The sequence below is a fragment of the Williamsia sp. Y853 genome (genome assembly GCF_056786495.1).
This window is the reverse complement of record NZ_JBXCJC010000006.1, coordinates 1-57,671: the sequence shown is the minus strand read 5'-3', so window position 1 is coordinate 57,671 and position 57,671 is coordinate 1. Positions and strand designations below refer to the sequence as shown.

Sequence of the window (57,671 nt, the reverse complement as noted above, 5' to 3'; positions counted from 1 at the left end):
GCACAGCTGCGCCAGGCCACTCCGCTCGGCGACGTTTTCGTCGCGTTGCTCCCGCCGGCCGAGGCAACGTCGGCGGCGTTGATGGCGTCGGGCGACACACTGACCGGTGAGATGACCGAGGCCGCAACGGTGGAGGATCTGCTGGTGACCGCGACCGCGTTTGTCGACGGTGGTGCCATCAAGAATCTGACCGAGATCATCAACGAACTCTCTGATGCGATCGGCGGCAAGTCGGAGGATCTGACCGGTGTGATCCAGGGGCTGACCACCGGTGTCAGCCGTCTTGCGATGAACACCGAGGAGATCGACACCTCGCTCGAGTCGCTGAACGCGGTGACCACCGACCTGGCCGACGGCCGGAATCAGTTGGTGGCGTCGCTCGGCACGGTTGGCCCGGCATTGGACGTCGTCAACGGCCAGATCCCGTCGATCGTGACGACGATGAACAAGACCAAGGCGGTCACGGATGCGCTCAACGACTTCCTGGACAGCCAGAGTCAGAACACGGTCGAGCTGACGAACAATCTCGCCGTCGATGTCGAGGCCTTCGGTCGCGCCGCCGGTGAACTCGGTCCGCTGGCCGACAGGCTCAAGGTGCTGACCCCCAAGTGGGTCGATGCGACACCCGGTAGCGCGGCCACCGTGTCCGCGAGGGTCTGGTACCTGTCGCCGGGATTCGGATTCGATTCGCGCAGCAGGCTTCCCGAGATGGAGGATCTCACCAATGGTGTCAACAGCCTGGAACAGACTCTGACCAGGGTGCTGGCCCGGCTGACCGGTACCCGCGGATGTTGTGGGTGAGGGGACAGCGATGACAGCGTGGTTGCTGAAACACAAGATATTGCTCTCGAACCTTGCCCTGGTGCTCGTGATGTTCGTCGGCCTCGGCTATCTGAGTTTGGGGGTGCTGCGCTGGCGGCCGCTGGATGACACGTACGAGCTGACCGTGGAGTTCGCCAATTCCGGTGGCGTGCAGAGCACATCGGACGTGACGTTGCGCGGGGCCAGGGTCGGTGCGGTCGACCAGATCCGGACCACTCCGACCTCGGTCGAGGTGAAGGTCGTGATCGACTCCAAATACAAGATCAGCAAGGATTCGCACGTCGCCGCGCTCGGTTTGTCCGCCGTCGGTGAACAATACGTCGACTTCCAGCCGAGTACCGCTGACGGACCGTACTTTTCGAATGGTGACAAGATCTCGACCACACAGACGTCGTCGACGGTCGCATTCCCGAAACTGCTCGAGTCGTCGCTCGACGTGGTGCGGCAGATCGATGCAGAGAAGCTGCGCATCACCATCGACGAGCTCGACGTCGCGCTCGACAGCGGTGGTAAGAATCAGTTGCGTGCGCTGTTCAACAGCGGCGGCGTGATCTTTGCCGATCTCTATCGGGTACTCCCGGAAACGGTCACGTTGATCCAGAACACCGGAACGATCCTGGAGACGACGGCCGATATCCAGCCCGATCTGGGAACACTGACCACCGGGATGAGCGAACTGATCGATGCCCTGGCTGCCTCGGATGAGGAGTTGCGTACCTTCCTCGGCCGGGCGCCTGCGCAGCTGACAACCCTGGGCGGGTCGCTCAACCAGCTGACCGATCCGTTGTCGGGTGTGCTCACGCAGTTCCTCGACATCGCCGAGCAGGGCGCGTTGCGTGCTCCGGCCCTGGTGAATCTGTTCCCGGCGATCCGCGACGGGGCGATCACCGCGCAGTCGATGTTCCACGACGGCGCCTGGTGGGCTTACGGGTCGATCTATCCACGTCCGTACTGCGACTACCCGGTGTTGCCGGAACCGCCGACCGAAATCCTCGAGGCCTCGGTACCGGTCAACCTGTACTGCGTGACCGAGGATCAGACACAACAGATACGCGGGGCATCCAACGCGCCACGTCCGCCCGGTGATGACACCGCCGGTCCGCCACCGAATTTCGATCCGAATGCGCGTACCGCCCCGTTGGGCTGAGCTGCGAGAGCACCACGCGCCACCGTCCGACAATTGTTATGAGGTAGAAACGCCGTATGGCCGAGAACAACAAACCTGAAACCGAAGGCGAGCCCACCGAGGGTGTCTCGGTGAGCAAGAAGCCGACCGGGAAGCCGCGACGCAAAGCAGCAGGCTCCGAGGCCGACGTCCCGACAGTCGAAGCCGCGGTGCCGGGCCGCGTCGTGAGCGACTCGAATACCAAGGGCGGCAAGCAGATCACCATCAGCGTTGCGGTCGTCGGAAAAATTCTGGCAGGCGCGGTGGTTGTTGCCTTGTTGGGTGCCGTGATCTTCTTCGGCGTCAACTGGAAGTCGGACAAGGCCAAGCTCGATGCGGCATCGGATGCGAAGGCGGCGTCCAACTACTTCGTCACCCAACTGCTCGATTCGATGAACACCACCACCGCCGGTGAGTACGTCAATCGGATGTCGCCGTTGACCACCGGTGCATTCCGGGACAACCTGCTCAACGAGCGGGAGAAGACCCAGACCGACATCGCGTCGATGCAGCTGAAGATCACACCTGAGATCTGGTCGTCGGGTGTGGTGTCCAATACGACCGACACGGCAACCACTCTGGTGGTCGCCGAGATCACCGGCACCAGCAGTGTGGCGACCACCCCGGTCACCAACCTGGGCATGTTCCAGCTGACGCTGGAGAAGCACGACGGGAAATGGCTGGTATCCCAGATGGATCCGGGTCCGTCGAGCACCGGTGTTGATCCGAACGCCACCGCGCCCGCACCGACCACCGCGCCCGCTCCGGCCACCGCGCCCGCTCCCGCCGGCTGACCGGGAAGTACCCCCGAGAGTCAGATTCGTTCGAGGATCGCGACGGCGGTTCCGAAGCGCGCGATCTGCACGGTTCCGGACATGTCGCTGCCGGTGAGCAACTCTCGCCAGGTGCCGGGCGGAAGGTCGAGTGTTGTCTGCTTCCACAGGTGTTCGTCGAGACGCGCGGTCCAGCGGCATCCGACCATGATCACCGAGACGTCCGCGCCGGGCTCACTGCGTCCGAATGCGATGGCGTGTTCAGCTGCCGGGCCGTGCGCAGGCAGCGGGTGATAGTCGCCTGCGGTGAACACCTCGGGGCGTCGACGGCGCAATTGTGCTGCGGTGCGCACGATTGCGACTTTGGGGTGGTCAACGGATCGGCTGTAGTCGATCTGCCGTCGGTTGTCGGGATCAACCAGCGAATCGTCGAACCATTCGGTGCCCTGGTAGACGTCGGGGACTCCCGGCGTCAACATGGCCAGGGCCTTCTGCAGGAGAGCGTCGGATTCGGCATGCGAGCCGACCTCGCCGGTCAGGTCGGTCAGGTCTTTGGCACAGGGCCCGTCGAAGATGTTGTCGATCCACCCATGCACTGCCGACTCGAAGGTGGTGTTGACCTGGGTCCAGGTGGTGCCGACCGCACCTTCGCGGATGGCCTTTGTCGCGTAGTCATGGAAGCGGCCCCGCAGGTCATCGGTGATCACCCCGTCAATCGGCCAGATACCGAAAAGGTTCTGCCGCAGGAACAGTCCGGTGACTCCGTCGGGCGCCGGGTTGCGCGTCTGCGATCGATCCACCAATTCGGTCCAGCGCAGGGGGATCTGGGACAGCACGCCGATGCGGGCGCGGACGTCCTCGCTGCGTTTGGTGTCGTGTGTCGAGAGTGTGGTCAGCGCTCGGGGCCAGGCGGCGGCCCGTTCGACGTTGATGCGGTGGAACTCTTCGGTCGAATCGGCGAATGTCCCCGGATCGCCGCCGACCTCTTGCAGGGCCACCAGTCGGGCGGTTCGGTAGAAGAGGCAGTCCTCAACGCTTTTGGCGGTGACGGCGCCACAGACCTGCGCCAGACGTGCTCTCGCCTCGGCGTCGGAGTCGACGGCCGCACCGATGAGGTCGAACGCTGCACTCAACGCAGGTAGCCGTTGTTTTTTGGTGGCCAGTACAGACTCCAGTGTTCCGGCCAGGACCGGATAGTCGCTGCGGTACACGCCGAGGGAAGCGATGACCGCGCCGATCGCGGAGTCGAGGTCTTCAGCGGAGACCTCTGGGGTGACGGGTGATGTGGCGGCCGCGAACGCCAGGAGTGTGCGCCGGAGTCGGGCGCGTTCGGCGGGGAAGGTGTCGGACAGGATCGACAACTTCAGATGCCGTTCGGCGGCCTCGAGCCACCGGTGATCGCCGCGGTCGCCCGCGTACCGCTGATGGAGATCACCCAGTGGCTCTTCGCCATTCGGGTCGATGAGAACGGCTCCGACGGAACGCAACATCTCGTACCCGGTGGTGCCATCCACCGGCAACGACGGGTCGAGGGGTTCACCTTTGGAGAGGATCTTCTCGACCAGCAGGATGCGGTCCGGTCCGAGGTCGTCACGAAGGTTGCGCAGATACCCTTGCGGGTCTGCCAGACCGTCGGGATGATCAACCCGGATCCCGTCGACCAGGTCTTCGTCGATGAGTTGGCGGACCAGGGTGTGGGTGGCCGCATACACGGACGGATCTTCTTGCCGCAGTCCGGCGAGGCCGTTCACCGAGAAGAAGCGGCGATAGCCGATGACACCGATGTTCCACGGCACCAACCGATATGGCTGTTTGTCGTGCACCGCGACCGCTGATTCCGGCGCCTGTGGGTCGTAAGTTTCCGGAGCGAGTGGAAAGCGGTGTTCGTAGAACGCGAGTTCGGGCTCCGGGCCGGAGGCGTCGATCTCCAGGGCGTCGAGGTCGTCGGGTGAACCCAGAACCGGCAGAGCGATTTTGCCGTCGGCCCCGTTCTCCGACGACCAATCGATGTCGAAGTAGGACGCGTACTGCGAGTTCGCGCCCAGTTGTAGTACGTCCCACCACCACGGGTTCTGCCGCGGGTCCTCGACGCCGGTGTGGTTGGGCACGATATCGATGATCAACCCGATGCCGCGTCCGGCAGCGGCGCGACGCAAATCCCGCAGACCGTCGATGCCGCCGAGGGTGGGGGAGACCTCGGGAGGCGGCACCCAGTCGTAACCGTGCTCGGATCCCTCCTGGGCGGTCTGCACCGGCGACAGGTACAGATGGCTGATCCCCAGTGCCGCATAGTGATCGAGGTTTCCGGCGGCGTCGGCGAATGTGAAACCACTATTCAGCTGGAGACGGTAGGTGGCGGTGGGAGGCAGGATCATCAGTTCACCTTGCGCAGGACCAGCAACGACCTTCCGGTGACCAGGACGGGGGTTCCGGCCTTGGCGATGACGGCGCTGTCACCGAGGGGATGCGCGGTGTCGAGTACGCCCTCCCACTCGTTGGCGTAGAAGGTTGTGGGCAATCCGAACGCGATCGGCTCGTAGTGCGCGTTGAAGCACATCAGGAAGTCGTTGTCCTGGACGACGCGTCCACGAATGTCCTTCTCTCCGATGGCCGATCCGTTCAGGAACACCGCGAGGGACTTTCCGAAACCGCTGTCCCAATCCTCTTCGGTCATCTCGTGGCCCGATGGGGTGAGCCATGCGATGTCGCGAGGTTCGTCGCCGGAGCGGATGGGACGTCCGGCGAAGAACCTCCGACGACGGAACACCGGATGCTCTTTGCGGAGGTCGATCACCCGGGCAGTGAAATCGAGAAGCTCGGAATTCTTCTCTGCCAGAGCCCAATCCATCCAGGCCAGAGGATTGTCTTGGCAGTAGACGTTGTTGTTGCCCTGTTGCGTCCGGCCGATCTCATCGCCATGGGCGATCATCGGGGTGCCCTGACTGAGCATCAGGGTGGCCAGGATGTTCCGCTGCTGGCGAGCCCGCAGGGTTTCGATGACCGGATCATCGGTGGGACCTTCGACCCCACAGTTCCACGACCGGTTGTGACTCTCGCCGTCCCGGTTGTCCTCACCGTTGGCCTCGTTGTGTTTCTCGTTGTACGACACCAGATCACGCAACGTGAATCCGTCGTGTGCGGTGACGAAGTTGATGCTGGCGCTGGGGCGACGTCCGGTCGCCTCGTAGAGATCAGAGGAACCGGTGAGCCGGGACGCGAACTCGCCAAGGGTCGCCGGTTCGCCACGCCAGTAGTCGCGCACGGTGTCGCGGTACTTGCCGTTCCATTCGGTCCACAGGCCGGGGAAGTTACCGACCTGGTAGCCACCTTCGCCGATATCCCACGGCTCGGCGATGAGTTTGACCTGGCTGACCACCGGATCCTGTTGCACGAGATCAAAGAATGCCGACAACCTGTCCACATCGTGCAGTTCCCGGGCCAGGGTCGATGCGAGGTCGAAACGGAATCCGTCGACATGCATTTCGAGAACCCAGTACCGAAGGGAATCCATGATGAGCTGCAGGGTGTGTGGATGCCGGACATTGAGACTGTTACCTGTCCCGGTGTAATCCATGTAGGCCCAGGGCTCGTCGTCGACGATCCGATAGTAGGCGGCATTGTCGATGCCGCGGAAGGCGATGGTCGGTCCCATGTGATTGCCTTCGGCGGTGTGGTTATAGACCACATCGAGGATGACCTCGATACCCGCGTCGTGGAATGCCCGGACCATCGCCTTGAACTCGGGCACTGCGGCGCCGGCCCGCTTGTTCGACGCGTAGTCGGCGTGGGGAGCCAAGAACCCGAAACTGTTGTAGCCCCAGTAGTTTCGCAGGCCCTGATCAAGTAGCGTCTGGTCCTGCAGGAACTGATGCACCGGCATCAGTTCGATGGCCGTGACACCGAGCTTCGTCAGGTGGTCGATGATCGCCGGATGCGCCAGCCCCGCATAGGTTCCGCGGAGTTGTTCCGGGACCTCGGGATGCGTGGCGGTCATGCCCTTGACATGGGCCTCGTAGATGACGGTCTCGTAGTACGGACGGTTGGGCGCGCGGTCATGCTGCCAGTCGAAGAATGGGTTGATCACGACCGAGGTCATGGTGTGTCCCAACGAATCCAGGCGCGGAGGTTCTCCGAACAATGGGTCGGGCTGCTCGGGATCCGCTTCTGCCTCGGGCTCGGCCCCGGCGTCCTCCGCTTCGGTCTCGGTGACCGTGGTTGCCACCACCGCGACGTCGGTGAGATCGTCGGATTCGCTCGAGAGTTCGGCCGCGGTGTCGGCGACCGGGACCTCGACCTCACTGGCGGCCATTGCCTCGGCGACGGATTCATCTGTTGCCGAAGTGGTTTCGTCGCCTGTCGACTCCCCGGACGATGGTTCGGAAACAGCCGGATCGGAAGCAGGCGGTTCGGGAGCAGGGGGATCGAGAGCGATCGGATACGAGTACAGCGACGCATCGCCGTCGAACTCTCCGTGAAACGACTTGCCGTAGGGGTCGACGAGGAGCTTCGACGGGTCACATCGCAAACCCTGCCGGGGATCGTAAGGTCCGTGGATGCGGTAACCGTATCGCTGTCCGGGAGAGATCGTGGCCAGGTATGCGTGCCAGACGTAGCCGTCGACCTCTTCGAGTTCGATGCGCGTCTCCGTGCCGTCTTTGCTGATCAGACACAGCTCGACCTTAGTCGCCACCTCGGAGAACAGTGAGAAGTTCGTTCCGGTGCCGTCGAACGTGGCGCCGAGCGGGTAGGCCGTACCCGGCCACACCATGAGTTCTTCGACCTCTTCGGTCACGGCGGCGCTGCTCTGCGCCGGCACCGCAGTCGGCGTGTCCGATTCTGGCGTACTCACCTCGGTGGGTACTTCGTCACCGGCGTCCTCCGTGAGCGCACCACCGTCAGGCGTCGTCATCTGCACTCTCGATTACTCATGTCCAAGACCCTACTGGGACGCGGGCCGGGCGGCATTCGGAGCGGGGCGTGGCACCGTGGCCGCAATCTGCTGGTTACGTCCAGGGTAGGGCGGCCTGCATCTGACGCTGCAATTCCGGGATCAGGCTACGGATGAAGGTGGCACTGAGGTGGTGCCAATCCTTGTAGACGGTGATGTTTCCGACAACGGCGGGACATGTTGTGTCGTCGCACAATCCCGCGGTGATATCGAGCGGATGCAGATTCGGGTAGTCGGGCACCACGTCAAGCGCCGGATCGGTAGGCGCCAATGCCCACGCGCGGGACGTACTGCAGTCGTCGTTGGAGCTCTTCGACAGGCAGTCCGGGGTGTTGATGGCTCCGTCATCGTTGTGCGGCCAGGGGGTGTCGCGGATGCCCAGGACCGGGATGTCGGCGGCGGCGAACTGGGCGAAGATCGGCAGGTAGTCGTCGGGGACCCAGTCGCCGGGATCGTTGTCTTTGGGTCGGGTCGAGTTTGTGAACACCGCATCGGGTCGGTCGGCGATGATCATCGGCATCACCTTGTCCACCCACGCGCGGCACTGCGGGTAGGGGACTCCGGACTGCTTCGGTTCTGCTTCGGCCGTCAGCGGGCAGCCCATCTTCAGGTAGGTCCTGACCTTGAAATGGTTCTGCTTGCCGAGGATGTCGAGCGCGGTGATCCACATCTCGGCATGGGAACCGCCTGCCAGTGCAATTGTTTTGGTGGCCTGCAGATCTCCGTACTCACCGATGTGGACGTCGCCGTCGTCGAAGTCGCTGATGTCGCCGTTGAACGAGGTTGCGGGCAAGTCCATCACCACTGCCAGTGGCGAGGGCTGCGGGTCCACGTGGGGTACCGGGACACCGTCGAGGAGCGCACCGGCGCCGGGGTAGACGCGAGGATCGAGGTTGGTGGTGTCGACGGTCAGATTGGTGGCGTGGCTCTCCCACGCCTTGAACCCGGTAGTCATCACGATGGCGCCGACCAGAAGGAGGCTGCCGGTAATCGTCGAATAGTTCAGCAGGCGTCCACGCCACGGGCGCACGGGCGTGGCATGGGCCGGCTGATGGTGCCGCGACGCCGTCCCTTCGTGCAATGGGCCGTCTTTATCAACACCTTGGCCGGCTCCGGCCCCGCGTACGGGTCCGTGAGCGGACACCGAACGTGGTGCCCGCAGGGGTTCTTCGATATACCGCTTTGTCAGCCAGGCCAACGCGATCGAGAGCGCTATCAAGACGGTGCCCTCGACGATCGATGCGTCGTTCTTGTCGCGCCAGGTCAGATAGAAGATGAGCAGCGGCCAGTGCCACAGGTACAGCGCGTACGAGATCGAGCCGAGCCAGACCATCTGCCTGCCGGCCAGTGCATTGCTGACCGCGGGCCGTTCGACCGATGAGCCACGTCTGACGGCGTTGTTGCCGGACCAGATGATCGCCAGAGTGGACAGCACCGGAACCAGGGCCCACGGTCCGGGATACTGCTCGACACCGACGATCCACCAGCCGCAGCTGATGATCAGGCCGAGCGCGACGATCGCCACCAGGTTGCGGATCGCGTTGGGGACACGCCACTTCGGCATCCACACGGCGAGCAGGCCACCGGCCAGCGGCTCCCAGGCGCGCGAGATGGTGTCGTAGTAGTTGAACTGCTGGTTCACGCCCATCCGCATGTGTGCCCAGTAGAACGACACCGCGGCGACGCCGAGGATCGCCAGACCGATGACCACCCGGATCACCGTCGGGTCGGCAAGCTTCTTGAACCCGGACCGCACCAGCAACTTGATGGCACCGGCAAATGCGAGCGCGGTGAGCATCGTGACCACGAAGAACTGACCCTGCACCGACATCGACCACAGGTGCTGCAACGGACTGTTGGCCGAGCTTGCCGCGGTGTAGTCCTGGGAATTGAAGGCCAGGAACCAGTTCTGGTAGTAGAACAGGCTCGCGATGACCTCGCGTCCGGTGGCGAGCCACCGGGTTTCCGGGAAGATCAGCAGCGTCCCGAGGCTGATGACGATCAGGATCGCCACCAGAGCGGGCAGGAGCCGCCGGGCCAGGCGCGTCAGACGTTGGACCGGATTGACGGTCTTCCACAACGTGGTCCGCTCGTCCTGGCTGACGATGGTGTGCCGCAGCAGCGAGCCGACGAAGAAATAGCCCGAGAGGGTCAGGAAGACGTCGACGCCACCGGAGACCCGGCCGAACCAGATGTGAAAGCAGGCCACGAGGACGATCGCGAGGCCACGGAGTCCGTCGAGGTCGGTCCGGTAGATCGGCACCGTGTCGGGGGGAACCGTGGAGGTCCGCGTGTCAACGCTGGGCGTGGCAGTCAATGGTCTGGTGTCTCATTTGTTCGGGGTCTGCCGCGTGATCGGTCGGATCGCAGCAATTCGTTGGGCTGTCCAGCCACGTAATGTACCTGCCTTAGATCAGAATCCCGGGCTCAGATCCACCGCGCGCCCTCACTAGTGTGGATCCGTGCCCACGTTTCCTGAAGCTTCGAACGAATCGGCTGCGCGCTCCGCAGCGGAGATCAGCAGGCTCGATTCCGAACTGATCTGGCATCCGTACGGCACGATGCCGCATCCGGAGCCGGTCCCGCGGGTGGTGCGCTCGGCCGAAGGCGTGCGTTTGACGTTCGCCGACGGGACCACGGTGGTCGACGGGATGAGTTCGTGGTGGGCGGCGATCCACGGCTACCGCAATCCGGTGCTCGACAACGCTGCGCGCACTCAACTCGACTCGATGGCGCACGTGATGTTCGGTGGTCTGACGCATGAGCCCGCGGCCCGGTTGGCCGAGCTGCTGGTGGAGATGACCCCCGAAACATTGCGCACCGTGTTCTTCTCGGATTCGGGATCCGTATCCGTCGAGGTCGCCGTGAAGATGGCCCTGCAGTACTGGCGGGCTCGGGGCACAACAAGTCGAAACAGGCTCCTGACCTGGCGCGGCGGCTATCACGGCGACACGTTCACACCGATGAGCGTCTGCGATCCCGAAGGTGGGATGCATTCGCTGTGGACCGACGTCCTGACCCGGCAGGTCTTTGCGCCTGCGCCGCCGGTCGATTACGAGGCCGACTACGTCGGTGAGTTCGAAGAGCTGGTGATCGCGCATCGGGACGAGCTGGCCGCGGTCATCGTGGAACCGGTGGTGCAGGGTGCCGGAGGGATGCGTTTCCACGACCCCCGATACCTCGTCGAGCTCCGCCGAATCTGCGACGAGCAGGGGGTGCTGCTCATCTTCGATGAGATCGCCACCGGATTCGGGCGGACCGGAGAACTGTTCGCCGCCGACCACGTGGGTGTCTCGCCCGACATCATGTGCGTCGGGAAAGCGCTGACGGGCGGCTATGTGTCGATGGCAGCAACTCTGTGCACACGTGAGATTGCCGACACCATCTCGGGTTCGGCCGTCGGAGTGCTCGCGCACGGCCCGACATTCATGGCCAATCCGTTGGCGTCGGCCATTGCGGTCGCCTCGACCGAACTGTTGCTCGAATCGCCATGGCGCGATCGGGTCGCCCGGATATCGGCGGCTCTGGCAACCGGGCTGGCGCCGCTGTCGGAGCTGCCAGGGGTGCGGGAAGTGCGCGTCCTCGGCGCCATCGGGGTGGTGCAACTCGACGACCCGGTCGACATGGCCGTTGCGACGGATGCTGCCGTGGATGCGGGCGTCTGGCTGCGACCTTTCCGCGACCTCGTCTACACGATGCCTCCATATATCTGCACCGAAGCGGACATCGACACACTGATCGGTGGTGTGAATGCGTCCGTACGTGCCGCGGTGGCGGGCCATGCCACCACTTCCGGCTCTATGAGAGGCTTCTCACAGTGAAACCGATGACGCCGAACGTGGCCGACACCGACACCGACACCGCGCTGGACTGGCTCCATGAGGCCGCCGAGGTTCGCGCGGCAGAGGGTTTGCACCGGACGTTGGTGCCGCGTGGGACCGACGACCGGTTGCTGAACCTGGCGTCCAACGACTACCTGGGATTGTCCCGCCATCCCGACGTCGTGGCCGCCGCACACGAGGCGCTCGATCTGTGGGGTGCCGGATCGACGTCGTCGCGGCTGGTCACCGGTACCACCGAGATCCACGAATCGCTCGAGAACGACCTCGCTGATTTCCTCGGTTATGAAGCGGCCCTGGTGTTCTCGTCAGGCTATGTCGGCAACATCGCGGCCGTGTCGGCACTGATGGGTCGCGGTGATCTGATCGTCTCCGACGGGGGTTCGCACGCATCATTGATCGACGGGTGCCGTCTGTCGCGGGCCCGGGTGGTGGTCGTCGATCGCGGTGACCACGCGGCGGTACGACGAGAATTGGAAGGGCGCAGCGAGCAGCGGGCGATGGTGGTCACGGACTCCGTGTACTCCATCGACGGTGCGATCGCCCCGGTTGCCGAGTTGTATGCCGCGGCCCGCGCCAACGGTGCGGTACTGCTGGTCGATGAAGCCCATGCCTTCGGCGTTCGGGGCACCGGCGGTCGCGGGGTTCTGGACGAAGCCGGACTGGCCGGCGCCCCCGACCTCGTCACCACGGCGGTTCTCTCGAAATCGCTTGGCTCGCAAGGCGGTGTGGTCCTCGGATCGGCGATGGTCCGTGATCATCTGATCGATCGCGCCCGCACATTCATCTTCGACACCGGTCTGGCACCCGCCGCAGCCGGCGCAGCGCAGGCTGCGTTGCGGGTTCTGCGCGCGCAGCCGGACCTGGCAACTCGGGTGCGTGCCAACGCTGCCCGGCTCGCGAGTCTGTGTGGCGGCACGGAGTCGGAGGCGGCGGTTGTCTCGATCATCATCGGCGATCCGGCCCAGGCGTTTGCGGCCGCGCAACGTTGTCGCGACCGCGGAGTGCTTGCCGGGTGTTTCCGTCCGCCGTCGGTGCCGCCGGGTACCTCGCGGCTGCGCCTGACCGTTCGCGCAGATCTGTCCGACGACGAGATCGCCCGGGTGGCAGAGGTTGTCACGGCCGTACTCGCCGAGATCTGAGGGCGCGCTGTGAGACTCGTGATCACCGGGACCTCGACCGAGGTCGGTAAGACGGTGGCAACCGCCGCGGTGGCAGCTGCGGTCATGGCTGCGGGGGCGAGCGTGGCCGTGTGCAAACCGGCACAGACCGGGGTCGGGCCGGGCGAACCCGGCGATGTCGACGAGGTGATCCGGCTTGCAGGTGTCACCGCTACGTCCGAGCTCTACCGTTTTCGTGATCCGCTGGCACCGTCTCGGGCGGCCGTTCGTGAAGGTGCCACACCGGTGGATCTGCATGTGATCATCGACGGCATCCGCGGGTTGGATTCGCACCATCTCACGCTGGTGGAGGGCGCCGGTGGGGTGCTGGTGCGATTGGCGCCCGACATCACCATGCTCGACGTCGCGGCCGGAATCGGTGCGCCGCTACTGGTTGTCGCCGCGGCCGGACTCGGCACGCTCAATCACACCGAGCTCACCACGTCGGCGATCAAAGCCGCAGGCCTCGAGTGCTCCGGCATCGTCATCGGCTCGTGGCCATCGCAGCCGGGTCTGGCCGAACTGTGCAACCTCGACGACCTGCCGGCCCTGACGGGAGTCCCGGTGGTCGGGCGGATCCCCGCAGGGGCCGGAAGCCTACCGCGCAGTAGTTTTACTTCGCAGGCATCTGGATGGTTTGATCCGGATTGGCTTGCGGGTCTGTGACCCACTGCCGGGTACCCGGTGTGCGTGATGATGCACACTGAGACCTCAACGTTCGCGACAAAAGGGAGGCCCCACGTGACCCAGGCGCCAGTACGTACCGACATACTCGACGTCGCACGTGAGCAGGTGTTGGAACGCGGGGAGGGGCTCAGCCAGGAGCAGACGCTGCAGATATTGCAGTTGTCCGATGACCGGTTGACCGACCTGCTGCAACTCGCTCATGACGTACGGATGAAGCACTGCGGCCCCGAGGTCGAGGTGGAAGGCATCATCTCCCTCAAGACCGGCGGCTGTCCCGAGGACTGCCATTTCTGTTCACAATCAGGGCTGTTCGCCTCGCCGGTTCGCAGTGCCTGGATCGACATCCCGGCATTGGTCGAAGCCGCCAAGCAGACCGCCAAATCCGGCGCCACCGAGTTCTGCATCGTGGCCGCCGTACGTGGACCCGACAAGCGCCTGATGGCGCAGGTGGCCGCGGGCATCGAGGCCATCCGGGCCGAGGTCGACATCCAGATCGCTTGCAGCCTTGGCATGCTGACCCAGGAACAGGTCGATGAGCTCAAGGCGATGGGGGTCCATCGCTACAACCACAACCTGGAGACCGCGCGGTCGCACTTCCCGAACGTGGTCACCACCCATAGCTGGGAAGAGCGTTTCGGCACGTTGAAGATGATCCGTGAGGCCGGGATGGAGGTGTGCTGCGGCGGCATCCTGGGAATGGGCGAGAGCCTCGAGCAGCGCGCCGAGTTCGCCGCGGACCTGGCTGCACTCGATCCCGATGAGGTTCCGCTGAACTTCCTGAACCCGCGTCCCGGTACCCCGTTCGGCGACCTCGATGTGTTGCCTGCGGCCGAAGCGCTCAAGGCTGTTGCCGCGTTCCGGTTGGCGCTGCCGCGCACCATCCTGCGGTTCGCGGGTGGACGCGAGATCACGCTGGGTGATCTGGGTGCCAAACAGGGCATCCTGGGTGGGATCAACGCGGTCATCGTTGGTAACTACCTGACAACGCTGGGCCGTCCTGCCGAAACCGATCTGGATCTGCTCGACGAGCTGCAGATGCCGATCAAGGCACTCAACGACTCGATTTGATCAGCGATCAGACGATGAGCGACATCCCGACTCCGCTGGCCGTCCCGATGGTCTACGGCGTGTACACCGGGGTGAAGCTCGATGTCGAGGACCCCGATTCGATTCCGCGGGCGGCGCAGCTCGGGCTCGAGCCGCCGCGCTACTGCGGACAGTGCGGCAGGCGGATGGTTGTCCAGGTTCGTCCTGACGGCTGGTCGGCGCGATGTTCGCGGCACGGTACCGTCGATTCGGTGGAGCTGTATCAACGTTGACCGGCAGGGTTCGGTCTGTGGGCTTTGTCTCGGCAGGTGCGGTACTTGCCGGGGTTTTATGGGGCCTGATCTGGGGTTTGTTGACTCCGGGTATCGAAGGGCGCATGGTCGCCCCGGATCGTGCTGTCGCAACGGGTGATGCCACGTCGGAGTTCACGGCCATCGGGTTGTACTTCTCGGTGGCCCTGATCGCCGGTGTGGTCCTGGCGGTGGTCTTCTGGATGTCGCCGCGACTGCGAGGTCCGGCCGGCGTCACCGGTTTGGCGTTCGGCGCGATCGCGTCCGGTGTGGTCGCGGTCTGGGTCGGAGACCTGGTGGCCCGTCTGCGTTTCCCCGGCCGCGACGGGGTGGCCGTTGGCGACGAGTTCACGCAGGCACCCAGCCTGCGCATCACGGGGGCGTACCTCGACTTCGGTGGCGGGATCGGGTTCTCCTGGGCGTTGTTGGTGATCGCACCACTGACCGCAATGTTGACCTATGTGGTGTTCGTTGTGATGAATCGGTCCGGCGATCTGGGATTTCCGGACGAGGCGGTCGCGCTGACCACGCCACCGGCCCGTGTCGAATGACATGCCGCATAGGTGACCCGCCGCATTCGCAGTAGTTGACAAGTATCACAATTACCAGGTGACCTCAGCAGCGGTGCTCAGTCCGCGTCGTAAGAACGCAATTCTGGTGACCTGCTGTCTGAGCCTGCTGATCGTGACGATGGACGCGACCATCGTCAACGTGGCGATCCCGTCGATCCGTGCGGATTTTGATGCCAGTGCGTCACAGCTGCAATGGGTCATCGACATCTACACCCTGGTGTTGGCCAGCCTGCTGCTCTTGGCCGGGACGATGGCCGACAAGTTCGGTCGCCGCCGCGTCTTCCAGATCGGCCTGATCACCTTTGCGCTCGGTTCGCTGCTCTGCAGTCTGGCCCCGAGCATCGAGGTGCTGATCGCGGCCCGCTTCGTCCAGGCCATCGGTGGTTCGATGCTCAACCCGGTCGCGATGTCGATCATCACCAACACTTTCCCGGGCCGGGTGGAGAGGGCTCGGGCGGTCGGGGTCTGGGGTGCGGTGGTGGGCATCTCGATGGCACTGGGGCCGATCGTCGGCGGGACCGCGATCAAACTCTTCAGCTGGGAAGCGGTGTTCTGGATCAACCTGCCGATCTGCGTCATCGCAGTGGTGGCCACCGCACTTGTTGTGCCCGAGTCGAAGTCGCTGCACGTGCGCAGTCTCGACCCGGTCGGTCAGACGCTGGCGGTGGTCTTCATGGCAGGCCTGGTCTTCGGCCTGATCGAAGGACCCTCGATGGGCTGGACCGACCCGGCCACGATCGGGATCTTCGCGGTCACCGTCATGGCGTTCGGGACGTTCTGTCGCTACGAACTGCGTCATCACGACCCGTTCATCGACCTACGGTTCTTCCGCAGTATTCCGTTCTCGGCCGCCACGGTGACCGGTATCTGCGCTTTTGCGGCCTATGGGGCTTTCCTTTTTGTGGTGTCGATCTACCTGCAGAGCATCCGTGGATTCAGCCCGATCGAGACCGGTCTGATGTTCCTGCCGTTGGCGGCGGGAACGCTGCTCTTCTCTCCGCTGTCCGGGCGGCTGGTCGGTCACTACGGCACCCGGCCGTCGCTGGTCGCTGCCGGGACGCTCCTGACGATTGCGTCCGTGTTGATGTCGACCATCGACGATGTGACACCGATCTGGCAGCTACTCATCACCTTTGGCTTGTTCGGAATCGGTTTCGGCATGGTCAACGCGCCGATCACCACCGGCGCGGTCAGCGGTATGCCGAGGGACCGGGCCGGGGCAGCTTCGGCGATCGCATCCACCAGCAGGCAGGTCGGTGTGAGTATCGGTGTGGCGTTGTCGGGTGCGATGGCGGGTTCGGTGATCGCGGGCGACCACGGAACATCATCGGCTTCGGACATGGCGCCGTTGTGGTGGGTCGCCGCCGGACTGGGGATGGTCATCCTGGCGAGCGGCATCTACTCGACCACGAGGAAGTCGTTGCAGACGGCAGACCGCGTCGCGGACCTGTTCGCCGAAGCGGGGGAGCAGGCGATACCTCAGGTGATGGACAAGTGACACAGCATCTTTGCCCGCTCGAGGGGTCTACAGAGGTGGGCGCAGCGTTGCGAACTCGTCGGTGATGCGCAGTTGCTTGTCGGCAAAGCGGTACAGAGCGGGCGGCCGTCCACCCGACGGGCCGGTTCGGCCGACGGTCCCGGTCGCGGTGATCACGCCGCGTCGCGAGAGGATGCGCAGCAGATTGGTCGAGTCCACCGGATAGCCAAGGGCTGCGCAGTAGATGTCGCTCAGGGCCGACATCGAGAACTCGGCAGGCGCGAGTGCGAACGCGATATTCGTGTACGAGAGCTTGGCAGCCAGCCTCGAGCGTGCCCGTTCGACGATCTTGCGGTGATCAAAACTGATCACCGGAAGGTCTGAGACCGGGTGCCAGCGGGTATCCGGCGGCAGGTTCGGTTGCGAATCCGACGGCACCATGCCGAGGTAGGACGACGCGATCACCCGCGGGCCGGGGATACGGTCGGGTTCGGAGAACACGGACAGCTGCTCGAGGTGGGCCACCTGGCGTAGGTCCACCTTTTCGGCGAGCTGTCGCAAGGCCGACGACTTCAGGTCCTCGTCATCATGCAAATTGCCGCCGGGTAGTGACCACGACCCGGCCTGCGGTTCAAAAGCGCGCTGCCACAACAAAATCGACAGCACGGGCGGCTCGCCGACCTGATGCTCGCGGACTTGGAACACGGCACAGAGGACTTCATGGAAGGCGCTCGGCGACGGCATGGCTGCGAGTGTAGTGCGTGCGCCGTGGGTGCTGGGACCAGGCGTGACCGGGGTATCGCAGGCCGGAGTGTGAGGGTGCGCACATGCCGGGTGTAGGATCGGAGGAGGTTTTCGATCTACAGTCGAAAACCCCCGCCCATAGCCCAGGCCGGCCACCGAAGACCGGCGCCATGAACAGGAGGGTGGTTGTCATGACAACCACGTCACTCACACTCGGTTCGACCGAACCCCTTTACACCGGGGTCGAGCCGACGCCGGAATGGTTCGCCGAGATCAAGAGTCTCGCCAAGAAGCGCAACGCCACGTTGCTGGCGCACAACTACCAGCTGCCTGCCATCCAGGACGTTGCCGATCACGTAGGGGATTCGCTTGCCCTGTCGCGGATCGCGGCCGAGGCCGAGACCGACGAGATCATCTTCTGTGGTGTGCACTTCATGGCCGAGACCGCAAAGATCCTGAGCCCGGACAAGCGCGTGCTCATCCCCGACGAGCGGGCCGGCTGTTCCCTCGCCGACTCGATCACCGCGGACGACCTGCGGGCTTGGAAGGCCGACTACCCCGATGCGGTGGTCGTCTCCTACGTCAACACCACGGCCGAGGTGAAGGGGCTCACTGACATCTGCTGCACGTCGTCGAATGCAGTCGATGTCGTCAACTCGATCGATCCCGACAAAGAGGTCCTGTTCCTGCCGGACCAGTTCCTCGGCGCCCACGTCAAGCGGGTGACCGGTCGCGAGAACATGCAGATCTGGGCCGGTGAATGCCACGTCCACGCCGGCATCAACGGCGATGAGCTCACCGCGAAGTCGAAGTCACACCCAGACGCCGAGCTGTATGTACACCCCGAATGTGGTTGCGCCACATCGGCGCTGTACCTGGCCGGCGAGGGTTTTGTACCCGCCGACAAGGTCAAGATCCTCTCCACCGGTGGCATGCTCGACGCCGCCAGGGAAACCGGCGCCACACAGGTGCTGGTTGCCACCGAGGTCGGCATGCTCCATCAGCTGCGCAAAGCTGCACCCAATGTCGACTTCCAGGCCGTCAACGACCGTGCCTCCTGCCCGTACATGAAAATGATCACCCCGGCCGCGCTGCTGCGTTGCCTGCGTGAAGGCAAAGATGAGGTTCATGTGGCTCCCGACGTTGCCGAGAAGGCACGTCGCAGTGTTCAGCGGATGATCGAGATCGGTAACCCGGGAGTGGGCGAGTGACGGACAACCAGGCCGGCACACCCGAGGTTGCGGCGCTCATTGCCACCGCGCTCGACGAAGACCTGCGCTACGGACCTGATGTCACCACAGCTGCAACGGTTCTCGAGGGTGCCGTTGCAACCGCGGTGCTCGCCAACCGGCAACCCGGCGTCCTCGCCGGCCTCGACATCGCTCTGCGGGTCTTCGACACTGTCATCGGTGCCGGTCAGTACGAGGTCCTCGATCGCCTCAAGGACGGCGCGCATCTCGAGGCCGGTACGGCGATCGCAACGCTTCGGGGACCGGTGGCGGGTTTGCTGGTGGCCGAACGAACCGCACTCAATCTCATGTGTCATCTGTCCGGAATCGCCACCGCCACCGCGTTGTGGGTGCAGCAGGTAGAGGGCACCGACGCCGTCATTCGAGACTCACGGAAGACGTTGCCGGGTCTGCGATCTCTGCAAAAGTATGCGGTGCGCTGCGGTGGTGGACAGAACCATCGGATGGGTCTCGGCGATGAGGCGCTCATCAAGGACAACCACGTCGCAGCCGCCGGATCGGTCACCGCGGCACTCAATGCAGTACGTGCTGCTGCCCCGGACATCACCTGCGAAGTCGAGGTCGACAGTCTCGAGCAACTCGACGAGGCTCTGGCTCTGGGTGCCGAACTCGTTCTCCTGGACAACTTTCCGCTCTGGCAGACCCAGATGGCGGTGCAGCGTCGCAACACCAAGTCGCCGTCCACCAAACTCGAGAGCTCTGGTGGACTGACCGTGGACGTCGCCGAGGCATACGCCCGCACCGGCGTCGACTACCTCGCCGTCGGCGGACTCACCCATTCGGTGACCGCCCTCGACATCGGGTTCGACTGGATCGGCGACTGATTTCGTCAATCTCAACAGCTTCTCCGTGTCTGTGCCGGCACCGCTGAAAAAGCGGGGCGCAAACGGAAATGCTTGCGTGGGTGGGGACTGTGGTGCACGTCGCATTCGTTAGCCAAGGACATATGCGTATGTACGCTTGAATGCGCGGTTCAACACCGCGATCCCCACATTCTCGGAGGTTTATCTGTGCCGACCATCAATGCCTACGCCGCTCCATCCGCGAAGGGTGCACTGGTCCCGATGACAATCGAGACCCGTGACGTAGGTCCGGCCGACGTGCGAATCGCCATCGCCTTCGCCGGTATCTGTCATTCCGACATCCACACGGTTCGCGACGAATGGGGCCAGGCGCAGTATCCGGTGGTGCCCGGCCACGAGATCTCGGGCACGGTCGCCGAGATCGGCTCAGAGGTGACGAAGTACCAGGTCGGCGATCGGGTTGGCGTCGGCTGTTTTGTTGATTCCTGCCGCGAGTGCGAGCCCTGCCTGCAGGGAGACGAGCAGTACTGCGAGAAGGGCATGGTCGGCACCTACAACGCGGTCGGCCGGGACGGAAAGGTCACCACCGGTGGCTACGCCCAGGAGGTCGTGGTCGACGAAAATTACGTCCTACGCATCCCCGAGGGGCTGCCGCTGGATGTTGCCGCGCCGCTGCTGTGCGCAGGCATCACCACCTACTCGCCGCTGCGGCACTGGAACGCCGGACCCGGCAAGCGGGTCGCGATCATCGGACTCGGTGGACTCGGACACATGGGTGTCAAGATCGCTCACGCCATGGGCGCCGAGGTCAGTGTCATCTCACAGTCCCTCAAGAAGATGGAAGACGGACTCCGACTGGGTGCGCAGAACTACTACGCGACCGACAACCCCGACACCTTCAGCGAACTTCGTGGGAAGTTCGATCTGATCCTCAACACGGTCTCCGCCAACTTCGACATCAATCAGTACTTGTCGATGCTTGCTGTCGGTGGCACCTTGGTCGAATTGGGCCTGCCGGAGAACCCGATTTCAGTGGAGGCCATGACCTTGGTGTCCAAGCGGCGTTCGCTGGCCGGTTCACTGATCGGTGGAATCGCCGAAACCCAGGAGATGCTCGACTTCTGCGCCGAGCACAACCTGGGTGCCGAGATCGAGGTGATCAATGCCTCACAGATCAACGAGGCCTACGAGCGGGTGGTGGCTTCGGAGGTGCGCTACCGATTTGTGATCGACACCGCAACACTCTGACCGGACTGGGCGACGTCAGCGGTCTTGACGGTCGGGGACCAGTGCCCCGAGCAGGAAGTTGACGACCGAGATCACGATCGAGCCACCGACCGCGGTCCAGAATCCGTCGACGCTCAGGCCGAAGTCGGTGGTCTCGGTGACCCAGGCCGTCAGCAACAGCATCAATGCGTTGATGACCAGGGTGAACAGTCCCAATGTGAGGATCAGCAGGGGGAGAGACAACAGCTGCACAAACGGCTTGATCGCGGTGTTGACGATGGTGAAGACCAGCGCGATGAACAGCACCACCAGGATCTGGGCGCCGGTGTCGCGGCCGTCCGTGGCGATCGATATCCCGTTGATGAGAGCTGCTGCGATCCAGATGGCGACAGCATTGATGAGGAGTCGTGCGGCGAAGACCATGTTGAGATCCTAGGGGCGCTGGTAAAAACTGCTGGCCGGAACGCATATCCTAGAAGTAAGTCCGCAGTGGCCAATCCACGGGCAATGCGGATCGCCAACGATTCGTCAGGAGTTCGTGCTCATGCTTGTCCGCACCGACCTTCGCGGTGCCAACGCCACCACCGCTCAACTACGCCGGACCCTTCCGCGCGGCGCCACCGACGTCGACACGGTCTTGGGCCAGGTCAAACCGGTGATCGAGGCGATCCGCGAGCATGGTGCCTCCGCGGCGCTCGACTACGGCAAGAAGTTCGACGGCGTGGCACCGGAGACCGTGCGGGTTCCCGGCGAGCAGATCGAGAAGGCCTTGGCCGAGATCGATCCCGACGTCCGCGCCGCGCTGTCCGAGGCGATCGACCGGGCCCGTCGGGTCCACGCCGATCAGCGTCGGACCGACGTGAGCACCGAGGTCTCACCCGGTGGAACAGTCACCGAACGCTGGATCCCCGTCGGCCGAGTCGGTCTGTATGTGCCGGGCGGCAATGCGGTCTACCCGTCGAGCGTGGTCATGAACGTGGTGCCCGCCCAGGTGGCCGGTGTTGAATCCCTGGTGGTCTCGTCGCCCCCGCAGGCCCAGTTCGACGGTTTGCCGCATCCGACGATCCTGGCGGCTTGCGCGCTGCTCGGTGTCACCGAGGTCTGGGCGGTGGGCGGCGCACAGGCCGTCGCCCTGCTGACCTACGGCGGCACCGATACCGACGGCGCCGACCTCGATCCTGTCGACCTGATCACCGGCCCGGGCAACATCTACGTGACGGCGGCAAAACGGCTGTGCCGCAGCGTAGTCGGCATCGACTCCGAAGCCGGCCCCACCGAGATCGCGATCCTGGCCGATAGCTCGGCCAGTCCGGTCAACGTGGCCGCCGACATGATCAGCCAGGCCGAACACGACGTGATGGCAGCCTCTGTCCTGGTCACCGACAGCCCGGAGCTCGCCGACGCCGTCGACGCAGAGATCGAGGTTCAGGTCTCCCGGACCAAGCACACCGACCGCGTCCGTGAAGCCCTGGCAGGTCCGCAGTCGGGAATCATTCTGGTGGACAACATCGATCAGGGCCTGCAGGTGGTCAACGCCTACGCCGCCGAACACCTCGAGATCCAGACGCGGGACGCTGCTGCGGTGGCTGCCCGAGTGCGCAGTGCCGGTGCGATCTTCGTCGGTGACTACTCGCCGGTGAGCCTGGGCGACTACTGCGCAGGCTCCAACCACGTTCTGCCCACGTCGGGTTCGGCGCGGTACAGCTCAGGTTTGTCGGTGCAGACGTTCCTGCGCGGCGTGCACGTCATCGACTACGACGAGGCCGCACTCAAGGAGGTCTCCGGGCACGTGCAGACCTTGGCGAAGGCGGAGGATCTGCCCGCGCACGGTGAAGCCGTGCGGCTGCGGTTCGCCGGTTCGGAGGATCTTCGGTGACTTCTTCGACCCCCACCTCCTCCACCAGACGGATCGGGCTTGACGACCTACCGCTGCGCGAGACGCTGAAGGGCCAGTCGCCCTATGGCGCACCGCAACTCGACGTGCCGTACCGCCTCAACACCAACGAGAACCCACATCCGCCGTCGCAGGCACTGATCGACGACGTCGCGGCGTCGGTACGCGAGGCCGCGTCGCAGCTGCACCGGTATCCGGACCGGGACGCGGTCGCGCTGCGTACCGATCTCGCCGCCTACCTCAGCTCGGCGACGGGTGTTGCGCTCGGTGCCGAAAACCTCTGGGCGGCAAATGGATCCAACGAGATTCTGCAGCAGTTGTTGCAGGCCTTCGGCGGTCCGGGCCGCAGCGCGATGGGGTTTGTCCCGTCGTACTCGATGCACCCGATCATCTCCACCGGCACCGACACCATTTGGATCGAAGGAAAGCGCAACGCCGACTTCTCATTCGACCTCGATGGCGCACTCTCGGCAATCGCCGAGCGCAGACCCGATGTGGTGTTCCTGACCTCACCCAACAACCCGACCGGTGGGTCCATCTCACTCGACGACGTGCGCGCCGTGGCTGCTGCGGCGCCGGGCATCGTGATCGTCGACGAGGCATACGGCGAGTTCTCGGCGGCACCGAGTGCGGTCGAACTGATCGAGGAGTTCCCCGCCAAGGTCGTGGTCAGCCGGACGATGAGCAAGGCATTCGCCTTTGCAGGCGGACGCCTTGGCTACCTGGCCGCCGATCCGGCCGTGATCGACGCGCTGCTGCTCGTACGGCTGCCGTACCACCTGTCGGTGGTCACGCAGGCCGCCGCCCGGGCGGCTCTGCGACATGCCGACGACACCCTCGCCGGGGTCGCCGCGATCGTCGCCGAACGGGGGCGTGTCACCGCCGAACTGACCCGGTTGGGCTACTCGGTGGTCGACTCCGACGCCAACTTCATCCTGTTCGGCCCGTTCGCCGATGCAACCGCGAGCTGGCAGAACTACCTCGACGGTGGCGTGTTGGTCCGTGACATGCAGATCGAGGGCCATCTACGTGCCACCATCGGATTGCCCGCCGAAAACGACGCGCTGCTGGCCCGCAGCGCCGAACTGGCCCGCACCGACTTAATAGGCCAGACAGACTTGATCGGAGAGCAGAAATGACCGCACAACCGCGCGTGGCCCGCATCGAGCGGACCACCCGGGAGTCCTCGATCACCGTGGAGATCAATCTCGACGGCACCGGGCGCACCGACATCTCCACCGGCGTGGCGTTCTACGACCACATGCTCACCGCATTCGGTGCGCACGGCAGCTTCGACCTCACGGTGGCGGCCAAGGGTGACGTCGAGATCGAGGCCCACCACACCGTCGAGGACACCGCGATCGTGCTCGGCCAGGCCATTGCGAAGGCTCTGGGCGACAAGAGGGGCATCCGCCGCTTCGGCGACGCCTGGATCCCGATGGACGAGACCCTGGCCCAGGCCATCGTCGACGTCTCCGGTCGCCCGTACTGCGTGTTCACCGGCGAGCCCGAGCACATGCTGACCACCACCATCGGCGGCAATCCCGGCGTGCCGTACCACACGGTCATCAACAAGCATGTCTTCGAAACTCTGGCGATGAACGCCCAGATCGCGCTGCATGTGCGCACGATCTACGGCCGCGATCCGCACCACATCACCGAGGCCCAGTTCAAGGCTGTGGCACGCGCGCTGCGCGCCGCGACCGAATCGGATCCACGCGTGAGTGGTGTGCCGTCGACGAAGGGGGCCCTGTGAGCGGCAGCAACGGCGATCGGACGGTTGCGATCCTCGATTACGGTTCGGGCAATCTGCGTTCGGCGCAGCGGGCCCTGGAGCGGACCGGCGCGCAGGTCACGGTGACGTCCGATTCGGCGATCGCGTTGGAGGCCGACGGTCTCGTGGTGCCCGGCGTCGGCGCGTTCGCGACCTGCATGGAAGGTCTGCGCGCGGTCAAGGGCGACCGCATCATCGACGACCGGCTGGCCGGTGGCCGCCCGGTCCTGGGCATCTGTGTCGGTATGCAGATCCTGTTCGAACGCGGTGTCGAATTCGGAGCCGAAGCGCAGGGCTGCGGGCAGTGGCCGGGTACGGTCACTCAACTCCAGGCCGAGGTGCTGCCGCACATGGGCTGGAACACCGTTGAGGCAGAACCTGATTCGATGCTCTTTGCGGGCATGCCCGAAGAGGAGCGCTTCTACTTCGTGCATTCGTACGCCGCGCAGAGCTGGGAGTTGCCCGCGGACGCACTGTTCAAGGCGCCCAAGCTGACCTGGGCCACCCACGGGGGACGATTCCTCGCCGCGGTGGAGAACGGCCCGTTGTGTGCCACCCAGTTCCACCCAGAGAAGTCCGGTGACGCCGGAGCCCGGCTGCTCAACAACTGGGTCGGGTCATTGACGTGAACGCCGTGACAAGCCCTGCGCCGCAATGATGACCGCACCGCGGTTCTCGTTTGCCCGGCTGGCCCTCTTCACCGTGGGTGCCGGAGTCGTGGTGCTGGCCGTCTCGGCGGTGATCGTGATCGGACTGGCGAAGGTGTCACCGGTCGCTGCCCTGATCGTTGCGCTTCTGGCGCTGATACTGGCAATTGTCGCGATGGGTATTGTTGCCAACCGGATGGTCGACCGCGTGGCCCGCGCGATGCGCGAAGAAGCAGACCAATCAGAAATCGAAGGAGATTGATCCCCAGCATGAATGCACGACTTGAACTGCTCCCGGCGGTCGATGTGGCCGACGGCCAGGCAGTACGGCTGGTGCAGGGTGCCGCCGGCAGCGAAACCTCTTACGGTTCGCCCCGCGAGGCGGCCCTGACCTGGCAGCGCGACGGCGCGGAGTGGGTGCATCTGGTTGATCTCGACGCCGCATTCGGTCGCGGCAGCAACCGTGAACTGCTGGCGGAGGTGATCGGTGAACTCGACGTGAAGGTGGAACTGTCGGGCGGAATCCGCAACGACGATTCCCTGAAGGCCGCGCTGGCAACCGGTTGTGCCCGCGTCAATCTCGGTACCGCCGCACTGGAAGACCCGCAGTGGTGTTCACGCGCCATCGCGGAATACGGCGACCGCGTCGCGGTCGGCCTCGACGTTCAGCTGGTCGACGGGTCCTACCGCCTGCGTGGCCGCGGGTGGGTGTCTGACGGCGGCGACCTGTGGGACGTCCTCGAGCGCCTCGAGCGTGATGGCTGCAGCCGCTACGTCGTGACCGACGTGACCAAGGACGGCACCCTCACCGGACCGAACCTGGAACTCCTGCGGGAGGTCACCGCCAAGACGAATGCACCGGTGGTTGCCTCCGGTGGCGTCTCCGCCATCGAGGATCTTGTTGCGATCGCCGGACTGGTTGGCACGGGCGTCGAGGGAGCGATTGTCGGCAAGGCGCTCTACGCCGGGCGCTTCACCCTCGTCGAGGCGCTTGCGGCGGTCGCGTCGGCGTCATGAGTTCGGCGCTCGGAGGGACCCTCCCACCCGATCTCGATCCGGAGCAGTTGCTGGCAAGCGCTGCTGCGGTCCTCGATCAGAGCACCGACCGGTTTTTGTCGGGCGTTGGTGCACCCAGCGCGGTGTCCAAGGGGCATAACGACTTTGCCACCGAGTTCGATCTCGAGCTGGAGCGCACGATCTCGGCGGAGCTGGAGCAGCGCACCCAGATCGCCGTTCACGGTGAGGAATTCGGTGGACCGGACCTGACCGAGGGCACGGTATGGGTGGTCGACCCGATCGATGGCACCTACAACTACTCGGCGGGATTGCCGATCGCAGGCATGCTGCTGGCACTGGTCCACGACGGACTGCCGGTACTCGGACTGACGTGGCTGCCGTTGTCGGGCTTGAACTATCAGGGTTTTGTCGACGGTGAACTGCTCTGCAACGGTGTCCCCGTGCCGCCGCGGCCCGAGCAGAAGCTCAGCGAGGCGATGCTGGCGTTCGGAGCGTTCAACATCAACGGTCGCGGCCGGTATCCGGGTGCGTACCGGGTGGAGATGCTCGGTGAATTGAGCAGGCGGACAGCGCGTCTGCGACTGTTCGGCAGCACCGGATTCGACCTTGCGCTCACCGCGGGTGGACAACTCGGTGGCGCGATCACCTTTGGCCACCACGCCTGGGACAACGCAGGCGGTGCCGCATTGGTCCTGGCGGCCGGTGGTCGGATCAGCGACATCGAAGGCCGGCCATGGTCGGTCACATCGCCGTCGATCGTGGCGGCCAGTGCCGGGGTCCACGAGGAGCTGATCGAATTGATCGGCCGGATCGGGGATCCTCAGGCTTTTGAACCTCCGAAGGAGAAGTACATATGACGGTCGCGGTTCGGGTCATCCCATGTCTGGATGTCGACGCCGGCCGGGTGGTCAAGGGCGTCAATTTCCAGAACCTGCGTGATGCCGGAGATCCGGTGGAGCTTGCCGCCGCCTACGACAAGGCCGGGGCCGACGAACTCACCTTCCTCGACGTCACAGCGTCGAGCGGCAATCGCGGCACGATGATCGACGTGGTCAAGCGCACCGCCGATCAGGTCTTCATCCCGCTGACGGTCGGTGGTGGTATCCGCACCGTCGCCGACGTCGACCGCCTGCTTCGCGCCGGCGCGGACAAGGTCAGCGTCAACACCGCGGCCATCGCCAATCCTGATGTGCTCGGTGAGATGAGCAGGCACTTCGGATCGCAGTGCATCGTGCTGTCGGTTGATGCCCGCACCGTGCCGGAGGGTCAGCCCCCGACTCCGTCGGGCTGGGAGGTCACCACCCATGGTGGCCGCGAGGGCACCGGAATCGACGCCGTGGAATGGGCGCGCCGCGGCCAAGACCTCGGGGTAGGGGAGATCCTGCTCAACTCGATGGACGCCGACGGCACGAAAAACGGTTTCGATCTCGCGATGATCACCGCCGTGCGCGCTGCGGTGAAGGTGCCGGTGATCGCCAGCGGCGGTGCCGGCGCGGTGGAACATTTCCCGCCCGCTGTGCGTTGTGGAGCAGACGCGGTGCTCGCGGCCTCGGTCTTTCACTTCGGTGAGCTGACCATCGGGCAGGTCAAGGACGCATTGCGCGCCGAGGACATCCCCGTCCGTTAAGACATGCACTGTGCTGAATCAAGCACTGCACCAATAGGTTTCGTATACGGGAGTGACAACTATGCCGCTGGACACCGGGATCGCCGAGCAGCTCAAACGCAATGCCGAGGGCCTGGTCTGCGCTGTGGTGCAGGAAGCCGGCACCGGGCAGGTGCTGATGGTCGCGTGGATGGATGACGACGCGCTGGCCCGCACCCTGGAGACCGGTGAGGCCACGTACTTCTCGCGGTCGCGGGGCAAACAGTGGATCAAGGGTGAGACCAGCGGCCACACCCAGAAGGTGATCGAGCTGCGCCTGGACTGCGACGGCGACACCGTCCTGATGACGGTCGAACAAACCGGCGCGGCCTGCCATACCGGCGACCACACCTGCTTCGACGCCAACGTGCTGTACACCGCACCGGCCTGAGAGCTCGCACATACCCGTAGGTGGTCGGCTGTTTCGACCGCTCCGCCCGTAGTGGGTCAGAAATTGCTGGTCAGGGACTTGTCGGTGGTCGCTGATAGAACTGTTCTATGACGTCGGGGGTGGCAGATCTCATCAACCGTATCGAGGGCATGTCCCTTGATGCGGAAGAGATCGTTGCTGTCCGTGAAGTGTTGTCCCGCAGTCTTGTTGACGTATCGCTGGCGAACCTGTCGGACAAAGAGGCTGTTGAACTGGCGCAAACGATCGAAACCCAAACCCGCCGTGATGAAGCCGTGAAAGTGCGGATCGCAGTGGAGTTGCGGGAGCGGTCGGTCGCTGCCAAACAAGGTTTGAAGCACAACAAGTTTTTGCGGCGCCAGCTACGCATTTCTTCGACCCAAGCCAGTGCACGGTCCAAACGGGCTGAACGCGTAGGGGAATGGCACACCCCGTCTGGTGAAGTACTCGCGCCGATATATCCGCACACCTGGCAGGCGCTGCGCGATGGTGCGATCGGGATAGCGCATTACAGCGTCATCGACGACACGTTGCGTAATCTGCCGGGCAGTATTCGCAGCAACCTCGAATTGTGGTCTGACGGTGAACGGTTGATGGCCGAAGCTGCCCGCACGATGGATCCTGACGAACTCAAGCGGGTCGGGCTGTATCTGCGCGATCATTTGGATCCGGACGGCGATTTCGACGATGCGGACCGAGCCCAGAAGCGCGGGTTGTCGGTGTCCAAGCAGGGTGCGGACAAGATGGCCGAGATCACCGGCACCCTCGATCCTGTGACCAAAGCGCTGTGGGACGTGGTGGCCGCCAAGTGGGCTGCGGCCGGGATGAATAACCCCAACGATCCCGAATCGCCGTCCGGACCATCCGATAAAGCCGACAAAGACACCGTGCAGGCCGCAGCCAAACGCGATCACCGCACGCCCGGGCAGCGTAATCACGATGCATTCAAACGGCTGTTGGAGTTGGCTGTCGGACAAGGGACTCTGGGTCAGCACCGCGGGCTACCCGCGCGGGTCATCGTCACCATGACACTGGACCAACTCGAAAAAGAATCCGGTGTCGCGACCACCGCCTCGGGCGGGGTGATGCCGGTGCGTGACGCGATCCGGTTGGCCGGGGTGAACCGTAAGTTCCTGGCGTTGCTCGACGATAAGCACCGCCCCCTGTTTCTGGGTCGGGAACAACGCCTGGCTACTGCTGATCAGCGGATGGCGTTGATCGCCGCTGAGCGGGGCTGCTCACGCCCGGGGTGTGATGCTCCGGCCACTGAGGTGGCGGTCCATCACACGCGGGAATGGTCCAAGGGTGGATGGACTGACATCACTGTGTTGACGTTGGTGTGCGATCCCGACCATGCGCAGGTCCACGATGGTGAGACGGGGTGGATCACGGAGATCATCAATGCAGATACCGGTCCACCGGGCTGGCAGGGCCGGATCGGTTGGCGTCAACGCGGAAGCCTGGATTTGCCGCAGGCCAACAACACTCATTTCCCGGACAAGTACTTCACCAACCCGGAGATGTGGAACCCGAACAGTGACGCTGATGCCGAGTGGTTCATGCAGCGAGCCCGCTCCATCTTTGAGGAGAAGGCTGAGCCGGCACCGGTGTTCAACGTCGACTTCGGCTGGCGCCGCGTCAAATACAACGCTGCTTGACACATCTCACCGCTTGAAACATTTCACCGCCTCGCAAGTGCCATCGACGCTCTCATCTGACTGAATCGCAGCACAGCGCGCTCGCCGATCACCTGCTGGTAACGATCGATCACTTCACCGACAAAACCGTCGACGCCGGCTGCGGGAAGTCGGTCGGTCCAGTCCGTGCCACCGACCGAAAACCATTGTGCGAACGCCTCGGTGGAGTCGAACTGCCAGCGCAGATCCTGCACATCGAGATCGGTGACGGTGAAGCCGGCGGTTGCGGCGAATTCGCGGAACCGGTCTGGTTCGACATGGAAGTACGGAGCCTGGAAGTCGACGAAATGTTCGCGCCACGATGAGCTCGCCGCCACCTCCATGGCCACGTCTTCGATACTGAGACGGTCTGTTGCGCAAACGATCTGGATGACGGCCCGGCCGCCATCGTCCAGACTGCGGGCAATGCCTTGCAGTGCAGCGGTTTGGTCTCCGATCCAGTGCAGCGCGTTGAACGACACCGCGATGTCGAAATCGCGCTCGAACGGCAAGGCCAATGCGTCATCGACATGGAATTGCACCCGGAGCATGCCGACAGGCACTCGGGTGAGGGCCTTGTCGATCATGCGTCGGGAAGCGTCCACACCCACGACCGAACCCGATGGCAACCGCTGGGCAAGTTGCATTGTGATGAACCCGTCGCCGCAGCCGACGTCGAGCAGGCGCTCATCACCGGCGAGTTCGAGATCACCGATCGAGACCTCGGCCACCATTTTCTGCAGCGCACTGACGTCGGCATATCGGTCGCCGTCCCAATCGGCCACGGTCAGCCTCCCTCGCAGGTCATGTACGTGGGGTCAAGTGTGCCGCCGGCGCCGCTCACTCGGTCGCCGTCCCAATCGGCCACGGTCAGCCTCCCTCGCAGGTCATGTACGTGGGGTCAAGTGTGCCGCCGGCGCCGCTCACCTGGTTTGGAATAGGTCAATTCGCCACCCGTCCGCTGAAGTCTGACGTGACTCGTCCGCCTGGTCACCCACTCGGAACCGAGCGGAGTTATGGCACATTCGTTTCATGCCACTCATCCAGATCTCCCAGACACCCGGACTCAGCGATCGGGTCAAGCGTGAAACCATCGCCGCGGTCACCGAGGCGTATGCCCGTGCGACCGGGAAAAACCCCGATTCTGTGTGGGTGACGATCACCGAGGTTCCGCGGTCGCACTGGGGTGTGGGTGGGGAGCCGCTCGGTCAATAGCGAGCGACTGGGACAATCGGAGACGATGGCAAACATGACCACCGCTGCAGCCACTGCAGGCGGCTTCACAGACACCACAACGCTGGCCCAGTTCCTGGAGCTGGCAGCCGACCATCGGGTTGTGCCGGTGACCCGCAAGGTCCTGGCCGATTCGGAGACACCGCTGGGTGCGTACCGAAAACTCGCCGGTGACCGGCCAGGTACCTTCCTGCTCGAGTCCGCGGAGAACGGCCGCTCGTGGTCCCGATGGTCGTTCATCGGTGCCGGCTCGCCCGCTGCGCTGACCTCGGTCGACGGCCAGGCGCAGTGGTGGGGGACCCGGCCCGCCGGCGCACCGTCGGGAGGCGACCCACTTGTCGCCCTCGCCGAGTCGCTGCGAATCCTGGCCACTGATCGGTTCCCCGATCTGCCGCCGCTGACCGGTGGATTCGTGGGCTTTCTGGCCTACGACGCGGTCCGTCGCCTCGAACGTCTGCCCGACACGACGGTGAACGATCTCCAGTTGCCGGAGATGCTGATGCTGCTGGCAACCGACATCGCCGCCGTCGACCATCACGAAGGCACCATCACCCTGATCGCCAACGCGGTGAACTGGGACGGCAGTGCCGATCGGGCCGAGGAGGCGTACGCCGACGCGGTGGGCCGCCTCGACACGATGACGGCCGCGTTGGCCGCACCCGCGCCGTCGACCGTCTCGACGTATCACCCCGCAGAACCGGAGTTCACCGCTCAGCGCACTCGCGAGGAGTACGGGACGATCGTCACCAGCCTGGTCTCCGAGATCGAGGCGGGCGAGGCCTTCCAGGTGGTGCCGTCGATGCGTTTCGAGATGCAGACCGACGCCGATCCCATCGATGTCTACCGCGTCCTGCGAACCACCAACCCGAGTCCGTACATGTACTTGCTGCGGGTTCCGGGCAATGGTGGACCCGACTTCACGATCGTCGGATCCAGTCCTGAAGCTCTTGTCACCGTGAAGGATTCGGTGGCCACCACCCATCCGATCGCGGGTACCCGCTGGCGTGGGGAGACCGAGGCCGACGACCTGCTGCTGGAAAAAGACCTACTCGCCGACGAAAAAGAGAACTCCGAGCACCTCATGCTTGTCGATCTCGGACGCAACGACCTCGGTCGGGTGTGCGAGCCGGGCACGGTGAAGGTGTCGGACTACCGGCACATCGAGCGCTACAGCCACGTCATGCACCTGGTGTCCACGGTGTCGGGGCAACTGCAGGACGGCAAGACCGCCCTCGACGCGGTGAACGCCTGTTTCCCGGCCGGCACCCTGACAGGTGCGCCCAAGGTGCGGGCGATGGAACTGATCGACGAACACGAGAAGACCCGGCGCGGCCTGTACGGCGGCATCGTGGGCTATCTCGACTTCGCGGGTGACGCCGACACCGCCATCGCGATCCGTACCGCGGTCCTCAAGGAGGGACGCGCATATGTGCAGGCCGGTGGCGGCGTGGTGGCCGACAGCGAGGCCGACTACGAGTACAACGAGGCCAGCAACAAGGCGCGTGCGGTCCTCAAGGCGATCGCGGCGGCCGAGACGATGACACCGATCGCGGGTACCGACGATGAGTGAGAGCAAGTCCGCGGGCAAGGCTGCGTCGACCGGTCGGGGAGCGAGTGGTCGTGGCCGGAGGCTGGCGATCATCACTGTCCTGCTCGGATTAGGTGCCTTGGCTTTCTGGGCGGCCTCCCGGATGACCTGGGCCGAACTGATCGCGGCCGACGGCATGGCGCCGCCACGAACGTTCACGGTCAAGGGTTCTGACTGGACACCACTCCTGACCCCGCTGGCAATCGTGTTGCTCGCCGGGATCGCGGCAGCGGCATCATTGCGCGGCTGGGCGTTGCGGATCACCGCGTTTGTCGTCGCGGCGGTCGCGGTCATCGGTTTCCTGCCCGCGTTGACGCTGCTGACCGGAGACGACCACGTCGGCTATGCGGTGGATGTGATCGAGTTGCCGTCCCGCTATGAGGCGCTGCAGGTCGACACCAACACCTTGCCTGGTCTGGTCGTGATCGCGGGAGCGCTGGCCGCCGTGATCGGCGCAGTCGTGATGCTGCAGACCGCGTCCCGGGATGCGCCGATGTCCTCGAAGTACAAGTCACCTGCGGCGCGCCGCGCCGAGCTCGAAAAAGAAGTCTTCGCCAAGCGCGACGCCGAACAGAATGCGGCTGAAAACAGCTCTGGCGAAGCGGGGGCCCCGACCCCCGGCGAGACCGGCTCGACGCCAGGTGACGGCAACGAACGGATGCTCTGGGATGCCCTCGACACCGGCGACGATCCGACCATTGACCCGCCGGATCGCGAAAGGTGACGGTTCTCACTTTGGTTGGCGGTACCCCGAATCCACCGCTAACCGGGTCGCAGCTACCCTTTGTTTACTGAAACACGAGCTGCTGGGGTCTTGCGCGACCGACTATATCTCGTCAGTGGCGTGAGAAAGGGGTTGATGATGAGCAAGCAAACCGTCCTTGATTCGATATTGGCCGGAGTGAAGGCCGATGTGGCAGCACGCGAGTCTGTGATCGACTTCGCTGCCATCAAAGCCGCCTCCGCGGCAGCACCGGAGCCCATCGACGCGACCGCAGCGTTGCGTGAGCCCGGGATCGGTGTCATCGCCGAGGTCAAGCGCGCCAGCCCGTCGAAAGGCGACCTGGCCGTCATCATCGACCCGGCCGCGCTGGCGCAGGCCTACGAGGCCGGCGGGGCGCGGATCATCAGCGTGCTGACCGAGGAACGTCGGTTCCGCGGATCGCTCGCCGATCTCGATGCCGTTCGCGCAGCGGTCCAGATCCCGGTCCTGCGCAAAGACTTCATCGTGGGCCCCTATCAGATCCACGAAGCCCGTGCCCATGGCGCGGACGTCATCCTGCTGATCGTCGCTGCCCTGGAGCAGAACGTGCTCAGCTCTTTGCTCGACCGCACGGAGTCCTTGGGGATGACCGCGCTGGTCGAGGTGCACACCGAGGAAGAAGCAGATCGAGCGCTGCAGGCCGGAGCATCCGTGGTCGGCATCAATGCGCGCAATCTCAAGACCCTCGAAGTCGACCGCGACAGCTTCGCCCGGATTGCTCCCGGATTGCCTTCCAAGGTGATCCGGATCGCCGAATCCGGGGTTCGCGGAACTGCCGATCTGCTGGCATACGCCGGCGCCGGCGCCGATGCGGTCCTGGTCGGAGAAGGCTTGGTCACAGCTGGTGACCCTCGTGCGGCCGTCTCGGAACTGGTGACCGCCGGAACCCACCCGTCCTGCCCCAAACCAGTCCGTTAGGCCCCTGTCTTCATCATGACCTCGCCGTCTGCCGCATCAGCTTCCTTCTATTCCGAACTCCCTCAGGCCAGTGCCGGTCTGGTCAACAGGACATCGGTCGAACCCGATCGCGGTGGACATTTCGGTGTCTACGGCGGACGGCACGTGCCCGAAGCCCTGATGGCCGTGATCGAAGAGGTCACCGTCAATTGGGAGAAGGTTCGTACCGACGACGAGTTCCTGCGTGAACTCGATCGGTTGCAACGTGACTACAGCGGGCGTCCGTCGCCGCTGTACGAGGCCAAACGCCTTTCCGAGTATGCCGGTGGCGCGCGGATCTTCCTCAAGCGAGAAGACCTGAACCACACCGGATCTCACAAGATCAACAACGTTCTCGGCCAGGCATTGCTCGCCAGGAAGATGGGCAAGCAGCGCATCATCGCCGAGACCGGCGCCGGTCAGCACGGCGTGGCGACTGCCACCGCATGTGCGATGTTCGGTCTCGAATGCATCGTCTACATGGGTCGCGTCGACACCGAACGTCAAGCACTCAACGTGGCGCGGATGCGTCTGCTGGGTGCGTCTGTGGTCGCCGTCGACACAGGTTCGGCCACACTGAAAGACGCGATCAACGAGGCCATGCGCGACTGGGTCACCAACGCGCACAACACCTATTACTGTTTCGGCACCGCCGCCGGACCCCACCCGTTCCCGGTGATGGTCCGCGATCTGCAGCGTGTGGTCGGTCTCGAGGCCCGTGAGCAGATCCTGCGCTCCGCCGGCCGGCTGCCCGACGCCGTGGTCGCCTGCATCGGTGGCGGTTCGAACGCGATCGGCATCTTCCATCCCTTCATCGATGACAAAGACGTGCGACTGGTCGGCTACGAGGCCGCAGGCGACGGTGTCGAAACCGGACGCCATGCCGCCACGTTCACCGGTGGAACACCGGGTGCGTTCCAGGGCGCCTACTCGTACCTGCTGCAGGACGAAGACGGCCAGACCATCGAATCCCATTCCATCTCAGCAGGACTCGACTATCCGGGCGTCGGCCCCGAGCATGCATACCTCAAGGACATCGGCCGCGCGGAATACCGTCCGTGCACCGATAGCGCGGCCATGGATGCCCTTGCCCTGCTCAGTCGCAAAGAGGGCATCATCCCGGCGATCGAGTCGGCGCATGCCATTGCCGGTGCGCTCGAGCTCGGCGTCGAGCTTGGGGAGGGCGCGATCATCGTCGTCAATCTCTCCGGGCGTGGCGACAAAGACGTTGACACCGCGGCCAAATGGTTCGGACTTCTAGATGAGGACACAGACAATGCCTGAAGCCGACTCTCGGCTCGGACCACTGTTCAATCGCTGCCGCGCCGAAGGGCGCAGTGCGCTGATCGGCTACCTACCGGTGGGATACCCGGACCTGCCCGGTTCGCTGACATCGATGCGGTCGATGGTCGAAGCCGGTTGCGACATCATCGAAGTCGGGGTCCCGTACTCCGATCCGGTCATGGATGGCCCGACGATCCAGGATGCGGCTGAACAGGCGCTGCGCGCTGGGATCCGGGTCCGTGACGTGTTCACCGCTGTGGAGGCCATCGCCGACGCCGGTGGCAGCGCCGTGGTGATGACGTACTGGAATCCCGTGCTGCAGTACGGGATCGACCGGTTCGCTCGCGATCTGGCCGGTGCCGGTGGTCTGGGTCTGATCACGCCGAACCTCATCCCGGACGAGGCCGACGACTGGATGGCGGCCTCCACCGAACACAAGCTCGACCGGATCTTCCTGGTCGCTCCGTCGTCGACGGAAGAGCGGCTGGCGATGACACTCGAAGCGAGCAGCGGCTTCATCTACGCCGCCTCGACGATGGGCGTCACCGGCGCCCGCGACAACGTGTCGTCGATGGCCCCGGAGTTGTGTGCCCGGATCCGTGCGCATTCCGACATCCCGATCGGTGTCGGACTCGGCGTGCGCAGCAAGGCGCAGGCAGCGGAGATCGCCGAATACGCCGACGGTGTGATCGTCGGCTCGGCGCTGGTCTCCGCGGTGGCCGAAGGTGATGCCGCGCTACGTGGCCTCACCTCCGAACTGGCCGAGGGCGTGCGTATGCGCTCCGGGGTTCGTTCGTGAACACGGAGCCGCTGGCTTACATCCCCAGTCCCTCCCAAGGGGTCTGGGATCTGGGACCCTTCCCGGTCCGGGCGTACGCGCTCTGCATCATCGTCGGCATCATCGTGGCGATCTTCTGGGGCAACAAGCGCTGGGTCGCCCGCGGTGGCCGCGACGGTGAAGTCCTCGACGTGGCGATCTGGGCGGTGCCCTTCGGTCTCATCGGTGGCCGGATCTACCACGTGGCGACCGACTGGAAGACCTACTTCGGCGACGGACCCAAAGACCCGATCGATGCGCTCAAGATCTGGGACGGCGGCCTGGGCATCTGGGGTGCGGTCGCCTTCGGCGCGCTCGGCGCCTGGATCGGTGCCCGCCGGGCCGGCATCAAGTTGCCGCCCTTCGGTGATGCGATCGCTGCGCCGATTCTGCTGGCCCAGGCCATCGGCCGCCTCGGCAACTACTTCAACCAGGAACTCTACGGCGACAAGACCGACCTGCCGTGGGGCCTGAAGATCTACGAACGCGTCGACTCCTCCGGCTATGTCAGCCCGGGCCTGATCGACGGCAAATCCAACGGCGTCGTCTACGCGATCGTGCAACCGACGTTCCTGTACGAGATGCTCTGGAACATCCTGATCGTGATCGCGCTGGTCGTCATCGACCGGCGTTTCCGGATCGGGCATGGTCGACTGTTCGCGCTGTACGTCGCCGGATATTGCGTCGGCCGGTTTGTCATCGAGACGATGCGCACCGATACGGCCTCGCTGATCTGGGGTGTGCGGGTCAATCTGTTCACCGCTGCGGTGGTGTTCGCCTGTGCGGCGATCTACGTGGTTCTCGCTCCGAAGGGTCGCGAGACCCCGTCGGAGATCTATCACCCCGGCGCAGCACCGGATTCGGAGTCCGGGCCGAGCGAGGATCCCGTCGAGGGCTACGTCGAAGACGACCTGACGGACTCTGAGGCGGGGGACCGGGTGGACTCTGCTGACAAGGTACGTAAATCCAAGCCGGACACCGAAAGCGAGACCGGCGAACGCCAGGTTTGACCCCGATGTGAATCAGCCGCCTTTCGGCTTAACTGCTAGCATTAGCAGTCGCACCAACGTCAATTCTCAGGTGCGTGTTCATACCACGGGCCAGTGACGTCCTGAGGATTGTTTGCTGGTTCCCTCGGATGTCCGGGGGCTAGGCGTGGAGGTTGGATTTGCTGTTCTCTCAGCTCCCCAAGGCCCAGGGTCTGTACGACCCTGACTCAGAAGTCGACTCGTGCGGTGTCGCGATGGTCGCCGATATACATGGGCGTCGAACTCACGAGATCGTCGCAGACGGCCTGCTGGCCTTGGAGAACCTGGACCACCGTGGAGCTGCAGGGGCCGAGACCAACAGTGGTGACGGTGCCGGGATCCTGATCCAGGTACCCCATGCATTCCTGCGCAAAGTGGTCGACTTCGTCCTGCCACCCGCCGATCCGATCGCAGGCAACACCTTCGCGGTCGGCAACTGCTTTCTGCCGATGCAGCCGGAGGCGCGGGCCCGTGCGATCGCCCGGGTGGAGGAGATCGCCGCCGAAGAGAACATCACCGTCCTGGGCTGGCGCGAGATGCCGGTCGAGGTCGATGCCGCCGACATCGGCGGTACCGCCCGCGCCTGCATGCCGTACATGAGCCAGCTGTTCGTCTGCGCGCCGCTGCGTGCCGATGACACCGCGCCTGCGGGCCTGGATCTCGATCGCCTCGTCTACCCGCTGCGCAAGCGTGCCGAACGGGTCACGCCGGAGATCGAGGCCGACGGCAGCGGGCTCTACTTCGCGTCGCTGTCGAGCCGGACCATCGTCTACAAGGGCATGCTCACCACCAAGCAGCTGCCTGCCTTCTACACCGATCTGCGTGACGAACGGGTCTGCAGCGCCATCGCGATCGTGCACTCCAGGTTCTCGACCAACACGTTCCCCTCCTGGCCGCTGGCTCATCCCTTCCGATTCGTCGCCCACAACGGTGAGATCAACACCGTGCGCGGCAACCGGAACCGGATGCGGGCCCGGGAAGCGATGCTGGCCACCGAACTGATCCCCGGCGACATCACCCGCGTGTTCCCGATCTGTAGCCCTGACGCCTCGGACTCGGCCTCGCTCGACGAGGTCCTCGAGATCCTGCATCTCGGTGGCCGCAGCGTTCCGCACTGCGTGATGATGATGGTCCCGGAGGCCTGGGAGAACGTCACCGACATGGATCCCCGGCGCCGTGCGTTCCTGCAGTTCAATGCCTCGCTGATGGAGGCCTGGGACGGCCCGGCGTGCGTCACCTTCACCGACGGCACCATGGTGGGCGCCGTGCTCGACCGCAACGGACTGCGGCCCGGGCGGTGGTGGCAGACCGCGGGCGGCAAGGTGGTGCTGGCCTCGGAGGCCGGCGTGCTCGACATCCCGAACGACGAGATCATCGCCAAGGGGCGGCTGGAGCCCGGCAAGATGTTCCTGATCGACACGGCGGAAGGTCGACTGGTTCCCGACTCAGAGGTCAAGGGACAGTTGATCGGTGAGCAGCCGTACGAGGAATGGCTGCATGCCGGCCTGCTGGAACTGGCACGGCTGCCCGAACGTCCACGGTTTGTCCCGAGTCACGAATCGGTGGTGCGCAGGCAGGTGACATTCGGGTACACCGAAGAAGAGCTCCGGGTGCTGATCACACCGATGGCGGCCTCAGGGTACGAGGCACTCGGGTCGATGGGCACCGATACCCCGATCGCGGTGCTCTCGCAGCGGTCCCGTCTGCTCTACGACTATTTCGTGGAACTGTTTGCGCAGGTGACCAATCCGCCGCTCGATGCCATTCGCGAAGAGATCGTCACCTCGATGGCGCGCGTGATGGGACCGGAGCAGAACGTGCTCGATCCGTCGGCTGCTTCCTGTCGGCAGATCCTGTTGCCGTGGCCGGTGCTGGACAACAACGAGCTCGCCAAGATCGTGCACATCAACGACGAGGGCAACCACCGTGGCCTATCGGCAAAGGTGCTGCGCGCCCACTATCCGGTGGCCGAGGGTGGCCCCGGACTCGAACGTGCCCTGGCGGATCTGCGGGCGCGGGCCAGCGAGGCCATTGCGGCCGGACACTCCACGCTGGTGATCAGTGATCGCGAGACCACGCGTGAGAATGCGCCGATTCCGTCGCTGCTGGCGACCTCAGCGGTTCATCACCATCTGGTCCGCACCAAGGAGCGGACCCGGGTGGCGCTGGTCGTCGAGACCGGCGATGCCAGGGAGGTCCACCACATCGCCCTGCTCATCGGTTTCGGTGCCGCAGCGGTCAATCCGTATCTGGTGTTCGAGACGATCGAAGACCTTGTCGCAGAGGGCGAATTGACGGGTGTCACCCCGTCCCAGGCGGTACGCAACTATCTGCAGGGCCTGGGCAAGGGGGTGCTCAAGGTGATGAGCAAGATGGGTATCTCCACCGTCGGGTCCTACACCGCCGCACAGTGTTTCGAGGCCGTGGGCCTGGCGGGGGATCTGGTTCAGGAATACTTCACCCGTACGAAGACCAGGATCGGTGGCATCGGTCTCGACGAGATCGCCGAAGAAGTCCGGATCCGTCATCACCGGGCCTACCCACCGAACGCGACGGAGCAGGCCTATCGCCCCCTTGAGGTCGGCGGCGAATATCAGTACCGGCGCGAAGGTGAACTCCATCTCTTCAGCCCGGAAACAGTGTTCCTGCTGCAACATGCGGCCAAGTCCGGCAGGACCGAGGTCTACCGGAAGTACACCGATGAGGTGAACAGGCTTTCCCGTGAGGGCGGCACTCTGCGTGGCCTGTTCGAGTTCGACTCCGATCGTGAGCCCGTCCCCCTCGACGAGGTGGAGCCGATCGAAGAGATCATGAAGCGGTTCAACACCGGGGCGATGAGTTACGGCTCGATCTCGGCCGAGGCGCACGAGACGATCGCGATCGCCATGAACACCATCGGTGGACGTTCCAACTCGGGTGAGGGTGGAGAGGACACCGATCGGCTCTACGACCCGATGCGCCGCAGCGCGGTCAAGCAGGTCGCCTCCGGCCGGTTCGGCGTCACCAGTGACTACCTGATCAACGCGACCGACATCCAGATCAAGATGGCCCAGGGTGCGAAACCCGGTGAGGGCGGCCAACTTCCGGCGTACAAAGTCTATCCCTGGATCGCCAAGACCCGGCATTCCACGCCGGGTGTCGCGTTGATCTCGCCGCCGCCACATCACGACATCTATTCGATCGAGGATCTGGCCCAGCTGATCCACGACCTGAAGAACGCCAACTCCCAGGCGCGGATCCACGTCAAGTTGGTCAGTGCCATGGGTGTCGGCACGGTGGCCACCGGTGTCTCCAAGGCGCACGCCGACGTGGTGCTGATCTCGGGCCACGACGGGGGTACCGGAGCCTCACCGCTGACATCGCTCAAACATGCCGGAACCCCCTGGGAGATCGGCCTGGCCGACGCACAGCAGACCCTCATGCTCAACGGGCTGCGCGACCGCATCACCGTGCAGTGTGACGGCGCGTTGCGGACCGGTCGCGACGTGATGGTGGCTGCACTGCTCGGCGCCGAGGAATACGGATTCTCCACGGCGCCACTGATTGTCGCCGGCTGCATCATGATGCGGGTTTGTCACCTCGACACCTGTCCGGTGGGGGTGGCGACCCAGAATCCAAAGCTGCGGGCGCGGTTCACCGGCCAGGCCGAACACATCATCAACTTCTTCAAGTTCATCGCAGAGGATGTCCGGGAGCATCTGGCGATGCTCGGTTTCCGCACCCTCGACGAGGCGATCGGACATGCCGAGGCGCTGCACACGGCACCGGGTGTGGCGCACTGGAAGTCGAAGGGGCTCGACCTCTCGGCGATCTTCGCGGTGCCGGAGACGACATCACCCAAACGTCGGATGCGGGGCCAGGAACACGCGCTCGACAAGGCGCTCGATCAGACGCTGATCCAGCTGGCCGAGGGCGCACTCGAGGACGCTCACCGGGTGACCCTGGAGCTTCCGGTCCGCAACGTCAACCGAACCGTCGGCACGTTGCTCGGCTCGGAGGTGACCCGTCGATACGGCGCGTCCGGCCTGGCGGAGGACACCATCACGGTGGCCCTGTTCGGGTCGGCCGGTCAGTCACTCGGTGCGTTCCTGCCGCCGGGCGTGACCCTGGTCCTGACCGGTGACGCCAACGACTACGTCGGAAAAGGCTTGTGCGGCGGCAAGATCGTCGTGCGGCCCGATCCGGACGCACTCTTCATCGCCGAAGATCAGGTGATCGCGGGCAACACCATCCTCTACGGCGCCACCAGCGGCGAGGTGTTCCTGCGCGGACGCGTCGGCGAACGGTTCTCGGTGCGCAACTCTGGTGCCGTCGCGGTGGTCGAAGGGGTTGGGGACCATGCCTGCGAGTACATGACCGGTGGCCGGGTGGTGATCATCGGGCCGACCGGACGCAATCTCGCGGCGGGCATGTCGGGCGGCATCGCCTATGTCTACCAATTGGATTCGTCCAAGGTGAACACCGCGATGGTCGATCTGCAGAGTCCGGATCCCGACGACCTGCTCTTCTTGCACGAACGCATCACCAAGCACGTCGAACTGACCGGTTCGTCTGTCGGGGCCTCGATGCTCGCCGACTGGCCCCGGCGCAGCCGAAAGTTCACCAAGGTGATGCCCACCGACTACCAACGTGTCCTCGACGCGGCCCGGATGGCGGAAGCCGAAGGCCGAGACGTGGATTCGGCGATCATGGAGGCAGCTCGTGGCTGACCCGCACGGATTTCTGGAGGTCGACAAGGCCGAGGCCGCGACCCGGCCGGTATACGAGCGCGTCAACGATTGGCGCGATGTATATGCCGATGCAGATCCGCTCATCGAGATCGCCCACGTCTCCGAACAGGCCCGTCGGTGCATGGACTGCGGGATCCCGTTCTGCCACTCCGGAACTGCCGGTTGCCCGTTGGGCAACCTCATCCCGGAGTGGAACGATCTGGTCCGTCGGGGCCGGTGGGATGTGGCCAGTGACCGGCTGCACGCCACCAACAACTTCCCGGAGTTCACCGGGAAGATCTGTCCGGCGCCGTGTGAATCCGCCTGTGTGCTTTCGATCTCGCAGGCCACCACCGGTGGCAGCGTCACCATCAAACGCATCGAGAAGACCATCGCCGACGAGGCGTGGCGCGAGGGATTCGTCCGGCCGCTGACGTCGAAGACCACGTCGGGGAAGTCGGTGGCGGTGGTCGGGTCGGGCCCGGCCGGGTTGGCTGCGGCACAACAGCTCACCCGGGCGGGCCATGCGGTGACCGTCTACGAACGGGATGACCGACTCGGCGGTCTGCTGCGGTACGGAATCCCCGAATACAAGCTGCAGAAGGCCGATGTCGAGCGCCGCCTGTCGCAGATGCGGGATGAGGGCACCGAGTTCGTCGTCAGCTGCAACGTGGGCGTCGATCTGACCGTTCCCGAGCTACGTGAGCGCTACGACGCCGTCGTGCTGGCTGTGGGCGCGCTGAAGGCCCGCGACAACACCGCGGTGCCCGGCCGTGGCCTCGGTGGTGTGCACCTGGCGATGGAGCATCTGGTGCCCGCCAACAAGGAGTGCGAGGGCGACGGACCGACGCCGATCTCGGCGCACGGCAAGCACGTGGTGATCATCGGCGGTGGAGACACCGGCGCGGACTGCCTCGGCACGGCCCATCGGCAGGGTGCGGCCTCGGTGACCCAGCTCGACTACAACCCGGAGCTACCCGAAGAGCGCGACGACGACCGGTCACCGTGGCCGACGTGGCCGCTGATCCTGCGTAGTTCATCGGCGCATGTCGAAGGCGGAGAACGCCGGTTTCAGGTGGCGGTGCAGCGGTTCATCGGCGATGAGCGCGGCAACGTGGCCGCGATGGTCCTGGCCGAGGTCACCGTCGAGCGCGACGAGGACGGACGCCGCACGATCGTCCCGGTTGGTGACGAGTTCGAATTGCCCTGCGAACTGGCCCTCTTTGCGATCGGCTTCGAGGGTGTCGAGGACATGCAGCTGTTGTCGGATCTGGAGCTTGCACTCAACCGCCGCGGCGCGCTCGGCTGCGGCAGTGACTGGCAGACAGATGCGCCGGGGGTGTTCGTGTGTGGCGATGCACATCGGGGTGCCTCGCTGGTGGTGTGGGCGATCGCCGAAGGTCGCGCGGCCGCACGCGGGGTCGACGAGTTCTTGATGGGTGAATCGGATCTGCCGTCGCCGGTACATCCGGCAGCACTGCCGCTGTCTGTCCGCTGACCGACAGCGTTGTCCCGGTGAGTGGGGCGTGCCGTTGACATCGAAGGTGATCTGTCTGGAATCTGACGCGTTTATCCCAAACACAGGTGTGGTGCAGAAAACAACTCGTGACGTTCTGGTGGCTCACGTAGAACGGTCCGACGCTGCGGACTAGGCTCGTAGGAGTGAATCGTCGTACCAAAATCGTATGTACCCTCGGACCTGCAACTGCCACTGATGAACGTGTTCAGGAGTTGGTGGAAAGCGGCATGGATGTCGCGCGACTGAACTTCAGTCATGGCAAACATGAAGACCACCGGGAGATGTACAACCGGGTACGGAAGGCCTCCGACGCCACCGGGCGCGCGGTGGGCATTCTCGCCGACCTCCAGGGCCCCAAGATCCGACTCGGTACGTTCGCCGACGGCCCGGTGCTCTGGCCGGCTGGCAAAGAGGTGCGCATCACCGTCGAGGATTGTGCCGGAACCGCGGAGCGGGTTTCGACCACTTACAAGCAACTCGCCGCAGATGCCACGCCCGGTGACCGATTGCTGGTCGACGACGGCAAAGTCGGCCTGACCGTGGTTGGCGTCGAGGGCAACGACGTCATCTGCACGGTCACCGAAGGTGGGCCGGTCAGCAACAACAAGGGTGTGTCCCTGCCGGGGATGAACGTCTCGGTGCCTGCGATGTCCGACAAGGATGAGGCCGACCTCGAGTTCGCGCTGGCGCTCGGCGTCGATCTCGTCGCACTCTCGTTCGTGCGGTCGCCTGCCGACATCGAACTGGTGCACGCGATCATGGATCGGGTCGGACGACGGGTCCCGGTCATCGCGAAACTCGAGAAGCCCGAGGCCATCGACAACCTCGAAGCGGTCATCCTGGCCTTCGACGCGGTGATGGTGGCCCGCGGCGACCTCGGTGTCGAACTGCCTCTCGAAGAGGTCCCCCTGGTGCAGAAGCGGGCCATCCAGATGGCACGCGAAAACGCCAAGCCGGTGATCGTTGCCACCCAGATGCTCGAATCGATGATCGAGAACTCACGCCCGACGCGCGCCGAGGCCTCCGATGTGGCCAACGCCGTGCTCGATGGCGCCGACGCCGTGATGCTCTCGGGGGAGACCTCGGTGGGCAAGCACGTCATAGAGACGGTCCTGACGATGGCCCGCATCGTGTCGGCCGTCGAGAACAGCCCACGCACGGTTCCGCCGCTGTCGCACGTGCCGCGGACCAAGCGGGGAATCATCTCGTACGCCGCCCGCGACATCGGTGAGCGTCTGGACGCCAAGGCTCTGGTCGCCTTCACGCAGTCCGGGGACACCGTCCGCCGTCTGGCCCGCCTGCACACGAAACTTCCGGTGATGGCGTTCACGCCGCTGCCCGAGGTGCGCAGCCAGCTCTCGATGAGTTGGGGCACAGAGACTTTCATCGTCCCCGCATGTGACTCGACCGACGCGATGATCCGCCAGGTGGACAAGGCCCTGCTGGAGATCGGTCGGCTCAAGGTCGGCGACCAGGTTGTCATCGTGGCCGGTGCCCCTCCCGGCACCGTCGGCAACACCAACCTGATCCACGTCCACCGGATCGGCGAAGACGACCACTGACCCGGCCGGCGGTGCGGGGCATCCTCTACAGTCTGAGCCTGTGAGTGATGCCCCGGGTACGTCGTCGGATCTGTCCAAGCTGCTCTCGCTGTTCGATCTCGAGGAGCCCGAGCCGGATCTGTACATCGGGGTGCACCCGACACAGGTGGGTGCCCGGACCTTCGGCGGTCAGCTCCTGAGTCAGGGTGTGGTTGCCGCAGGCAGAAGTGTGCCGCGGCCGACGCCGGTCCACGCGATCCATGCGCATTTCATCCGCGGTGGTGATGTGACCAAACCGCTGGAATATCACGTGACCCGCCTGCGCGACGGCAAGCCGTTTGCCAACCGGCTGGTGACCGCGATGCAAGAGGGTGAAGAGATCTTCTCGATGCTTGTCGCCTTCCAGGACAACAAGGCCGGACTCGAACATTCGGTGCAGATCCCCGAGGTCGAGTACCCGGAGGATCTGCCGCCGCTCGGCGAACATTTCAAGGGTTACGAAGACCGGGTCGCGACCTTTGTGAATGCGATGCATCCCATCGACATCCGCTTCGCCAACGACCCGAGCTGGAAGGCCCGCGAAACCGGCGAGCGCCTCGTGCACAACCGGGTGTGGATGAAGACCGACGGTCGCATGCCCGACGATCCGCTACTCCATATCGCGGCGCTGTGTTACGCCTCCGACACCACGGTGCTGGACTCGATCATCACCACCCACGGATTGTCGTGGGGTATCGATCGATTGTTCGCCGCGACCGTGAACCATTCGATGTGGTTCCATCGTGAGTTCCGCTTCGACGACTGGCTGCTGTACGCCAGTGAGTCCCCGGTCGCTGCCGGATCCCGGGGGCTCGGTACGGGCCGCTTCTTCACCCGGGAGGGTGTGCTGGCGACCACTGTGGTCCAGGAAGCGCTCATCAAGTACTTCCCGCCCCGCAACTGATCGACACCGCAAACACCGATCAGGCAGACTCGGGTCCATGCAGCCTGTGCAATCGGTGCCCCAGTATTGGCCGGCCCCGGGGAATGATCTGGAGCCGCGCAACTGGCAGCGGCGCACCCGCCGACCGGTCATCGTCATCAGCACGGTCGCGGGTGTGATCTTCGCAGTTGTCGGGATCGGCGCGGTCGTGATCGGTTCGCTGCCACGAGATTTCACTGCCGAAGGTGCGGTGGTGCTGACCGCCGGTCAGTACGAGGCATCGGCGGGCGATGTCTGCGGTGGCACAGGCGAGTTCGAAGACATCAGAGCGGGCGCGCGGGTCCGGATCCTCGATACCGACCTGACCATTCTCGAGCAGTCATCGCTGACGGCACCACAGTTGTCGGCCGATACATGCCGGCTCGAGTTCTCGGTCCCGGGTATCCCCGAAGGCCGCGACCGCTACGTGGTGGAGGTCGGCGACACCTTCCGGTATGAGACCACCGAAAACGGACTCGAGCGCGGCATCATCTTCGAGCCGTGAGTCGGGCCCGGGTTCAGACCTGACGGTCCTTGAACACCGGGGTCTGGCGCTTCATCCCGGCCTTGCGGGCGATCGCGTGGTTCACACCGCGCAGCAGGCGGAGCTGCAAGACCTGCTCGACAGGGAACGAGAAGCGCGGTGAGCGGGACCAGGTCTTCTCGAACAGGCGCTTCGTCGACGACACCGAGTCAGGTGATCGCGCGGCGATCTTCTCGATCAGGTCCATGGCGGCGGCGTGCGGATCGTCGGCCACCCCGGTGACGAGCCCGATCTCCTTGGCCTCGGCCGCCGAGAGCATCTCACCGGTCATGGTCAGGCGTTTGGCGATGTCGATGCCGGTGAGCTGTGACAACGATGCCGAAGCCGACATGTCGGGGATCAGGCCCCACTTGGCCTCGAGGACCGAGAAGTCGGCGTCCGGGGAAGCGAAGCGGAAATCAGCACCCAGAGCGATTTGCAATCCGCCGCCGTAGCAATGACCGTGCACCACCGCGATCACCGGCACCGGGACCCGTCGCCACTGCCATGCAGGATTCTGAAAACCGTTGGACCCCAACAGAATATTGGGAACAAACGTGCGGTAGATGCTCTTTTCCTTGCCGGCGAGGCTGGCGAAGTCGAGGCCCGCACTGAACGACTTGCCCGCGCCGCTGATGACGACCGCGCGCAGTGTTCTGTCCTGTGCGGCCATCTTGGCGGCCTTGGTCAGCCCCGCGAGCAGTGTGAGGGTGAGGCCGTTGTGTTTGTCGGGACGGTTGAGTTGCACGTGAGCGACAGGACCGAAGGCCGTCTGCTCGACCCGGTACGTGACCGAACCGTCCGCGGCGGGGCTCGCTGCCGGGTCGGCTGCGATGGTCAGAGGTGTCGGTCCGGACGTGGCGTCTGGAGTGGACATGACGTGCTCCTTCAGGTCTACGGTACGAAATTTGCGGTACGCGGATCGCGGTGTCGCCTCATGCCAGTGTGAGGCGAGATCCAGAACCCACGGAAGCTATGTTACCCACGGGTAACTCTGTCTTGTCGAATCGTGGGTAACCCGAAACCTGCAGCATCGACAAGTCGGCAGGGCTAGGTTTTCGGTACAGGGGTGTTCGATACGGCATCGCGGGGGATGCGGTGCTGGGTCAGTTGTCCGGTCGACCGGACCGTCAAGGAGTTCAGATGGACGAGAACACCACAGACACCGTCTTCCATCACGAGTCGGGGGTCGCTGTCCGCACCACAGTCGAAGCCTTTCAGGAAACGGCCAAAATGCATCCCGACCGGGTGGCACTGCGGACCCCGGGAGGCATCCAGGAGATCACCTGGCGCGAATATGCCGAGCGGGTCGAAGCGATCGCGCTGGGTCTGGCGCGGCTGGGAGTCAAACGCGGTGACACCGTCGGACTGATGCTGGCCAACCGGCCGGAGTTCCACCTGGTCGACACCGCGATCACGCACCTGGGGGCAGTTCCGTTCTCGGTGTACAACACCAGTGCTCCAGAACAACTCGCGTACCTGTTCACCGATGCCGCCACCCGGATCGTGATCACCGAACGGGCGTTTCTGCCGGTTGTCAAACAGTCCGGTGTGGAACTGGAGCACATCATCACCGTCGACGGCCCTGCCGAGGGGGCACTCGAATTGGGTGAGGTGGAAGCGCAGCCCGATGAGACGTTCGACTTCCAGGCTTCTTGGCGCGCAACCGAACCCGATGATCTGGTCACGTTGATCTACACCTCGGGTACCACCGGTCCGCCCAAGGGTGTCGAGATCACCCACCGCAACGTGATCGCGGCCGCCGCGTCGGTGACCGACGACGTCGATGCGGGCTTCGATGATCGGATCATCTCGTATCTGCCCGCGGCGCATATTGCGGACAGGGTGTCGACGCATGGGTCAAACCTGTTGCGCGGCGTACAGATAACGTCGGTCGTGGACCCTCGGGAGTTTGCCTCTGCTTTGCCGGACGTGCGTCCGACCGTCTTCTTCGGTGTGCCGCGGGTGTGGCAGAAGATCAAGGCCGGGATCGAGGGCAAGATCGCCGAGGAGACGAGTCCGGTCAAGTCGAAGCTGGCGGCCTGGGCGCTGGATGTTGCGGCCCGGGCAGCCAAAGCGGATCTTGCAGGCAAGCCGCGGGGCAAGGCGCTCGACGTGCAATATCAGCTTGCCGACAGGTTGGTGTTGTCCAAGGTGCGGGCTGCGCTGGGGCTGGACGAACTCAAGGTTGCCATGTCGGGAGCCGCCTCGATACCGGTTGAAGTGATCGAATTCTTTGTCGGACTGGGCATTCCGGTTACCGAGGTCTGGGGGCTGAGCGAGACCACCGGCGCTGCCACGAAGACCTCGGTCGACAACCTCAAGGTGGGGTCGGTGGGCAAGCCGGTCGGGGGAGTGGAACTCAAGATCGCCGATGACGGTGAGGTCCTCGTGCGGGCTCCGATCGTGATGCGGGGCTATCGCAACAATCCGGAAAAAACTGCAGCCACGATCGATGCCGATGGTTGGTTGGCGACCGGCGATGTGGGCACGATCGATACCGAGGGAAATCTGACCATCGTTGATCGCAAGAAAGAACTGATCATCAACGAGTCGGGAAAAAACATGTCGCCCAGCTCCATCGAGAATGCGGTGAAGGCCTTCTCCTCACTGGTGAGTCAGGTGGTTGCGGTCGGTGATGACAAGCCCTACATCACCGCGCTGGTGGTGCTCGATCCCGACGTGGCCGCTTTGCGGGCGAAATCGCTGGGGATTCCGAATGCCCAGATCGCGGATCTGGCCGCCCATCCGGCGATCGTCGATGAGGTCACCGCGGCGGTCAAGGCCGGAAACGCGAAGCTGTCGCGGGTTGAACAGGTCAAGCGGTTTGTGGTCGTGCCGACGGCATGGGATCCCGGTGGCGACGAGCTCACTCCGACGATGAAGTTGCGGCGCAAGCCGATTGCGAACAAATATGCCCAGACGATCGTCGACCTGTACGCCGACCCACCCGGGCCCGGCGTCATCACACTCAGCTGAGCAGTGCCGACGGACAAGATCTCTTTTGGTCCGCGGTGTGGTTCAAATGGGTGGTGTCCCAGTGGCAGTGGCCTGCAGCATCGCTTGGGCCGACCATCGTTGAAGAGCGACGGCGTCGCGGCGGGAGAGGCCGGCGATGTCGGTGAGCCACACCAGCGCTTCGATCCCGACTGCGCTCCGGATTGCCAGTACTAATCGCCGCAACTGTTCATCGTTGATCTCTCCGTGCAGCGGTGTGAGGGCCTCCTGTATCCAGCCGATGGCGCGACCCTGACGCAGGGGCAACGCGTCACGCTCGGCCTGCGTCGCTTCGAGGGATAGTCGCAGCATGGTCCGCTGCTGGGCCTCGGTGTCGACAATCAACTGGGTGAATGTCTCGATGACCTCGGCGAGGCGTCCGGCGGCGTCCGCGGGTGGATCGGATCCGAGTAGGGACTCGGCGGCCGTCTCGGGGTGGGCCGCGGCCAGTAGGGCGCGTTGATTGGGGAAGTAGCGATACGCAGTGGTACGGGAGATGTCGGCGGTGGCCGCGACCTCGTCGATGGTCGGGGTCTCGCCCGCGGCGACGAGCGCTTTCGCTGCGCCGACGAGGGCATCCCGGGTGCGCTGTTTCTGGGCTGTGCGCCCGGTGGATTCGTAGGAGATCGACACGCCTTCATGGTACCGTAGTCCCTACATGGGACATGTGTTCCATGAAGGCAGATGAGGTGCCGCGATGACTACAGCGAGTTCATCCGTTCCGATCGTCCGGGCGGCAGTCGATGGCGACAAGCGGTGGTTCTACGGCGGTGGTGTCCATACCTGGAAGGCGACTGCCGAGGAGACGAATGGGCAATTCCTCCTGTTCGAAGATCTGATGGATCTGGGGAAGGCGACCCCGCTGCACACACATCCCGCCGACGAGATGATGTATGTGCTCGAAGGTGAGATCCGCGTATATCTTGACGGGGCCGAATACTCGCTCAGCACAGGTGGATTCATGTTCGCCCCGCGCGAGGTCCCGCATGCTTTCCTGGTTGCCTCCGACGTTGCGCGGCTGCTGTTTTTCCACACCCCCGGTTGTTGCCAAGGGTTCTATCTGGGGGCCAGCGAATCGCTCGACGACGGGCATGCAGGAGGGGTCGTCGATTTCGACCGTATCCGCGTATCCGCGCAGGAGAACGGCGGGATCGAAATCCTTGGGCCGCCTCCGTTTTCGTAACCGTGAATCGCCGGATTCGAGCCGACTGGACTTTGTGGGAGATGATGGACCGGTGATCGAAGCAGTGGTGTTTGACATGGACGGCGTGCTGATCGACTCCGAGCCGATCTGGGAACAGGTCCGGCGGGAGGTGGTCGCCGAATACGGCGGTACTTGGCTTCCGGAAGCGCAGACGGCGTTGATGGGGATGAGCACCCCGGAATGGGCTGCCTACCTCAGCGCTGACCTCGGGGTGGGCAAGCCTCCGGCCGAGGTGGCGCAGATTGTCATCGACCACATGGTTGCGCGATACGAAGAGCACCTGCCGGTGCTGCCGGGCGCCGATGAGGCGGTCCGCCGATGTGCTGGCCGGTGGCGGCTGGGGCTGGCGAGTTCGTCGCCGCGCAGGTTGATCGATGCGGTCCTGCAGACCGCGGGATGGACCGATCTCTTTGCGGTCACGGTCTCCACGGAAGAACTCGATCGGGGCAAACCTGCCCCGGATGTCTATCTGCATGCGGTGGCCGCACTCGGCGCCGAGCCCACTGCCTGCGCCGCCATCGAGGACTCGTCGAACGGTATGCGCTCGGCAACCGCGGCCGGGCTGGTGCTGATCGCTGCCCCGCGCCCGGAATACCCGCCCGCAGACGATGCTCTCGAGCCGGCTGCGATGGTCATCGGGGGTATCGATGAACTCGACGTCGACGCGGTGGCGGCGTTGGTCTGAGCTACCTCGGCGTGATGGGTGGCATCGTCGACCACGGAAAATTGATCCACTTGTCGGTGTAGCGCCAGGTGTAGTCGGCGCGGATGACCGATGCCGGCTTCTCGTACAGGACCGCTGTGCGGACTTCGGACGCGTGGTCGCGACAGAAGCTGTGGACCAGTTCAAGGGTTCTTCCGCTGTCGGCGACGTCGTCGACCACGAGAACGCTCAGTCCGTCGAGTTCGGTGGCATCGAGGATCGGCGGCAGGATCACCGGACTGTCCAACGTGGTGCCCACGCCCGTGTAGAACTCGACGTTCATCGTGAACAGCGCTTTGCAATCGAGGGTGTAGGCCAGTGCCCCGGCCGGAAGCAGGCCGCCGCGTGCGATCCCGAGGACAACTTCGGGTACGTAACCGGAGTCGGCGATCGTTTGGGCGAGTTCGCGGCTCGCATGGCCGAACAGGTCCCATGTCAACACTTCTCGATCCGTCATCGAGCTAGCGTTGCACGCCCGGCCCGTTTCGCAATCTGCTGGGCATGATTTTGAATCGGTCGCGAGCGCGTCCGGCATCAACCCGATCGAACTCGCCAAGTGCACAGGGGGACTCGTGGAATGCCCGGTGAAAATGCCTAGTGGAGTCGCGAATTGATATCGAAGAGCTTGCCGAGAGCGACGAGTTCGGTGGTCAGAACCAGGGCCGTTGAGCACACCGCGAGTAACGAAATCAGTACGAACAGTTGCATGACCGCGGCATCGGCCGGGGACGCCCCGCCGAGCACCATGCCGACAAACGCCCCCGGAATCGTCACCAGCCCAACAGTTCGGGTCTGGTCGATGGCAGGCACGAGCGCGGTCGCCGCTGCCGTGCGGCAGATCTCCATCCGGGCGTCATATGTGGAGAACCCCAGGGACAGTGCCGCTTCGACTTCGCCGTGACGAGCCTTCAACTCGTCTGCCGCGCGGCGCCCGGTCAACGATGTGGTGTTCATCGCGCCACCGATCATGATGCCCGCGCTCGGAATCACGGCCAACCCCGACGCAGGCAGTACGCCAACGAGCACCAGTGTGCCGACCACAACGATCGTCATCGCCGCCACCGGAAGCAGAGTCCGCCAGATCTCGCGAAGGGTGGGCCGGTGACCGGTGACCCGGCCTGCGGCGGTCCACGCCGCGATGATCGCCATCAAGAGAACGAATCCGGCCGACGCCCACAGATTGCGCATCAGCAGCCCCAGAACGAGTGCCAGCACACCCAGTTGAACCGTTGCGCGAAGTGACGCCCGGGCAATGGCCCATGGCAGTCGGGTTCGTCCCGCATAGGCCACGAGTACGGCGGTGACGGCCAACAGGGCTATCGCAACCACGAGCACGGGTCCGATGCGAATGACCGTATCCGACATCACACCCCCTGACCTTTCGACAAAATCAGCCGGTACCCGAGCCCGGTCCGCGCGTTGTATCCGACCGTAGTCCCTGGTGATTTCGATGTTCCGCGCTGCATCGGCCCGAAGAATTCTCGCTGCGAAGGCCCAATGACACTTGGCATCAGGGCCTCGACCACAGACACTGGAAAGACGAGACACGATACACACGTGCGAGTCACACATTTGCTCGCCTGAAAGGTGCTGCCATGTCGCAGGTTCAGCGAATCATCGTTGGTGTTGACGGATCGGAACATTCTCTCGAGGCGGTGCGCTGGGCCGCCCTTGACGCTGCACTCAGGGGAGCGTCTCTGACCATCGTCACGGTGATGCGGGATCGATTGCCCAGCCTGGCCGATGCGATCAATCTGAGGTCGGACCGTTCCAGAAGTCTTCGGCGCAAGACCGAAGAGACCCTGGAAGTGGCAGCCGAGGCGGCGCGGCAGGCTGCCGGTACCGGAGATCTCGAGGTCAACACCGCGATCGAGGTGGGTGAAGCAGCAGACGTGATGCTGAAGTTGGGTGAGCAGCAGGTGATGCTCGTGGTCGGCTCACGAGGACTCGGTGAGTTCACCGGCGGGCTCATCGGATCGGTCAGCACGCACATCGTCACGCATGCCCGGTGCCCGATCGCCGTGGTGAAGTCGGGCGACCACACAGCGCGACAGTCCGTGTTGCCGGTGGTGGTCGGGCTCGACGGCACCGAGCACAGCGAACCGGCGTTGGCCCACGCACTGACCGAGGCCTCGATCCGTGGCGTCGAATTGGTTGCGGTTCATGCCCTGATCGATTTTGATCCCGCTCACGCCAACTCGGGTGGATTCGCTGATCCGAAGCTGCCCGCCGACCCGGGCGACGACGTGGTGCTCGCCGAGAGCCTGGCCGGATGGCAGGAGCAGTTCCCGGATGTACGTATTCGTCGAGAAACGGTCCGGGACCGCCCGGTACGTCACCTGGTGCGCGAAGCCGATCAGGCGCAGTTGATCGTGATGGGAAGCCGTGGTGGGGGCGGGCTGCCGACGATGCTTGTCGGTTCCACCAGCCAAGCGGTGCTCCATACCGTGCAGACCCCGGTGCTGATCGTGCCCACGGCCCGGTGACATGCGGTGCCGTCTCGTGCAAAGGTGGCCGGTATCAGTGTTGCTGAAGTGAAGGTCGCAGGACGGCTGCGCCGGCGAACCGTCCGGCCTTGAGGTCGCGTAGCGCGGTATGCGCCTCGGCCAGTGGATATTCGGTCGTTTCGATCTGCAGTTCGTATTCGTCGGCGAAATTGAGAAATTCGCGTGCGTCGGCCCGCGTGTTGGCTTCGACGCTATGAATGTTCTTCTCGTGGAAGAGATGTCGCTGATAGTTGAGAGCAGGTGTGTCGCTCATGTGGATGCCGGCCAGTGACAATGTTCCCCCGCGGTCGAGCGCTTCGAGTGCGGTGGGCACGATGTCGCCGACAGGGGCGAACACGATGGCGGCGTCGAGGGGTTCCGGTGGTGGGTCATAGGCGCCCTGGACGGAGGCGGCACCGAGGTCGAGAGCGAGGTCTCGTGCCTCCTGACCGCGTGTCATCACATGCAGGGTCGCGCCCAGATGCAGCGCGACCTGCGCCACCAGGTGGGCACTGCCGCCGAAGCCGTACAGCCCCAGACGTCCTCCCGGTGGCAGTGCGGCTCGTTTCAGTGCCCGGAAGCCGATGATCCCGGCACACAGCAGTGGCGCCAGTTGTGTGGGGCTGTAGCCCGTCGGGAGGGCAAGGGCGTAGTCGGCAGGTGCAACCACGTAGTCGGCATAACCACCGTCGCGGTCCCATCCGGTGTATAGCGAACTCAGACAAAGATTCTCAGAGCCCCGACGGCAGTAGTTGCAGATTCCGCAGGTGTACCGGAGCCAGGGGACGCCGACCAGCTCGCCGACCCGAAAGTCGGTTGTGGTGCAGGGAGCGATCTCCACCACGCGACCGACGATCTCGTGACCGGGAACAATGCCGCGGCGGTGCACGGGGAGATCGCCTTCGGTGACATGGAGATCGGTTCGGCAGACCCCACACGCCTCGACCGCGAGTAGGAGTTCACCGGCGTTCGGGGTCGGTCGAGGTTCGTCCACCCACTCGATCGGCGTATCTTCCACAGGTCCTGGAGTTCTCACTCGCCAAGCGTGCATCTGGTCTACCTCCGGCCTCGAAGGGCTTGTTTACAGGACAGATTCGGTCTCAGCGGTTCGTGCTTTCGTCGTCACCGTGGGTGGCCCGCAAGTGCCTGCCGCGCTCGACGAACTTCGCGTCGGTTTCGGCGTTCTTGTCGGACGCTGTGGTGTCGCGAGGCGGAAGCTGTATTGACTCTTCGGCCGCCAGGCCTGCCTGTAGTTGTCTGCCGCGCTCGAGTTCCGCATCGAATTCGGCCCCGAACAGCAGCGCCAGATTGGTGATCCACAGCCACAGTAGGAAGACGATCACGCCGGCGAGTGCGCCGTAGGTCTTGTTGTAGCTGCCGAAGTTCGAAACATAGAGGGCGAAGAGCACCGACGCGACGATCCAGGTGAGGATGGCGATGACGGCGCCCACGCTGATCCACCGGAACTTCGGCTGTTTCACATTCGGGGTGGCGTAATAGAGGATCGCCACGGTCAGCACCACGAACAGCAGGACAACGGGCCAGCGGGCGATGTTCCAGATCGTCAGTGCGGTGTCCCCGAGTCCGATGGTGTCGCCGATCGACGAGGCGACGGGACCGCTGACTGCGAGCATCAGCCCGACGGCTGCGGCCATCAGCAACGCGCCAAGCGTCACCAGCAACATCAACGGTCGCAGCTTCCAGATCGGTCGGCCTTCTTCGACCTCGTACATCCGGTTCATCGCCCGGCCGAAGGCGCCGACGTACCCCGATGCCGACCACAGTGCACCGACCAGACCGATGACCAGAGCGAACCCGGCAGACGGTGCATCGACCAATTGCTCGACCGGACCTCGCAACGTGTCCACTGCCGATGAAGGCCCGAGGTCATCGACCATCTGCAAGACGGAGTCGACTGTCTTCTCGCCCTGTCCGAAAATGCCCAGCAGTGAGACGAGGGCGAGGAGTGCGGGGAACAGTGAGAGCACGGCGTAGTAGGTGAGTGCAGCGGCGAGGTCCGTGCATTGGTCCTTTGAGAACTCGCGAATCACCTTGCGCAAGACATAGAAGATTGACGGCTTCGTCAGGTCTGTCGGCGACTCGGGTTTGCGCGGATCGTCAGGTTCGGGTGTCGAGGTTGCGAACGCTTCGTCGTCGTGTGTGCTGGGCATGTCCACAGGTACCCGCGATGGCGGGCTGTGAAACTGCTGATCTCAGAGCAGATCCAACTCTGTCAGCGCGGTGAAGGCTTCGTCGGCGGTGTACCACAGCGCTGTGATGTTGTTGCGAGCTTCGAGGGCTGTTGCCGGATTCTGCAGACTCAGCCCGTTGGTGAACGTCAACACGTTGTAGCCGACGTCGGCAGCGCGCAGCATCGCTCCGGTTGCCACGCCTGCCCCGACAAGACGGTCGAGCCCCTCGCCGACGAAATAGAAGCGGAAGAGGGGACCGAGGTCTGCGGCCGGCCCGTAGGCCGCAATGGTTTCGTTGACGATCGAATCGCCGTGGATCGCGATGGTGTCGACGATCGTGAAGTAGTCGCGGGCCTGTGCCGGTGTCGATCTCGCGTCGGCAACCGCATAGGCGAGATCCACCGTCAGGTGAGCGTTGTAGCCGACCATCGCGGTCCGGGCCGGGGAAGCAACACAGTCACGAGCGAGGTCGAAGTAGCGTTCCCACTGCGGCGGCACTGCTGTGCCGGTGAACTCCGCGTGCAGGGCGTCGAGGAAGCGGTTGAGCAATGCCAGACTGATCACCGGTGCCCACTGCGGATGTTCGAAGGCGTTCTCGGTGTGCTGTAGCGGCGCGACGGCATCACGCTCCACGCTGTCGAGGCCCACCGCGAACAGTCCACGACGGTCGCCGCGTTCGACCAAGATCTCGGTGATCGACTCGAGGTCGGCAATCGCGCTGTCCAACTGGGCCAGGGGAGTCGCCGCGCGCTGATCCGAGGTGTCGGAGAGCTCTGTGATCCGACGGATATCGTTGTCCGACAACGGTTGTCCGCACGCAACGGTCGGTGCCGCGGACGCCGGGCTCGCACCGAGAGGCATTATCGATGTGGCACATGCGACCACAACGGTGCCGATGGCAACGCCGAGCCGTCGTGTCATGGGCTGCGGTTACCCGCCGAAGGCTCCGCCCAAACGTGTATGTAGTGAACTGCGAGAGAATTGTCGGACACCTGATCTAGACTCGAATGTATGTTCGAGGGGGAGATCGAAGATGCAGGTGGGGACGATGAAATCGGCCCCGCCTATCTGCTGCGCACCAATGAGTTGCTGCGTAACACCGAGCTGGCGATGGCCCAGCAGTCACGGATGGAATGGGAGCGGTACGCCGCTGTCGCGATGCTGCACCGACAGTTAGTGGAGCCGACCGCTGGGACCGAAGCGGAGATGCGGGCGCTCGATCCGCTCGCACAGTGTGCGGCGAGATTGTCTGCAGCACAGGGACTGACCCAGCATGCCGCCGAACAGCAGATCAACCGCGGGGTGGCATTGCGGGATCGAT

Annotated in this window: 51 protein-coding genes and 2 pseudogenes (1 of these 53 running past the window's edge); 40 read left to right on the top strand and 13 right to left on the bottom strand. The window is 64.4% G+C overall.

The genetic code is table 11. From position 1 onward, the window contains the following. The 3 genes in view from AC1TPF_RS25965 to AC1TPF_RS25955 are tightly spaced (at most 56 nt apart) and all read left to right on the top strand, a layout consistent with a single transcriptional unit that may run on beyond the window. Positions 1-801 carry the 3' portion of an MlaD family protein gene (locus AC1TPF_RS25965; protein ID WP_482145734.1) on the top strand. The gene continues 348 nt to the left of window position 1, outside the view, so 801 of the gene's 1,149 nt are visible here — the last part of the coding sequence; the start codon falls outside the window, past its left edge; the stop codon is at positions 799-801. Between the two features lie 10 nt (positions 802-811). Beyond that, positions 812-1,969 carry an MlaD family protein gene (locus tag AC1TPF_RS25960; RefSeq protein ID WP_482142096.1) on the top strand — a complete coding sequence of 386 codons (1,158 nt, stop codon included), beginning with the start codon at positions 812-814 and terminating at the stop codon, positions 1,967-1,969. Between the two features lie 56 nt (positions 1,970-2,025). Further along, the gene (locus AC1TPF_RS25955) at positions 2,026-2,781 is read left to right on the top strand and encodes a hypothetical protein (RefSeq protein ID WP_482142097.1); all 756 of its coding nucleotides are present in this window, start codon (positions 2,026-2,028) and stop codon (positions 2,779-2,781) included. Between the two features lie 20 nt (positions 2,782-2,801). Here AC1TPF_RS25955 and treY read toward each other — a convergent pair whose 3' ends face one another. The 3 genes from treY to AC1TPF_RS25940 form a co-directional block, all read right to left on the bottom strand. Next, the gene (gene treY, locus AC1TPF_RS25950; RefSeq protein ID WP_482142098.1) at positions 2,802-5,135 is read right to left on the bottom strand and encodes a malto-oligosyltrehalose synthase; all 2,334 of its coding nucleotides are present in this window, start codon (positions 5,133-5,135) and stop codon (positions 2,802-2,804) included. Then, on the bottom strand, positions 5,135-7,669 hold the full coding sequence (gene glgX / locus AC1TPF_RS25945; RefSeq protein WP_482142099.1) for a glycogen debranching protein GlgX: 2,535 nt from the start codon (positions 7,667-7,669) through the stop codon (positions 5,135-5,137). The genes treY and glgX overlap by 1 nt, the downstream gene beginning before the upstream one ends. Before the next feature lie 94 nt (positions 7,670-7,763). Beyond that, positions 7,764-10,025 carry an acyltransferase family protein gene (locus AC1TPF_RS25940; protein ID WP_482145733.1) on the bottom strand — a complete coding sequence of 754 codons (2,262 nt, stop codon included), beginning with the start codon at positions 10,023-10,025 and terminating at the stop codon, positions 7,764-7,766. 145 nt (positions 10,026-10,170) lie between these two features. On the opposite strand from AC1TPF_RS25940, the gene AC1TPF_RS25935 reads away from it, so the two are divergent. From AC1TPF_RS25935 to AC1TPF_RS25905, 7 genes are all read left to right on the top strand, one after another. Next, positions 10,171-11,529 (top strand): adenosylmethionine--8-amino-7-oxononanoate transaminase, encoded by a 1,359-nt coding sequence (locus AC1TPF_RS25935; RefSeq protein ID WP_482145732.1) that lies wholly within the window; start codon positions 10,171-10,173, stop codon positions 11,527-11,529. 5 nt (positions 11,530-11,534) lie between these two features. Next, complete coding sequence (locus tag AC1TPF_RS25930) at positions 11,535-12,689, top strand: 8-amino-7-oxononanoate synthase (protein WP_482145731.1); 1,155 nt, start codon at positions 11,535-11,537, stop codon at positions 12,687-12,689. Between the two features lie 18 nt (positions 12,690-12,707). After that, on the top strand, positions 12,708-13,373 hold the full coding sequence (gene bioD / locus AC1TPF_RS25925; protein WP_482142156.1) for a dethiobiotin synthase: 666 nt from the start codon (positions 12,708-12,710) through the stop codon (positions 13,371-13,373). Between the two features lie 75 nt (positions 13,374-13,448). Next, positions 13,449-14,462, top strand: coding sequence for a biotin synthase BioB (bioB, locus tag AC1TPF_RS25920; RefSeq protein ID WP_482142103.1), 1,014 nt, complete (start codon positions 13,449-13,451; stop codon positions 14,460-14,462). A 14-nt stretch (positions 14,463-14,476) separates the two neighbouring features. Continuing rightward, positions 14,477-14,713, top strand: a complete 237-nt coding sequence (gene bsaP, locus AC1TPF_RS25915) for a biotin synthase auxiliary protein BsaP (RefSeq protein ID WP_482145730.1) — start codon at positions 14,477-14,479, stop codon at positions 14,711-14,713. A 17-nt stretch (positions 14,714-14,730) separates the two neighbouring features. Continuing rightward, positions 14,731-15,282 (top strand): DUF2567 domain-containing protein, encoded by a 552-nt coding sequence (locus tag AC1TPF_RS25910; RefSeq protein ID WP_482142105.1) that lies wholly within the window; start codon positions 14,731-14,733, stop codon positions 15,280-15,282. 58 nt (positions 15,283-15,340) lie between these two features. Next, positions 15,341-16,801 carry an MFS transporter gene (locus tag AC1TPF_RS25905; RefSeq protein WP_482142106.1) on the top strand — a complete coding sequence of 487 codons (1,461 nt, stop codon included), beginning with the start codon at positions 15,341-15,343 and terminating at the stop codon, positions 16,799-16,801. A gap of 27 nt (positions 16,802-16,828) precedes the next feature. Here AC1TPF_RS25905 and AC1TPF_RS25900 read toward each other — a convergent pair whose 3' ends face one another. Further along, the gene (locus AC1TPF_RS25900) at positions 16,829-17,524 is read right to left on the bottom strand and encodes an NUDIX hydrolase (RefSeq protein ID WP_482142107.1); all 696 of its coding nucleotides are present in this window, start codon (positions 17,522-17,524) and stop codon (positions 16,829-16,831) included. Between the two features lie 191 nt (positions 17,525-17,715). Here AC1TPF_RS25900 and nadA point away from each other — a divergent pair, with 191 nt between their 5' ends. From nadA to AC1TPF_RS25885, 3 genes are all read left to right on the top strand, one after another. Further along, entirely contained in the window at positions 17,716-18,735 is a 1,020-nt protein-coding gene (gene nadA / locus AC1TPF_RS25895) for a quinolinate synthase NadA (RefSeq protein WP_482142108.1), read from the top strand. Then, entirely contained in the window at positions 18,732-19,598 is an 867-nt protein-coding gene (gene nadC / locus AC1TPF_RS25890) for a carboxylating nicotinate-nucleotide diphosphorylase (RefSeq protein ID WP_482142109.1), read from the top strand. The genes nadA and nadC overlap by 4 nt, the downstream gene beginning before the upstream one ends. A 186-nt stretch (positions 19,599-19,784) precedes the next feature. Beyond that, the gene (locus AC1TPF_RS25885) at positions 19,785-20,825 is read left to right on the top strand and encodes an NAD(P)-dependent alcohol dehydrogenase (RefSeq protein WP_482145729.1); all 1,041 of its coding nucleotides are present in this window, start codon (positions 19,785-19,787) and stop codon (positions 20,823-20,825) included. A gap of 15 nt (positions 20,826-20,840) precedes the next feature. Here the strand turns inward: AC1TPF_RS25885 and AC1TPF_RS25880 are convergent, their stop codons facing one another. After that, the gene (locus tag AC1TPF_RS25880) at positions 20,841-21,227 is read right to left on the bottom strand and encodes a phage holin family protein (protein WP_482142111.1); all 387 of its coding nucleotides are present in this window, start codon (positions 21,225-21,227) and stop codon (positions 20,841-20,843) included. 121 nt (positions 21,228-21,348) lie between these two features. Here AC1TPF_RS25880 and hisD point away from each other — a divergent pair, with 121 nt between their 5' ends. The 10 genes from hisD (at position 21,349) to AC1TPF_RS25830 (ending at position 29,848) form a co-directional block, all read left to right on the top strand. Beyond that, entirely contained in the window at positions 21,349-22,680 is a 1,332-nt protein-coding gene (gene hisD, locus AC1TPF_RS25875) for a histidinol dehydrogenase (RefSeq protein WP_482145728.1), read from the top strand. Continuing rightward, complete coding sequence (locus tag AC1TPF_RS25870) at positions 22,677-23,837, top strand: histidinol-phosphate transaminase (RefSeq protein WP_482145727.1); 1,161 nt, start codon at positions 22,677-22,679, stop codon at positions 23,835-23,837. Before hisD ends, AC1TPF_RS25870 begins: the two co-directional genes overlap by 4 nt. Further along, entirely contained in the window at positions 23,834-24,454 is a 621-nt protein-coding gene (gene hisB, locus AC1TPF_RS25865) for an imidazoleglycerol-phosphate dehydratase HisB (protein ID WP_482142114.1), read from the top strand. The genes AC1TPF_RS25870 and hisB overlap by 4 nt, the downstream gene beginning before the upstream one ends. After that, positions 24,451-25,101 (top strand): imidazole glycerol phosphate synthase subunit HisH, encoded by a 651-nt coding sequence (hisH, locus tag AC1TPF_RS25860; RefSeq protein ID WP_482145726.1) that lies wholly within the window; start codon positions 24,451-24,453, stop codon positions 25,099-25,101. Before hisB ends, hisH begins: the two co-directional genes overlap by 4 nt. 25 nt (positions 25,102-25,126) lie before the next feature. Then, the gene (locus AC1TPF_RS25855) at positions 25,127-25,381 is read left to right on the top strand and encodes a hypothetical protein (RefSeq protein WP_482142116.1); all 255 of its coding nucleotides are present in this window, start codon (positions 25,127-25,129) and stop codon (positions 25,379-25,381) included. Between the two features lie 8 nt (positions 25,382-25,389). Further along, positions 25,390-26,136 carry a bifunctional 1-(5-phosphoribosyl)-5-((5-phosphoribosylamino)methylideneamino)imidazole-4-carboxamide isomerase/phosphoribosylanthranilate isomerase PriA gene (gene priA / locus AC1TPF_RS25850; RefSeq protein ID WP_482142117.1) on the top strand — a complete coding sequence of 249 codons (747 nt, stop codon included), beginning with the start codon at positions 25,390-25,392 and terminating at the stop codon, positions 26,134-26,136. Next, on the top strand, positions 26,133-26,993 hold the full coding sequence (locus AC1TPF_RS25845) for an inositol monophosphatase family protein (RefSeq protein ID WP_482142118.1): 861 nt from the start codon (positions 26,133-26,135) through the stop codon (positions 26,991-26,993). Before priA ends, AC1TPF_RS25845 begins: the two co-directional genes overlap by 4 nt. Then, the gene (gene hisF / locus AC1TPF_RS25840; RefSeq protein ID WP_482142119.1) at positions 26,990-27,763 is read left to right on the top strand and encodes an imidazole glycerol phosphate synthase subunit HisF; all 774 of its coding nucleotides are present in this window, start codon (positions 26,990-26,992) and stop codon (positions 27,761-27,763) included. Before AC1TPF_RS25845 ends, hisF begins: the two co-directional genes overlap by 4 nt. Positions 27,764-27,824: 61 nt before the next feature. Next, on the top strand, positions 27,825-28,172 hold the full coding sequence (gene hisI / locus AC1TPF_RS25835) for a phosphoribosyl-AMP cyclohydrolase (protein WP_482145820.1): 348 nt from the start codon (positions 27,825-27,827) through the stop codon (positions 28,170-28,172). A gap of 107 nt (positions 28,173-28,279) precedes the next feature. Continuing rightward, positions 28,280-29,848, top strand: a complete 1,569-nt coding sequence (locus tag AC1TPF_RS25830; RefSeq protein ID WP_482145725.1) for an HNH endonuclease signature motif containing protein — start codon at positions 28,280-28,282, stop codon at positions 29,846-29,848. A 23-nt stretch (positions 29,849-29,871) separates the two neighbouring features. On the opposite strand, the gene AC1TPF_RS25825 is transcribed toward AC1TPF_RS25830, so the two are convergent. Beyond that, positions 29,872-30,651 carry a class I SAM-dependent methyltransferase gene (locus AC1TPF_RS25825; protein ID WP_482145724.1) on the bottom strand — a complete coding sequence of 260 codons (780 nt, stop codon included), beginning with the start codon at positions 30,649-30,651 and terminating at the stop codon, positions 29,872-29,874. Between the two features lie 247 nt (positions 30,652-30,898). On the opposite strand from AC1TPF_RS25825, the gene AC1TPF_RS25820 reads away from it, so the two are divergent. The 12 genes and pseudogenes from AC1TPF_RS25820 to AC1TPF_RS25765 all read left to right on the top strand — a co-directional run bounded on the left by AC1TPF_RS25820 (position 30,899) and on the right by AC1TPF_RS25765 (position 46,750). After that, positions 30,899-31,081 (top strand): tautomerase family protein, encoded by a 183-nt coding sequence (locus AC1TPF_RS25820; protein ID WP_028462844.1) that lies wholly within the window; start codon positions 30,899-30,901, stop codon positions 31,079-31,081. A gap of 34 nt (positions 31,082-31,115) precedes the next feature. After that, a complete protein-coding gene (locus AC1TPF_RS25815; protein ID WP_482145723.1) occupies positions 31,116-32,669 on the top strand; it encodes an anthranilate synthase component I in 1,554 nt (517 codons plus the stop codon). Continuing rightward, complete coding sequence (locus tag AC1TPF_RS25810) at positions 32,662-33,411, top strand: TIGR02234 family membrane protein (RefSeq protein ID WP_482142123.1); 750 nt, start codon at positions 32,662-32,664, stop codon at positions 33,409-33,411. The genes AC1TPF_RS25815 and AC1TPF_RS25810 overlap by 8 nt, the downstream gene beginning before the upstream one ends. A gap of 138 nt (positions 33,412-33,549) precedes the next feature. Then, positions 33,550-34,368 (top strand): indole-3-glycerol phosphate synthase TrpC, encoded by an 819-nt coding sequence (gene trpC, locus AC1TPF_RS25805; protein ID WP_482142124.1) that lies wholly within the window; start codon positions 33,550-33,552, stop codon positions 34,366-34,368. 15 nt (positions 34,369-34,383) lie between these two features. Beyond that, a complete protein-coding gene (gene trpB / locus AC1TPF_RS25800) occupies positions 34,384-35,670 on the top strand; it encodes a tryptophan synthase subunit beta (RefSeq protein ID WP_482142125.1) in 1,287 nt (428 codons plus the stop codon). Beyond that, positions 35,663-36,469 carry a tryptophan synthase subunit alpha gene (gene trpA, locus AC1TPF_RS25795; protein ID WP_482142126.1) on the top strand — a complete coding sequence of 269 codons (807 nt, stop codon included), beginning with the start codon at positions 35,663-35,665 and terminating at the stop codon, positions 36,467-36,469. Before trpB ends, trpA begins: the two co-directional genes overlap by 8 nt. Beyond that, a pseudogene (gene lgt / locus AC1TPF_RS25790) lies at positions 36,466-37,408 on the top strand (prolipoprotein diacylglyceryl transferase); the annotation flags it as partial. The gene trpA and the pseudogene lgt, both read left to right, overlap by 4 nt. A gap of 247 nt (positions 37,409-37,655) precedes the next feature. Then, positions 37,656-42,224 carry a glutamate synthase large subunit gene (gltB, locus tag AC1TPF_RS25785; protein ID WP_482145722.1) on the top strand — a complete coding sequence of 1,523 codons (4,569 nt, stop codon included), beginning with the start codon at positions 37,656-37,658 and terminating at the stop codon, positions 42,222-42,224. Next, positions 42,217-43,722 carry a glutamate synthase subunit beta gene (locus AC1TPF_RS25780; RefSeq protein ID WP_482145721.1) on the top strand — a complete coding sequence of 502 codons (1,506 nt, stop codon included), beginning with the start codon at positions 42,217-42,219 and terminating at the stop codon, positions 43,720-43,722. Before gltB ends, AC1TPF_RS25780 begins: the two co-directional genes overlap by 8 nt. Before the next feature lie 164 nt (positions 43,723-43,886). Next, positions 43,887-45,305 (top strand): pyruvate kinase, encoded by a 1,419-nt coding sequence (gene pyk, locus AC1TPF_RS25775; protein ID WP_482142129.1) that lies wholly within the window; start codon positions 43,887-43,889, stop codon positions 45,303-45,305. Between the two features lie 40 nt (positions 45,306-45,345). Next, on the top strand, positions 45,346-46,227 hold the full coding sequence (locus tag AC1TPF_RS25770; protein ID WP_482142130.1) for an acyl-CoA thioesterase: 882 nt from the start codon (positions 45,346-45,348) through the stop codon (positions 46,225-46,227). A 37-nt stretch (positions 46,228-46,264) separates the two neighbouring features. Continuing rightward, entirely contained in the window at positions 46,265-46,750 is a 486-nt protein-coding gene (locus AC1TPF_RS25765) for a hypothetical protein (protein WP_482145720.1), read from the top strand. Between the two features lie 13 nt (positions 46,751-46,763). Here AC1TPF_RS25765 and AC1TPF_RS25760 read toward each other — a convergent pair whose 3' ends face one another. Further along, positions 46,764-47,645 carry a crotonase/enoyl-CoA hydratase family protein gene (locus tag AC1TPF_RS25760; protein WP_482145719.1) on the bottom strand — a complete coding sequence of 294 codons (882 nt, stop codon included), beginning with the start codon at positions 47,643-47,645 and terminating at the stop codon, positions 46,764-46,766. A gap of 266 nt (positions 47,646-47,911) precedes the next feature. Between AC1TPF_RS25760 and AC1TPF_RS25755 the strand changes: the two genes are divergently transcribed. After that, positions 47,912-49,747 (top strand): AMP-dependent synthetase/ligase, encoded by a 1,836-nt coding sequence (locus AC1TPF_RS25755; protein ID WP_482145718.1) that lies wholly within the window; start codon positions 47,912-47,914, stop codon positions 49,745-49,747. A gap of 42 nt (positions 49,748-49,789) precedes the next feature. On the opposite strand, the gene AC1TPF_RS25750 is transcribed toward AC1TPF_RS25755, so the two are convergent. Further along, positions 49,790-50,398, bottom strand: coding sequence for a TetR/AcrR family transcriptional regulator (locus AC1TPF_RS25750; RefSeq protein ID WP_482142134.1), 609 nt, complete (start codon positions 50,396-50,398; stop codon positions 49,790-49,792). A 64-nt stretch (positions 50,399-50,462) separates the two neighbouring features. Here AC1TPF_RS25750 and AC1TPF_RS25745 point away from each other — a divergent pair, with 64 nt between their 5' ends. Together AC1TPF_RS25745 and AC1TPF_RS25740 are read left to right on the top strand one after the other, a co-directional pair. Further along, positions 50,463-50,948: a cupin domain-containing protein gene (locus AC1TPF_RS25745; protein WP_482142135.1), complete on the top strand. Its 486-nt coding sequence runs from the start codon at positions 50,463-50,465 to the stop codon at positions 50,946-50,948. Between the two features lie 52 nt (positions 50,949-51,000). Then, positions 51,001-51,654: an HAD family hydrolase gene (locus AC1TPF_RS25740; RefSeq protein ID WP_482142136.1), complete on the top strand. Its 654-nt coding sequence runs from the start codon at positions 51,001-51,003 to the stop codon at positions 51,652-51,654. Position 51,655: 1 nt separating this feature from the next. On the opposite strand, the gene AC1TPF_RS25735 is transcribed toward AC1TPF_RS25740, so the two are convergent. Both AC1TPF_RS25735 and AC1TPF_RS25730 read right to left on the bottom strand, forming a co-directional pair. Then, a complete protein-coding gene (locus tag AC1TPF_RS25735) occupies positions 51,656-52,129 on the bottom strand; it encodes a phosphoribosyltransferase (RefSeq protein WP_482142137.1) in 474 nt (157 codons plus the stop codon). 137 nt (positions 52,130-52,266) lie between these two features. Next, a complete protein-coding gene (locus AC1TPF_RS25730; RefSeq protein ID WP_482142138.1) occupies positions 52,267-53,037 on the bottom strand; it encodes an ABC transporter permease in 771 nt (256 codons plus the stop codon). A 230-nt stretch (positions 53,038-53,267) separates the two neighbouring features. On the opposite strand from AC1TPF_RS25730, the gene AC1TPF_RS25725 reads away from it, so the two are divergent. Continuing rightward, a complete protein-coding gene (locus AC1TPF_RS25725; RefSeq protein ID WP_482142139.1) occupies positions 53,268-54,158 on the top strand; it encodes a universal stress protein in 891 nt (296 codons plus the stop codon). 34 nt (positions 54,159-54,192) lie between these two features. Here the strand turns inward: AC1TPF_RS25725 and AC1TPF_RS25720 are convergent, their stop codons facing one another. From AC1TPF_RS25720 to AC1TPF_RS25710, 3 genes are read right to left on the bottom strand one after another with little or no spacing between them, the layout of a single operon-like run. Continuing rightward, positions 54,193-55,209 carry a zinc-binding alcohol dehydrogenase family protein gene (locus tag AC1TPF_RS25720; protein WP_482145717.1) on the bottom strand — a complete coding sequence of 339 codons (1,017 nt, stop codon included), beginning with the start codon at positions 55,207-55,209 and terminating at the stop codon, positions 54,193-54,195. A gap of 49 nt (positions 55,210-55,258) precedes the next feature. Beyond that, positions 55,259-56,329, bottom strand: coding sequence for a YihY/virulence factor BrkB family protein (locus AC1TPF_RS25715; protein WP_482145716.1), 1,071 nt, complete (start codon positions 56,327-56,329; stop codon positions 55,259-55,261). Between the two features lie 42 nt (positions 56,330-56,371). After that, positions 56,372-57,271, bottom strand: a complete 900-nt coding sequence (locus AC1TPF_RS25710; protein ID WP_482142142.1) for a DUF5995 family protein — start codon at positions 57,269-57,271, stop codon at positions 56,372-56,374. Positions 57,272-57,361: 90 nt separating this feature from the next. On the opposite strand from AC1TPF_RS25710, the pseudogene AC1TPF_RS25705 reads away from it, so the two are divergent. Further along, positions 57,362-57,671 (top strand): annotated as a pseudogene (locus AC1TPF_RS25705) (HNH endonuclease); the annotation flags it as partial.

Excerpts from the sequence above, each read along its gene's own strand:
- AC1TPF_RS25960 (WP_482142096.1), top strand. The coding sequence starts at position 812 with ATGACAGCGTGGTTGCTGAAACACAAGATATTGCTCTCGAACCTTGCC.
- AC1TPF_RS25955 (WP_482142097.1), top strand. The coding sequence starts at position 2,026 with ATGGCCGAGAACAACAAACCTGAAACCGAAGGCGAGCCCACCGAGGGT.
- treY (WP_482142098.1), bottom strand. The coding sequence starts at position 5,135 with ATGATCCTGCCTCCCACCGCCACCTACCGTCTCCAGCTGAATAGTGGT.
- glgX (WP_482142099.1), bottom strand. The coding sequence starts at position 7,669 with ATGACGACGCCTGACGGTGGTGCGCTCACGGAGGACGCCGGTGACGAA.
- AC1TPF_RS25930 (WP_482145731.1), top strand. The coding sequence starts at position 11,535 with ATGACGCCGAACGTGGCCGACACCGACACCGACACCGCGCTGGACTGG.
- bsaP (WP_482145730.1), top strand. The coding sequence starts at position 14,477 with ATGAGCGACATCCCGACTCCGCTGGCCGTCCCGATGGTCTACGGCGTG.
- AC1TPF_RS25900 (WP_482142107.1), bottom strand. The coding sequence starts at position 17,524 with ATGCCGTCGCCGAGCGCCTTCCATGAAGTCCTCTGTGCCGTGTTCCAA.
- nadA (WP_482142108.1), top strand. The coding sequence starts at position 17,716 with ATGACAACCACGTCACTCACACTCGGTTCGACCGAACCCCTTTACACC.
- AC1TPF_RS25880 (WP_482142111.1), bottom strand. The coding sequence starts at position 21,227 with ATGGTCTTCGCCGCACGACTCCTCATCAATGCTGTCGCCATCTGGATC.
- hisD (WP_482145728.1), top strand. The coding sequence starts at position 21,349 with ATGCTTGTCCGCACCGACCTTCGCGGTGCCAACGCCACCACCGCTCAA.
- hisB (WP_482142114.1), top strand. The coding sequence starts at position 23,834 with ATGACCGCACAACCGCGCGTGGCCCGCATCGAGCGGACCACCCGGGAG.
- AC1TPF_RS25855 (WP_482142116.1), top strand. The coding sequence starts at position 25,127 with ATGATGACCGCACCGCGGTTCTCGTTTGCCCGGCTGGCCCTCTTCACC.
- priA (WP_482142117.1), top strand. The coding sequence starts at position 25,390 with ATGAATGCACGACTTGAACTGCTCCCGGCGGTCGATGTGGCCGACGGC.
- AC1TPF_RS25845 (WP_482142118.1), top strand. The coding sequence starts at position 26,133 with ATGAGTTCGGCGCTCGGAGGGACCCTCCCACCCGATCTCGATCCGGAG.
- hisF (WP_482142119.1), top strand. The coding sequence starts at position 26,990 with ATGACGGTCGCGGTTCGGGTCATCCCATGTCTGGATGTCGACGCCGGC.
- hisI (WP_482145820.1), top strand. The coding sequence starts at position 27,825 with ATGCCGCTGGACACCGGGATCGCCGAGCAGCTCAAACGCAATGCCGAG.
- AC1TPF_RS25830 (WP_482145725.1), top strand. The coding sequence starts at position 28,280 with ATGACGTCGGGGGTGGCAGATCTCATCAACCGTATCGAGGGCATGTCC.
- AC1TPF_RS25820 (WP_028462844.1), top strand. The coding sequence starts at position 30,899 with ATGCCACTCATCCAGATCTCCCAGACACCCGGACTCAGCGATCGGGTC.
- AC1TPF_RS25815 (WP_482145723.1), top strand. The coding sequence starts at position 31,116 with ATGACCACCGCTGCAGCCACTGCAGGCGGCTTCACAGACACCACAACG.
- AC1TPF_RS25810 (WP_482142123.1), top strand. The coding sequence starts at position 32,662 with ATGAGTGAGAGCAAGTCCGCGGGCAAGGCTGCGTCGACCGGTCGGGGA.
- trpC (WP_482142124.1), top strand. The coding sequence starts at position 33,550 with ATGAGCAAGCAAACCGTCCTTGATTCGATATTGGCCGGAGTGAAGGCC.
- trpB (WP_482142125.1), top strand. The coding sequence starts at position 34,384 with ATGACCTCGCCGTCTGCCGCATCAGCTTCCTTCTATTCCGAACTCCCT.
- trpA (WP_482142126.1), top strand. The coding sequence starts at position 35,663 with ATGCCTGAAGCCGACTCTCGGCTCGGACCACTGTTCAATCGCTGCCGC.
- AC1TPF_RS25765 (WP_482145720.1), top strand. The coding sequence starts at position 46,265 with ATGCAGCCTGTGCAATCGGTGCCCCAGTATTGGCCGGCCCCGGGGAAT.
- AC1TPF_RS25760 (WP_482145719.1), bottom strand. The coding sequence starts at position 47,645 with ATGTCCACTCCAGACGCCACGTCCGGACCGACACCTCTGACCATCGCA.
- AC1TPF_RS25755 (WP_482145718.1), top strand. The coding sequence starts at position 47,912 with ATGGACGAGAACACCACAGACACCGTCTTCCATCACGAGTCGGGGGTC.
- AC1TPF_RS25745 (WP_482142135.1), top strand. The coding sequence starts at position 50,463 with ATGACTACAGCGAGTTCATCCGTTCCGATCGTCCGGGCGGCAGTCGAT.
- AC1TPF_RS25735 (WP_482142137.1), bottom strand. The coding sequence starts at position 52,129 with ATGACGGATCGAGAAGTGTTGACATGGGACCTGTTCGGCCATGCGAGC.
- AC1TPF_RS25730 (WP_482142138.1), bottom strand. The coding sequence starts at position 53,037 with ATGTCGGATACGGTCATTCGCATCGGACCCGTGCTCGTGGTTGCGATA.
- AC1TPF_RS25725 (WP_482142139.1), top strand. The coding sequence starts at position 53,268 with ATGTCGCAGGTTCAGCGAATCATCGTTGGTGTTGACGGATCGGAACAT.
- AC1TPF_RS25720 (WP_482145717.1), bottom strand. The coding sequence starts at position 55,209 with ATGCACGCTTGGCGAGTGAGAACTCCAGGACCTGTGGAAGATACGCCG.
- AC1TPF_RS25715 (WP_482145716.1), bottom strand. The coding sequence starts at position 56,329 with ATGCCCAGCACACACGACGACGAAGCGTTCGCAACCTCGACACCCGAA.
- AC1TPF_RS25710 (WP_482142142.1), bottom strand. The coding sequence starts at position 57,271 with ATGACACGACGGCTCGGCGTTGCCATCGGCACCGTTGTGGTCGCATGT.